Raw genomic sequence first — 57,671 nt, forward strand, 5'->3', positions numbered from 1 at the left:
TGCCGAACTTGCAGCGATCGTACTTGAACGTCGCCAAAATAAATTAGAGGAGCTTGATTTAGACTGATTTTATCGATGCAATAATTTGTCTTAAATAGAACAAACAAAAAACACCCTTTCAGGTGTTTTTTTGTTTTTAGCGCATTTTACAGATGAAATTAACGTTTTTTCTTTTTACGACCTGGCTGAACAAAACGCTTACGGGAGTTATTTTCCGTTTCTTTAGTTTTTGTTTGAGGAATATGAATACCCAATGCTTTTGCATTACTACTGATTTGTTTTTTCGGCTTATTTTGCTTTGGTTTTGGTGGCGCTTCAGAAGTCGATTTTTCAATCGCTTCAAATAAGGTAATTAGCTCATCATCGGTCAGATCACGCCATTCGCCAACAGGTAATCCCGACAAACTCACATTCATAATACGAATACGTTCAAGCTTAGTGACTTCATAACCAAAATATTCACACATACGGCGAATTTGGCGATTTAACCCTTGAACTAAGGTAATACGAAACACCATCGGCGCTTCTTTCTTGACCTTACATTTCTTGGTTTTTTGTCCCATGATAGGAACACCCGCACCCATTCCATGAATAAATTCATCAGTGATCGGCTTATTCACTGTTACAAGGTATTCTTTTTCGTGATCATTACCTGCACGTAGGATTTTATTGACTAAATCACCGTGGTTGGTCAGAAAAATCAATCCTTGGGAATCTTTATCTAAACGCCCAATTGGGAAAATACGGGTACTGTGGTTAACATAGTCAACAATATTATCTTTTTCACCATCATCTGTGGTACTCACAATACCCACAGGCTTATTCAGCGCAATTAAAACCAGCTCAGAGTTATCGTGCGCTTCAATCAATCGACCATTGACTTTGACTTCATCGCCAGCAAATACTTGATCGCCAATACCAGCGCGTTTGCCATTAATAAGGACAAGTCCTTGCTCAATATAACGGTCAGCCTCACGACGTGAGCAGATCCCGCTTTCACTGATATATTTATTAAGACGAGTAGATAAATTGGTGTCCATGCTTCCCTCCGTAAACTGCGAAATATACATCAATTGGATAGCGATAGAAACTCTATAACACCAGCATTCAAGAATAGATTTTTTAGACTCTGTTTTTTTAATAAAAAACGCAGAAAATAGAAAAAGCAACCCAAAAGAAAATAGTGATTTCCCTTTAAGTTACTCTAAAGATAGCTAGTTGAATTAACACTGCCTATTTTGTGAAGGTAAAACAATATAAGTACCACTAAAAACAGCACCGACACCTTCATCACCACAAATATCAACATCTAGCTTAATTCGAGCCTTGCTCCCCTTCGCTAATCGCCCTAAATCACCACTTAAATTTTCCATATCGGCAACGGCAGCAGGACGCCCAGATACAGGTTTGCGATAACGAATATGTGCATCCACCAGCACAATATCACCTTGTAACTTGTGCTCTTGCATTAATAACCAAATCAATCCCCAACCTGTTAATGTTGCGAGTGAAAATTGGCTGCCGGCAAAAATAGTATGGTGAGGGTTTTGGTTTCCCGCTTCTGGGATAGTGGTATAAAAACGGGTTCCGGTATATTGAGTAATACGTAACCCCATTTTTTCACTTAAAGGAATATGTTGATGCCATTGTTTTTGTAGTTCTGCACACCAATCAGGTCGATGAAGAATATCATCTAAAGACTCAATACTTTTTTTCATAAAAAAGTGCTTAATGGGTGTCGTTTGCGGACCTGTCACTAAACCACAATTTTCATAACCTAATTTTTCAAAGAAGCTTACAGACTCTTCTCGCGCACTACACACTATTCGTTTTATACTCTCTTGGCGAGCTAGCGACTCTAGCGCCATAGCCACTAATGTGCCTAAACCTTTACCTTGTGCATCTGTACGCACCGCCATAAAGCGAATAGCGCCTTCATTGTCGGCATTAATATAGAGTCGCCCAATCGCCACGGGTTGTCCTGTTTCATCAACAACCATTTGGTGATGTGCAAAGGTGTCATAACCGTCTTTTTCAGAGCCTTCAGGTTGATGTAGAGGTTTACGAAGCATTTTCCAGCGAAAAGCATAATAGGCATCAAATTCTGCCTCTGTTTTTGGGGTTCGTAAATGGTACATATCTAAGCTCCTTTTAACACGGCTGTACGTTCGACGTTATACCTGCAGCCAAAAGGTGACTGGGCCGTCATTAGTCAGTGTGATTTGCATATCCGCGGCAAATTGACCTGTTTGTGTTTCTAAACCTTGTTGCTGACACTGTTCAATAAAGTAGTGATAGAGATTTTTCGCTAATTCTGGAGGCGCACCATTCGAAAACCCTGGACGCATTCCTTTTTGTGTTTCCGCGGCAAGTGTGAATTGAGAGACAACTAATAGACTACCACCCGCTTGTTGCACATTTAGGTTCATTTTGTCATTTTCATCACTAAATATGCGATAACCACAGACTTTTTCACATAATCTTTTAGCTTTCTGTTCGTTGTCGTCTTTCTCTACACCTAATAAAACCAATAAACCTTGATTAATAGCGCCGACAGTTTCACCAGCAATATCGACTTTTGCCTGTGTCACTCGTTGAATTAACGCGATCATATTCTCTCCAAAATAAATCAATAAAAAAGGATAACAAATTCAATCTATTGTTATCCTTACAATAGCATTATTCTTCTACTGGGAGAGAAAAATCATAATCTTTGAAGTAGTCAATGACAGTCTGTTTATCAATGACATGTACACCCTTCATACCCACAGCAATAGCTGCATCAACATTGGCTTTTACATCATCAAAAAAAACAGCATCTTGTGCTTCAACATCTTCAGATTCTAAAACATACTTAAAGAGTTCAGGATCAGGTTTTCTCATGCCAAGATCTTGCGACAGGTAGAGAAAATCAGCAGAGGCTGCAATTTCAGGATAGTGTTCTGGCCAGTAATCTTGGTGTAAACGGTTAGTATTTGATAACACTACAACCCGATGTCCTTGTTCTCTTAGTTTATTCATTATATCAATGACTTCAGGTCGTACTGCGATAAAAATAGCCTGCCATCCTTCAGCGAATTGCTCAAAGCTTAAGCTCATGCCAAGTTCTGAGTTAATTTCTTCAGCAAATTCGATATCTGTAATATTACCGCGCTCATGTAATTTAAAAACTTCGCCTGCTGTGAAATCCTTTTTTAGGCTCGCTAATGGAACACCACTCAGCTTACTCCATACTGCAAATACTCGGTTAAAATCGATATCAATAATCACATTACCCATATCAAAGATATAAAGCATAAATCCTCTCCATAATAGAAAACTCATTTTACTTTAATCATAAATCGCTTTACTGAACAGGCTTAAACGTCAAAAAAGTACAATAATCACACTTAATTTTTTTGTAAAACAGAAAACCAGCAGAGAGGGAGAAGCAAAATGAGAAAAAAGGGGTTTAACTTTAAGATGTCGTTCACTGAAAGATAGGAAGGAAGCGAAAAACTTATGCGGTGGCAAATTTTCCACCGCATTCGTCTTATATAGTACTACTGTCTTATAGCATGACTAATTAGTAGTACCAGATACTCTAAATAATTTAAGTTACAGGTAGGCGACAATAAAGATAGACGGGAAACATAGATAAACTATGTGACTCGACTAATTGAACCTAGTCAACACCTCTGTCACTTGAAGTATGACGAGTATAAACTCAGGGCGCTAAACGCGCCCTAAGAATTATGTTATCAGAATAACGAATTAGTCTTTGCTACGGTAAGCACGACGACGATCGTTTTCTGACAGATAACGCTTACGCAGACGAATAGACTGCGGAGTAACTTCAACTAACTCATCGTCATCAATAAATTCTAATGCTTGTTCTAATGTTTGTTTCAGGTGTGGAGTCAGCGTTGTCGCCTCATCTGTACCAGAAGCACGCATGTTAGTCAGCTTTTTACCCGTTAAACAGTTTACTGTTAAGTCATTAGAGCGAGTATGAATACCAATCACTTGGCCTTCGTAAACTTCTGCACCATGAGTCACAAATAATTTACCGCGGTCTTGTAAGCTATACAGTGCGTAAGCAACGGCTTTACCTTGGCCATTAGAGATCATAACACCGTTATTACGGCGACCGATTTCACCTGGACGAACATCATCATAGTGACTGAATGTTGCATACAGTAAACCAGTACCTGATGTCATAGTCATAAATTCAGTACGGAAACCAATCAGACCACGGCTAGGAATAATGTAGTCTAAACGTACACGTCCTTTACCATCTGGTTGCATATCACGCATTTCACCTTTACGCTCACCCATCGCTTGCATCACATCACCTTGGTGCTGTTCTTCAATATCGATAGTGACTTGTTCGAAAGGCTCTTGTTTACGACCGTCAATGTCACGGAAGATAACTTTAGGACGAGATACACCTAATTCGTAACCTTCACGACGCATATTTTCAATCAGAACTGACAGGTGAAGCTCACCACGACCTGATACACGGAATGCATCTGGATCTTCAGTTTCTTCTACACGTAATGCTACGTTATGGACTAACTCTTTTTTCAGACGATCTAAAATCTGACGAGAAGTCACAAACTTACCTTCACGACCACAGAAAGGTGAAGTATTAACACAGAAATACATGCTAACAGTTGGTTCATCAACGGCTAATGCAGGTAATGCTTCAACAGCACCTGTTTCGCAGATCGTGTCAGAAATATTCAGTTCGCCTAAGCCTGTGATTGCGATGATATCGCCAGCTTCTGCAACTTCAACTTCGATACGTTCTAAGCCTAAGTGACCTAACACTTTACCGACTTTACCGTTACGAGTTTTACCTTCGCTATCGATGATAGTCACTTGCTGGTTAGGTTTAACCTTACCGCGCTTGATACGACCGATACCGATAACACCTAGGTAGTTGTTGTAGTCCAACTGAGAAATTTGCATCTGGAATGTGCCTTCCAGATCAACTTTTGGTGGCTCTACATATTTGACAATAGCTTCATATAACGGAGTCATATCTTCAGCCATGTCATTATAATCTGTTCCCGCAATACCGTTTAATGCAGATGCATAGATAATTGGGAAATCAAGTTGTTCGTCAGTTGCACCTAAGTTTACGAACAGGTCAAATACCTGATCAACAACCCAGTCTGGACGCGCACCAGGGCGGTCAACTTTATTGATAACAACAATTGGTTTTAAGTTGTTAGCAAACGCTTTTTGTGTCACAAAACGAGTTTGTGGCATTGGGCCATCCATCGCGTCAACCAGCAATAGAACGCTGTCTACCATAGACATAACGCGTTCTACCTCACCACCGAAGTCGGCGTGTCCTGGGGTATCTACGATATTGATACGATAGTCATTCCATTTAATCGCTGTATTTTTCGCAAGAATAGTAATTCCGCGCTCTCTTTCGAGATCATTTGAGTCCATCACGCGCTCAGCAACGGTTTCACGTTCGCCGAACGTACCAGATTGCTGTAGTAATTTATCGACGATAGTTGTTTTACCATGGTCAACGTGGGCGATGATGGCGATATTACGCAAGTTTTCGATCACAAAATTTGCCTCAGGCATTGTAGAAATAAGCGCAGTATTGTACACGCTTTAGACGAGAGACTAAACAAGATCACAATAATGATTGCTTAACAATATGCAATTAATTGAATTGTGATCCTTTTCACGCCTCAGAATTTAGTAGCATCCGTTCGATTGCACCAAAACAGTGCAACTAATTAGGCTTAATTTGCACCAACTTTGTGCAATAATTAAAAAATCACAGGAGATATTCTACACTAAACTTCATCAATACAGTATATATCCCTTTTTAGATAAGTTGGCATGCTTTTCGCAATAGAATTTAGGTGAGCAAAAAATTCACCGAAAAAATGTGTAAGGCCACTGCACTCAATAAAACCATTCGCCAGGAGAGTTCCTATGTCCCTTGAACATGTATTATCCATGATTGAAGAACATAAAGTTAGATATATTGACTTACGTTTCACTGATACCCGCGGTAAAGAACAACATCTTACTATTCCGGCTCATCAGGTTAACGATGATTTCTTTGAAGAAGGAAAAATGTTCGATGGTTCTTCTATTGGTGGCTGGAAAGGCATTAACGAATCAGACATGGTGCTGATGCCAGATGCAACAACGGCAATGCTTGACCCATTTTTCCAAGATCCAACCCTGATTATTCGTTGTGACGTTTTAGAACCAGGCACAATGCAAGGTTATGATCGCGACCCACGCTCTATCTCAAAACGTGCTGAAGACTATTTAAAATCAAGTGGTATCGCAGACACAGTATTGTTTGGGCCAGAGCCAGAGTTCTTCCTATTTGATGATATTCGTTTCAAAAACGATATTTCTGGCGCATCTTACGCTATCAACGATATTGAAGCGGCATGGAACACCAATACCAAATATGAAGACGGCAACAAAGGTCACCGTCCAATGGTTAAAGGTGGTTACTTCCCACTGCCACCCGTCGATTCATCACAAGATATTCGTTCTACCATGTGTAATATCATGGAAGAAATGGGCTTAGTTGTTGAAGCTCATCACCATGAAGTCGCAACTGCGGGTCAAAATGAAGTGGCTACTCGCTTTAATACCATGACCAAAAAAGCAGATGAAACCCAAATTTATAAATACGTGGTACAAAACGTGGCTCACGTATTTGGTAAAACAGCGACCTTTATGCCAAAACCATTAGTTGGTGATAACGGTTCAGGTATGCACTGCCATATGTCACTGTCTAAAAACGGCGTAAACCTATTTGCCGGTGATAAATACGGCGGATTATCTGAAATGGCGCTGTATTACATCGGCGGTATTATCAAACACGCTCGTGCATTAAATGCGTTTACTAACCCAACCACTAACTCTTACAAACGTTTAGTTCCGGGTTTTGAAGCCCCTGTTATGTTGGCTTACTCAGCACGTAACCGCTCTGCGTCAATTCGTATTCCTGTGGTTGCCAGCATGAAAGCACGTCGTATTGAAGTCCGTTTCCCAGATCCTTTAGCAAACCCTTATTTAGCGTTTGCGGCTCAGTTGATGGCGGGTCTTGATGGCATTATCAACAAAATTCACCCTGGTGATGCTATGGATAAAAACCTCTATGACTTGCCACCTGAAGAAGCGAAAGAGATCCCAACTGTCGCAGGTTCATTAGAAGAAGCATTAAATACATTAAATGCAGATCGTGAATTCTTAACCCGCGGTGGTGTATTTACTGATGATGCTATTGATGCTTATTTAGAATTATTACGTGCTGATGTTCAACGTGTACGTATGGCTCCGCATCCTCTTGAATTTGAAATGTATTACAGTGCTTAAGACTATTTTTACAGATAAATATTTAAGCCTTGATGTAAAACTGTTTTTTTTGCCGTGAAGCTATTTTGCCCATCTTCGGATGGGCACTTTTCTCCCATTTAAGGAGTCAGTCTTTTCACTTACGCATTGGTTCATTCATGTAATAAAGGTAAGATGCACTAAAATGGTGCAATGGGGTATTCAATATGGAAACGGCAGACTTACCTGACAACACATTAATTTTAGACTCATTGATACATTCAGTATTGGTTATCAACAAAGAGTTTATTATTTGCTACGCAAATCATTCTGCGTTACAGGTTTTAGCACAAAGCCGTCGAAAATTATTTGAAACGCCTTTCACTGCCCTTTTCAGCTATTACTCTTTTGATGCTGATTTAATGCGTGAAACATTAGCGAATGGACAAAGCTTTACCGACAATGAAGTGATATTGGTTGTAAATAACCAATCACACACAATGTCGCTCAGTGCCCAACCTATTTCCGAGCAACACATTTTGCTGGAGCTGGCGCCTATGGATAGTCAACGCCGGTTAAGCCAAGAGCAGATACAACAAGCACAGCAAATGGCAGCAAGGGAATTGGTTAGGGGGCTGGCACATGAAATTAAAAATCCGTTGGGGGGATTACGAGGCGCGGCTCAATTGCTAGCCAAATCCTTACCAGATCCAGCTTTAACGGAATATACGCAAGTTATTATTGAACAAGCTGATCGCCTACGTGTATTGGTGGACAGATTACTCGGCCCCCAACATCCAGGGACAAAAACCCACCAGAGTATTCACCATGTTGTTGAACGCGTTGCTCAGCTTATTTCCCTTGAATGCCCTGAAAATGTCACTTTACTAAAAGATTACGATCCCAGTTTACCTGAGTTATCACATTACCCAGATCAAATAGAACAAGTACTGCTAAATATTACACGCAATGCCTTACAAGCCGTTGAAAAAAACGGCGGAACCATTATTTTGCGTACCCGTACGGCTTTTCAGGTCACGCTTCATGGTGAGCGCCACAAACTTGTTGCCCGTATAGATGTGATTGATACCGGTGATGGTATTCCTCCTCATCTACAAGATACGCTTTTTTACCCCATGGTGAGTGGTAGAGAAGGCGGTAATGGATTGGGGCTTTCTATTGCGCGTAATTTAGTGGATCAACATGCAGGCAAAATTGAGTTTACCAGTTGGCCTGGAAATACTGAGTTTTCTATTTATTTACCAATTAAGTAGGAGATAACCAATGCAAAAAGGAAATGTATGGGTTGTTGATGATGACAGCTCTATTCGCTGGGTACTTGAACGTGCCATTTCTCGTGAAGGCATGTCTTGTAAAGCCTTTGAGCATGCGAATGATGTGCTTAATGCACTCAATACAGAAATACCTGATGTGTTGTTATCAGACATTCGTATGCCTGATATGGATGGTTTATCTCTTTTAAAAATAATTAAAGAACAATACCCAACTCTGCCCGTTATTATTATGACGGCACATTCTGATCTCGATGCTGCCGTTAATGCCTATCAACAAGGGGCATTTGATTACTTACCAAAGCCGTTCGATATCGACGAAACATTGGCATTAATTGATCGCGCCATTACGCATTATCGCGAACAAAAACAACCCAATACCGATGAAACCTTGCTGCAATCAGTGACAGATATGATTGGCGAAGCACCTGCAATGCAAGAGGTTTACCGTATTATTGGTCGGCTTTCTCGCTCCTCAATTAGTGTACTTATTAATGGGGAATCGGGTACAGGAAAAGAGTTAGTGGCACATGCATTACATCGCCATAGCCCAAGAGCGTCCTCTCCTTTTATCGCGCTAAATATGGCGGCAATTCCTAAAGACTTGATTGAATCAGAGCTTTTTGGTCATGAAAAGGGGGCATTTACAGGCGCCTCTCAAGTACGCCAAGGTCGATTTGAACAAGCGAATGGCGGTTCACTGTTTCTTGATGAAATTGGTGATATGCCTCTTGATATTCAAACACGTTTACTGCGAGTTCTGGCTGAAGGACAATTTTATCGTGTAGGCGGTTATGCCCCTGTAAAAGTCGATGTGCGTATTATCGCCGCAACTCATCAGGACTTAGAAAAGCGAGTTCAGGCCGGTGATTTTCGTGAAGATCTCTATCATCGTCTCAATGTCATACGCATTCAGTTGCCGCCATTACGCGATAGAACTGAAGATATTCCCAGTTTAGCGCGCTATTTTCTGCAAAAAACAGCAAAAGAATTGGGCGTCGAAGCCAAAGTTCTTCATCAGCAAAGTTTACAAATAATGATGGAATATAGCTGGTCAGGTAACGTCAGACAATTAGAGAATGTGTGTCGCTGGTTAACGGTAATGACGGCAAGCCAAGAGATTATGCCTCAAGATTTACCACAAGAAATTCGCCAGCCTGATGAGAAAGCCAAAAATATCAATCGAATTGCTTCTTCTCAACATTGGTCACAACATCTTTCATTATGGGCAGATGAAACATTAGGTGAAGGGAAAGAAAATATCTTAGCAGATGCGCTGCCTCAATTTGAACGCACACTATTACTCAGTGCCTTGGCATATACGCAAGGGCATAAACAAGATGCAGCAAGATTATTAGGTTGGGGAAGAAATACATTAACCCGCAAATTAAAAGAGTTAGGGATAGAGGAATATTGATCCCCTAACCCTTCATCAATTAAATAACACGCGAGAATTGACGTTGGCGCATTTGATTTCGTAAATAGGTATCGAAACACATACAAATATTACGAATAAGCAAACGTCCTCGTGGTGTAACTTGAATGCCGTCTACTGTTATTTCAACTAAACCGTCATCCTTCATTGGCATAAGTAATTCTAAATCTTCTTTAAAATGGTCATGGAAGACAATATTGTGCATTTTTTCAATATCAGAAAAACGCAGACTAAAATTACAAATTAAGGTTTTAATTACATCACGGCGAATACAATCATCATTAGTCAGAGATAAACCGCGCCATAGCGCATTTCCTTCACGATTAACTCGCGCATAATACTCTTTCAATACTTTTTCATTCTGCGCATAGTTATCACCTAACATACTTATTGCAGAAACTCCCATGCCTAATAAATCACACTCTTCATGAGTGGTATAGCCTTGGAAATTACGGTGCAAAATACCTTTACGTTGGGCAACCGCTAATTCATCATCCGGTTTAGCAAAGTGATCCATACCAATAAACTGATAGCCGTTTGTTGTCAGCGTAGAAATTGTCTCTTGTAATATTTCTAATTTTTCTTCTGCTAAAGGGAGATCTTCATCTTTAATTTTACGCTGAGCCGCGAATAAATTAGGTAAGTGCGCATAATTGAAAACACTCAATCTATCTGGTGATAGCTCAATAACACGTTTTAATGTAAAGGCAAAACTCTCTTTGGTCTGCTTAGGTAAGCCATAAATTAAGTCAATGCTGGTGGAGTGAAAACCCACTTCACGCGCACGCTCTACCAATGCAAAAATAAATGCTTCATCTTGCTCACGATTTACTTTTTGTTGCACTTCTTTATTGAAATCTTGCACCCCCATACTCAGGCGATTAAATCCTTCATGACGTAGATGGTCGATAACATCTAGCTCAATTTCACGAGGATCAATCTCAATAGAGAGTTCTGCATTATCAACAAAATGAAAATGGTGGCGTAATAGCGAAACCAATCGGCTAATTTGTTGTTTATCCAGAAAAGTCGGTGTCCCCCCGCCCCAATGCATTTGAGTCACTTTTCTGTCTTTAAAATAGCGCGCTCTGTTAATAATTTCTTTTTCTAAAACATCAAGATATTCATCTGCTTTATGTTTATGGCGAGTAATAATTTTATTACAGCCGCAGAAATAGCACAGCTTATGGCAGAAAGGAATATGAATATAAAGCGATAAAGGGCGCTCAAGATAGCGTTGAGTCGCTTTGATAAAATCATCATCGCCATATTGCTGATTAAATTCTAATGCTGTTGGGTATGATGTATAGCGAGGACCTGAATAGTTATACTTATGGATCAGGTCAAGATCCCAAATAATTGTTTGTTCTGACATGCCTCTACCTTCCAAAAGTGAACCGCTGATATCTCATACCAGCAAACAGACATTATGAATATCTGAAAGAATAGTGTAACCAATAAATCAGGAACTGAATATGATCGAAAGAGGTATCGTGTGGATCCCTCTCTTCTTATTGATAGGCGATAACACTCAAATATATGACGTGATGTAAATCACATTATGTAAAAATAGTCTTACCCATTAAAGATATTCATGAATAAATTAAGTTTATTCAATATGTTAGTAGTGTTAATTTATCGTGGAATATCAGAATAAAACTTTTACACCGAGTTTAAAACGATATATTACTCAAAATACGATTTAAATTAATTAAATATCTCGTTATATTAGTTTTATTATTCTTTTATTCCCTCTTAATTCGATGATTCTAATAATAGTAACAATTATATCTTTACCTAAATTATAATATTACATATCCTAGAGGCAAACATTGATTAATATCCAACTAGGTCGTGTTTTGATTTAAATTTGAGGGCTACTAAAGAATAAAGGTCGCTATATTACAAGGAAAGATAGCATCCCCCATACCTTATCTTATTTTCTTTGACGTTTCTCTTATTTAATCAGTCTCTTTTATATACCCGAATTATGGATTATTAACCACGGAAGGAAACGGACTAGCAACCAAGGATGGTTTATCTTTTCAATAACAACACCTCTTTTTATTTACTCTCTATTTCATACTTATTTTGTGGCAAATATAGGTAGTATTACCCATCATCAAATAAGAATAATTATTATCTGTAAATAAAATAAGGCTCTGCTTATTTTAAACTAATTAAACAGAGCCTTTTCATTATTATGCTTATTTTATTGCATTTGCTTATTCTGCATCTTTACCATAACTAGGAGAGCGTGGGCCATATAGAATACCGTTCGCCTTTCCTGCTGAAAGTAAACGTATACTGGTTATACCTGCAATTTGGTAGCTTTTGTCTGATACGGTATTCACAATTTGATTCACAACGGCTGAAACCAACATCCCTATTAAACTACCTGAAGAGCCGTCTGTTTCTGTACTTGATGCCGTTGCAGAACTACTCCACAACACGCCACCATTACGAAGATCAACAAGCTTGGCAGTAACAGTCACTCGCGTATCACTAGAAATAATTTGATATGACGTTCCAAACTCTGTGATATCTAAGTATAAAACAGCATCAGCACCAAAGATTTCACGAAGTTTATTAGGGCTTACTGCATGAATATCCCCTGCCATGGATAAACCATTTTGCTTAAATGTTTCTTCAACAACAGCAACAGGGAAAACATAATATCCCGCTTCTGCCAAAGGATATGTTACTTGAGATAAGAAGCTGTGCCCCGCGCTAACTTCCGTTGTGTGGTTTTGCGGCACTAAGACTAAAATACTTTTTGGTTTACTCTGTTTAAATGCAGTGTAATCTGTTTTAACAGGCTGGGCGCATCCCGTTAATACCAACGCAAAAGCCAAGCAAATTAAAGCGAATAAGCGACTCATTTTTGCATTCCTTTATTTTTCATCAGGCGATCCATAAATTCCGCTGATTCAGGGTAAAGTACTTTTTCTTCATTAAATTCTGCCATCGCTAAATCTAATGCACCCGTCGCACCATATAACATCCCTAAATGCGCATGTAATCCTGGTGGAATACCTAATGATTTAGCGCGAGAAAGCTCTATACTTTTCTTCAATGCATCAATTTGTGCTTGAGGATCACTTTCACTTTGTTGATAGTGCTGATATACCACTTGTTGATAACTGTCCCAGTTATAAAGTGGTTTCGGGCCACTTGCACAGCCTGTCAGTAATAATGCCCCAAAAACAAGGCTTATTAATGGTTTAGACATCGTTATATCCTTATAAAGGCGCATTATTTTGAAGGCTGCCAAGCATTGCTCTCAATACCTGCAACTAAATTGTTAACCGCTTCGCGGATCGCTAAATCAAGCACTTTACCGTTCAATGTTGAGTCATAGCTTGCTGTTCCACCAAACCCAATGATTTCACGGTTAGAAAGCTCATATTCACCCGCGCCTTGAGATGAGAACACCACTTCTGATGTATTCACATTCACAACGTTTAAATTCACTTTTGCATAAGCAACTTGTGTTTTACCGCGACCTAAAATACCGAATAATTGACGATCGCCCACTTCTTTACGGCCAAATTCTGTTACATCACCCGTTATCACATAATTAGCGCCTTTCAATTGTTGGCTTTGCCCTTTAATACCGGCTTCTTCTTTTAATTCAGATAAATTGGCTCTGTCTAATACATTAAAACGCCCTGTTTGTTGTAAGTGCGTCATTAAAATCGTTTTGGATTGGTTGCCTAATCTATCAACTCCATCAGAGAATATTCCATTCATATAACTAGAACGGTTATCAAACTTACCAATAGAAATAGCGCTCTTAGTGCCTGTATAAGTTGTGTTATAGGTTGCAACTTTAGCGACTTCTAAAGAGCGTGAAGATTCTGATGCACACCCTGCTAGGAATGAAGCAGAAATCATGATCAAACCAAACGATAATTTATTTAAATTCATATTAATAACCCAATAAAGGTGAAATAAACCCATAGATATTCATTCTATTAATTGAAGCAGGGTTGATATAAACAGAAATAATGCTTTCGATTTTAGCTCGTGAGAGCTACCCTTAAAAACCTTAATAATAATAAGGTTAAAAGACCATCAACTCTTATTTGATAATATAAAGGCAATCAGCGATGGGGAGAATAGAAGATAGGCGATAAAAATAACAACAAATAAATATAAAGATAAAATAGGTAATGCTTTATCTATTATTTTTTCAATATCCCTTAAGTCAGTTTAAAATTAAACCCATAAAAAAATAGAAGCAAATTTATATTATATGGCTATTTAATTCGTTCTTATAAATACCTTTATCTAAAGAAAAAATCTAAATAATGTGTAATAAAAAAACGCGATATAACCAATATTGATTATATCACGCCCATTATTTTCGTTCTTTTTACCGACAAATACGGTAATAATAAATACGCTATTAGCGTTTTTTTCCAAATGCAGCAGCTAAAGCATCACCCATTGCACTATTTCCTGCATTATTACCATTATTCATTGGCTGACGGCTACCACGGGCAGGTTTTTGCCCTTTGTTATTTCTAACGGAATTCGAGGTATTTGATGATGATGGTTTTTTATCACTATCACCTGCAACTTCATCTAAACGCATAGTCAATGCGATGCGCTTACGAGCTAAATCAACCTCAAGAACTTTAACTTTAACAATATCTCCAGTTTTCACCACAGTATGTGGATCTTCAATAAATCGATCAGCTAAAGAAGAAATATGCACCAAGCCATCTTGGTGTACACCGATATCAACGAATGCACCGAAATTAGTCACGTTAGTCACCGTTCCTTCAAGGATCATGCCACTAACTAAGTCATTCATCGTTTCAACACCTTCAGCAAAAGTCGCTGTTTTAAACTCTGGACGTGGGTCGCGCCCCGGTTTCGCTAACTCTTTTAAGATGTCATTAATCGTTGGCAGACCAAACTGCTCCGTAATAAATGCTCTTGCGTCTACTTGTGAAATTAAAGTGCTATTCCCCATTAAATCATCAATTTTTTGATGGGTAGATTGCAGGATATTTTCAACAACAGGATACGCTTCAGGGTGAACCGTTGAGGCATCAAGCGGATTTTTACCATCTCGAATACGTAAGAAACCAGCACATTGTTCAAAGGCTTTTGGCCCTAAACGCGCCACTTTGAGTAACTGTTTTCTATCAATAAAACGACCATTTTCATCGCGCCAGCTAATAATATTTTGAGCTATAGATTGGCTAAGCCCTGCAACACGCGTTAATAACGGTACTGATGCGGTATTTAAGTCAACACCGACGCCATTCACACAGTCTTCAACGACAGTATCAAGTTTTCTTGCTAATAATGTTTGGCTAACATCATGCTGATATTGACCCACACCAATTGATTTAGGATCAATTTTTACAAGTTCAGCCAGAGGGTCTTGTAAGCGACGCGCGATAGAAACCGCGCCACGGATAGAAACATCTAAATCAGGAAATTCATTAGCGGCAAGCTCTGACGCTGAATACACCGATGCGCCCGCTTCACTAACAATCACTTTTTGCGCTTTCACTTCTGGATAGCGTTTTACTGTTTCAGCAAAAAATCGCTCTGTTTCACGAGAAGCCGTACCATTACCAATCGCCACCAACTCCACATTATGCTTAATACATAACGCAGCTACACTTGCTGCGGCTTTATCCGCTTGTCCTGTATGTGGATAAATTGTATCTGTGGCAATTAATTTGCCCGTGCTATCAACAACCGCAACTTTAACACCCGTACGTAAACCAGGATCAAGCCCCATTGTGGCACGCATGCCGGCAGGCGCTGCCATCAATAAATCATTAAGGTTACGAGCAAAAACATTAATCGCTTCTTCTTCCGCTTTTTCTCGTAATTGGCTCATTAGTTCTGTTTCAATATGCATTAAAACTTTTATGCGCCAAGTCCAACTTACAACAGCTTTACGCCAGCTATCTGCCGGTTGATTATTTAAACGTAACCCTAAATGCTCTGTAACCAGTTGTTCACCGTAGCTCTCTTTGGGGGCTTCTTCAAATTGCGGATCAGGATTAAGTGATAATTGAAGAATACCTTCGTTACGACCACGAAACATGGCTAAAGCACGGTGAGAGGGAACATTAGCAATAGGCTCGTGATGATCAAAATAATCACTAAATTTAGCGCCTTCAGCTTCTTTGCCATCAATCACTTTGGCAACAAGATGCGCATTTTTCCATAAATATTGGCGAACTTTTGCTAATAATCCCGCATCTTCTGAAAAACGTTCCATTAAAATATAACGTGCGCCATCTAAAGCGGCTTTGGTGTCATCAACACCTTTTTCTGCATTGATATAAATAGCCGCGGCTTCTTCTGGGTTATTTTGTGGTTCATTCCACAATAAATCAGCTAATGGTTCTAATCCATTTTCAATCGCAATTTGCCCACGAGTACGGCGCTTAGGCTTATAAGGAAGATAGAGATCTTCAAGCTCTGTTTTACTTTGAGTTTCATTAATTGAAGAATGCAGTTCTGGTGTCAGTTTTCCTTGTTCTTCAATTGATTTTAAAATTGTTTGGCGACGATCGTTGAGTTCGCGTAAGTAACCAAGGCGAGTTTCTAGTTGACGTAATTGCGTATCATCTAATCCGCCGGTGACCTCTTTACGATAACGGGCAACAAATGGCACCGTATTCCCTTCATCCAGTAACGTTATAGCCGAAAGGACTTGCTGGGGCTTCACAGATAGCTCATCTGCAATAATTCGGCTTAATGATTCATTCATAAAATATTTACCTACCGAGAGGAATAGTTAAAAAAGATGGCTATTATACACGCAGAGCATTAAAAAAATTTGGCAAAATTCCTATCTAGCTCGACAATTATGAGGAAATTAACAGATTATTTTAACATTCACGCTATAGTACCTTTATGAAATTCAATGTTGATGATAGTTTTTATTCGTAATGGCAAAAAGTAACTATATTACTCGTGATGGCTGGTATGCCTTAGACAAAGAGCTAAAATATCTTTGGAAAGAAGAACGCCCGCGTGTCACACAATCGGTTTCAGAAGCAGCGGCACAAGGTGACCGTTCAGAAAATGCTGAATATATTTATGGAAAGAAGCGATTACGGGAAATTGACAGACGTGTTCGTTTTTTATCAAAACGTCTTGATGAACTAAAAATCGTTGACCCAGATCCGCGCCAAGAAGGAAAAGTCTATTTCGGTGCTTGGGTCACGCTTGAAGATGATGACGAAAATATCAAAACCTTTAGGCTTGTGGGTCCCGATGAATTTGATCCAGCAAAACAGTGGATTTCTATTGATTCCCCTGTTGCTAGAGCGCTTATTGGTAAGCAAGTTGATGATGAAATTAGTGTGCAAACACCAGGTGGTGAAGTTAATTACTGCGTATTATCTATCGAATATCATTCGAAATAAGATAAATAAATAGCTTTATATCCTTTATTAAGACCAATGAACAAGTTTTATCTATAAATTATTAACATTTATTCTTTGGTTTTGGTTTAATATTCTTATCGATGATAGAATTCGCTAATAAATGCATTTGCACTTCGGGAGCTTAAAAAATGCAAGAAAGTTATAAAGTGCTAATCGTGGACGATGATTTACGTCTGCGTTCACTCTTAGAGCGCTATTTGACAGAGCAAGGTTTTCAAATCCGTACTGCCGCAAACGCCGATCAAATGGATCGTCTGCTCACTCGCGAATCTATCCATCTTATTGTGCTCGATTTAATGCTTCCTGGTGAGGATGGCCTCTCTATTTGCCGCCGCTTAAGAAGCCAAAACAACCCTATCCCTATTATTATGGTTACTGCGAAAGGGGAAGAGGTTGATAGAATTGTGGGGCTTGAAATCGGTGCTGACGATTACATCTCAAAACCCTTTAATCCAAGAGAACTACTGGCACGTATTCGCGCAGTTCTTCGTCGCCAAGCGAATGAATTGCCGGGCGCACCTTCACAAGATAACGCCATTATCTCTTTTGGTAAGTTCAAGCTAAACCTTGGTACGCGTGAGATGTTCCACGAAGAAGAGCATATGCCTCTGACAAGTGGTGAATTCGCTGTATTAAAAGTACTGGTATCTCACCCTCGCGAGCCACTTTCTCGTGATAAGTTAATGAGCCTTGCTCGTGGTCGTGAATACAGTGCAATGGAGCGTTCAATCGATGTCCAAATTTCGCGTTTACGTCGCATGATTGAAGAAGATCCAACGCATCCTCGCTATATTCAAACAGTTTGGGGACTCGGCTACGTCTTCGTTCCTGATGGAACCAGCGTTCAATGAGAAGGCTGAGGCTTTCACCCCACAATAAACTGACACGTTCGCTATTTCTGGTTATCTCGCTACTTTTTTTTAGCTTGATAGCCAGTTATATCGTTGTGCAACACCTTATTGTGGGACCAAGCCTTCAGCAATTTAATAAAGTTTTAGCGTATGAAATACGTACGTTAATGCCTGAAGAACTGATCCTAGTAGACGGCACCCCGCTAAAAATCTCCCCTGCTTTACGTAATAAAATCTATAACGAACTCGGTGTTTCTTTCTTTGATAAAAATGCTGCACTTGAGGAAGGGCTATATTGGGCCAAAATAGATGATGAATTAAGTGAACAGATGTCTGAATATCTGGGAGGAAAAACCGAGCTATGGATTGAAAATACGCTAGAATACCCAGTCTTATGGGTTAATACGTATATGTCCCCCTCGCTTTGGATCCGCGTTCCACTCACTGAATTAGGGCAAAACTTCTTACTGCCTGTTTACCGACAAGCAATTATTTTTATTATTATCGTTGTTGCTTTTTTCTGGCTTTATAGCCGTTTTCAAAATCGCCCACTCAATGAAGTGGAGTATGCAGCACGTCGCATCGGGAAAGGGGTTATTCCACCGCCTATTCCTGAATCTGGCTCTTCTGAAATGCGCTCGATTATTCGTGCCTTTAACCAGATGTCATCAGGTATTCGCTCATTAGATAATGATAGAACGCTTGTTATGGCAGGTGTTAGCCATGATTTACGTACACCACTGACTCGAATTCGTTTGGCCACTGAAATGATGAGCCCCGAAGATAGTTACCTCGCAGACTCTATCAATAAAGATATCGAAGACTGTGATGCTATTATTGGGCAATTCTTAGACTATATGCGCACAGGTAAAGAGATGTCTTTAGAACTGTGTGATATGAATAATCTATTACGAGAAGTTATTTCAGCTGAATCTAATTCCGGAAAAATCAGCGAAGAGCATCTTCATCCTGAACCCATTAATATCACAGCTAACCCTATTGCTGTAAAACGCGCACTAACCAATATGGTGGTGAATGCTACTCGCTATGGTCATGGCTGGATAAGCGTTTCAAGTGGAAAAGATGAAGAGTATGCGTGGTTCCAAGTTGAAGATGATGGCCCGGGTATTCCACAAGAAGATAGACAACGCCTTTTCCAACCTTTTGTTCAAGGTGAACAAGCACGTAGCTCAACGGGTGCGGGGTTAGGATTATCCATTATTCGTCGTATTATGGATGCTCATGGTGGCTATGTAGAGCTTGATGATAGCGTTAAAGGTGGATTATTAATCCGTGCTAACTTCCCATTAAAAGAGCGCGAAGATGAGGATGATTAGCCCACTCTATTTCAAGTATTGAAGTACTTTTTATTACGCCATTTCTCTTCTCATTTCTCTCCTTCTATAAATATTTCATCATTTTTTCGCTTTGTCATAAAACTGTCACAATTAAGACATTTAATTGTCATCAAACTGACCTATTGTCTGTGCGTACCGTAACCGAAGTTGATAGATGTCGAAAATTATTCTACCTATCCCACAGGAGGGATTATGAAACTGATGCGTACCACCCTGACTAGTGTCATTGCCGCTGCGTTTTCAATGACCGCTCTTTCTGCACAGGCAACGACCTCGCTGACTGGTGCTGGCGCAACGTTCCCTGCCCCAGTTTATGCTAAATGGGCAGATTCCTATCAGAAAGAAACGGGTAACAAAATTAACTACCAAGGCATTGGTTCCTCTGGTGGTGTTAAACAAATCATTGCAAATACTGTTGATTTTGGTGCTTCTGATGCACCATTAGCAGACGACAAATTACAAGCTGACGGTTTATTCCAATTTCCTACCGTCATTGGTGGCGTTGTTATGGCAGTAAATATTCCTGGTATCAAATCAGGTGAACTGACCTTAGATGGCGACACTATCGGTAATATCTATCTAGGCAAGATCCAAAAATGGAACGATCCTGCCATCACTAAGCTCAATCCGGGCGTAAAATTACCAGACCAAAATATTGCGGTTATTCGCCGTGCTGACGGTTCAGGTACATCATTCGTTTTCACTAGCTACTTATCAAAAGTAAATAGTGCATGGAAAGATGAAGTAGGCGCAGGCTCTACCGTAAAATGGCCGACAGGCTTAGGTGGAAAAGGGAATGATGGCATCGCGGCATTCGTTCAACGTGTACCAGGTTCAATTGGTTATGTTGAATATGCTTACGCGAAACAAAACAACCTTGCTTATACTAAATTAGTCACCGCTGACGGCGAAGCAATCGCGCCAACCGCTGACAGCTTTAGTGCCGCAGCAAGAAAAATAGATTGGAGCAAAAGCTTTGCACAAGACCTGACTAACCAGAAAGGTGAAAATGCATGGCCGATTACTTCAACTACCTTCATCTTAGTGCATCAAACACAAAAAGATGCCGTAAAAGGTAAAGAAGTACTGAATTTCTTCAACTGGGCTTACGACAAAGGTAATCAGGAAGCGAAAAACCTAGATTACGCGGTATTACCTACCGAAGTTGTAGAACAAATTCGTGCTGCATGGAAAACAAGTATCAAAGACAGTAATGGTAAACCGATTTACTAATAAAACGGTAATCATTAAGAGATAAGTTAACGTTCACCCCCTGCTAAAACAGGGGGTAATAAATTAAAAGAGGCTTTATGGCCGAGCACACAACGGTAATAAAGGCCCCTAGTAAACGAGGGGACGTTATTTTCAGCGCACTGGTTCGTCTAGCTGCGTTGATTACGCTTTTGCTTTTAACAGGTATCATTGTTTCACTGATTTTCGCCTCATGGCCAAGTATTCAACAATTCGGCCTTTCATTCTTATGGTCGAAAGAGTGGGATCCTCCTGCTCAGGAATTTGGCGCACTAGTGCCTATTTACGGCACCATTGTGACCTCAGTCATCGCACTGATCATTGCTGTTCCTGTCAGTTTTGGTATCGCTCTGTTCTTAACTGAATTAGCCCCTAATTGGTTAAAACGCCCGTTAGGTATCGCTATTGAGTTACTCGCCGCGATTCCCAGCATTGTTTATGGTATGTGGGGGCTATTTGTCTTTGCACCACTCTTTGCAACCTATTTCCAAGAGCCTGTAGGTAATGTGATGTCTTCCATTCCTATCGTTGGCGAGCTTTTCTCTGGCCCTGCTTTTGGTATTGGTATTCTGGCGGCAGGGGTTATCCTCGCTATCATGATCATTCCTTATATCGCTTCTGTCATGCGTGATGTGTTTGAACAAACGCCTGTCATGATGAAAGAGTCTGCCTACGGCATTGGCTGTACAACATGGGAAGTGATTTGGAATATCGTTCTACCTTATACCCGTAATGGTGTTATCGGCGGTGTTATGCTGGGATTAGGTCGCGCCTTAGGTGAAACCATGGCGGTTACCTTTATCATCGGTAATACCTACCAATTAGATTCCGCATCACTGTTTATGCCAGGTAACAGTATTACCTCTGCATTAGCCAATGAATTTGCGGAAGCCGAAACGGGGTTACATACTGCGGCATTGATGGAATTAGGGCTTATCTTGTTTGTCATCACCTTTATCGTCCTTGCGATTTCTAAGTTTATGACATTACGTTTATCAAAAAATGAAGGAGCGCGCTGATATGTCAAAAACATCCTCTTCTTCATTACAAGTTCAAACAGAAAGCGAACTGCGTATACGCCATAAACGCCAGCTTTGGCGTCGCCAAAAAAACCGTATCGCACTGTTTTTATCTGTCTCGACTATGGCATTTGGTCTTTTCTGGTTAACGTGGATTTTATTCTCTACGTTCACCAAAGGCTTTGATGGCATGTCATTGGCACTGTTTACTGAAATGACACCGCCACCAAATACTGATGGTGGTGGATTAGCGAATGCCATTGTCGGTAGTGGATTACTGATTTTATGGGCGACAGTGATTGGAACACCGTTAGGTATTCTTGCTGGAATTTATCTTGCTGAATATGGTCGTCGTTCATGGCTTGCTGAAACTACACGTTTTATTAATGATATTTTGCTGTCAGCGCCATCAATCGTTGTCGGGCTGTTTGTCTACACCATTGTTGTTGCACAGATGCAGCACTTTTCAGGATGGGCGGGAATTATCGCATTAGCGTTACTGCAAATTCCTATCGTTATTCGTACCACTGAAAATATGTTGAAGTTAGTCCCTGATAGCTTACGCGAAGCTGCTTACGCATTAGGAACACCAAAGTGGAAGATGATCTCTAAAATCACCTTAAAAGCCTCGGTATCAGGCATTATCACGGGTGTCTTATTAGCGATTGCACGTATTGCAGGTGAAACTGCACCACTATTATTTACTTCACTATCAAATCAATTCTGGAGCACAGACTTAAACGAACCGATAGCTAACTTACCTGTGACTATCTTTAAGTTCGCCATGAGTCCTTTTGCACAATGGCAAGAGCTTGCTTGGGCTGGCGTATTACTTATCACCCTCTGTGTTCTATTTATCAATATTATCGCGCGCGTGCTGTTTGCTAAACGCAAGCACGGTTAACGCAGAAAGTTAAGCAAGAGAGACGTTGAATGATTATGGCTAATGATAACGCAGGAAATAAAATTCAAGTTCGCGATTTGAACTTCTACTACGGTAAATTTCATGCGCTGAAAAATATCTCTTTAGATATTGCCAAAAATAAGGTGACGGCATTTATCGGCCCTTCTGGCTGTGGTAAATCGACCTTACTACGTACTTTTAATAAAATGTATGAGCTTTATGGCGAACAACGCGCAGAAGGCGAAATTTTGCTAGATGGCAATAATATCCTGACAGATAAGCAAGATATCGCACTATTACGCGCCAAAGTCGGCATGGTATTCCAAAAGCCAACACCTTTCCCGATGTCAATTTATGACAACATTGCCTTTGGTGTCCGCTTATTTGAAAAGCTCTCTCGCGCTGATATGGATGAGCGCGTTCAGTGGGCGTTGACCAAAGCCGCATTATGGAACGAAACCAAAGATAAATTACACCAGAGTGGATATAGTCTCTCTGGTGGTCAGCAACAGCGTTTATGTATCGCTCGTGGTATCGCAATCCGTCCTGAAGTTTTATTACTGGATGAACCTTGTTCTGCTCTCGACCCTATCTCTACGGGTCGTATTGAGGAGCTGATTAGTGAACTCAAATCGGAATATACCGTGGTTATCGTGACACATAATATGCAACAAGCGGCTCGTTGTTCTGATTACACGGCATTTATGTATTTAGGTGAGTTAATTGAATTTAGCGATACGGATACGTTATTTACGCGTCCTGCGAAAAAACAAACTGAAGATTACATCACTGGGCGTTATGGCTGATAACGAGGCAATTAATGGATAATTTAAATCACAATAAGCATATTTCTGGTCAATTTAATGCTGAGTTAGAGCATATCCGTACTGAGCTGATGGTTATGGGGGGGCTTGTTGAAGAGCAACTGAAAAAAGCCATTACAGCAATGCATAATCAAGACCAAGCATTAGCAAATGACGTTATTCAAGGTGACCATAACGTCAACATGATGGAAGTCGCCATTGATGATGCGTGTATGCGAATTATTGCTAAACGTCAGCCAACAGCGAGTGACTTACGTTTAATTATGGCGATATCAAAAACGATCGCTGAACTAGAACGTATTGGCGATGTTGCTGAAAAAATCTGTAAAACGGCGCTTGAAAAGTTTTCACACCAGCATCAACCTCTGCTTGTGAGCTTAGAATCTTTAGGCCAACACGCCATACAAATGCTGCATGATGTTCTTGATGCCTTTGCACGTATGGACTTGGATGAAGCCGTACGTATTTACCGTGAAGACGCTAAAATTGATAATGAGTATGAAGGTATCGTCCGTCAATTAATGACTTATATGATGGAAGATCCTCGAACCATCCCAAGTGTACTAACCGCACTATTTTGTGCGCGCTCTATTGAACGTATTGGCGACCGTTGCCAGAACATTTGTGAGTTTATTTTCTATTACGTAAAAGGTCATGATTTCCGCCATTTAGGGGGCGACCAAGTAGAAAAAATGCTCACAAAAAGTGACGACAACACCGCTAAATAAATTTCTCTCTCTTTTTCTTCTCTTCAAAACAGCGACACTGATGTCGCTGTTTTTTTATTTGTTCATAGATAAACACCGTTCTAGCTCCACCTCTTTTATAGCTTTATTCCTTAAAAGCATATCGATATCAATTTTTATTATTTTATGAACTTAGATCAACTTGATAGCGTGATATGCAACATAACGATGATAATTCTTTTCTTTGGGGTGAATAATGAAACTACGTGTTTTGGCAACGGCATTAATTGCAGGCTCTGTACTTTTCTCTGGTATTGCAAAAGCAGATAAACTCGATGATATAAAAAAAGCAGGTGTCGTACGTATCGCTATCTTTGATAGCAATCCTCCTTTTGGCTTTATTGATCCTCAAACCAAAAAACTCGCAGGTTATGATGCGGATATCGCCAATGAGATCGCCAAAGATTTAGGCGTAAAACTGGAACTACGTCCAACAAACCCAGCAAACCGTATTCCACTGTTAAGTTCTAAGAAAGTCGATTTAATCGCCGCTAACTTCACCATTACCGATGAACGCGCTAAACAAGTTGACTTCTCTGTTCCTTACTTTGCAACCGGTCAAAAATTTATTGCACGTAAAGGCGTTTTAACTAACCCAGAACAAATTCATTCACTGCGTATTGGTGCCGATAAAGGTACTGTTCAAGAGATCACTTTACGTGAACGTTATCCTGACACCAAAGTTATCTCTTATGACGATACTCCTCTCGCTTTCGCTGCATTACGTAACGGTAACGTACAAGCCATCACACAAGATGATGCAAAATTAGTGGGTTTATTAGCAAACCTTCCTGATGCCATTAAAGCCGATTTTGAAGTGTCATCATTTAGCATTACGCGCGAATACCAAGCAGTCGCAGCAGCTAAAGGTGAAGATCGTTTAATTAATGAAATCAATAACACACTATTAAGATTGGAAAAAGAAGGCAAAGCAGACGAGATCTACAATCGTTGGTTTGGCCCTGAAACAAAATCAGCTCAGCCTCGTGGCGATTTCAAATTTGCCCCATTATCAGAGCAAACACCACAATCTTGATCCTTAAAGCGTAATAACTTTCTTCTTTCATTAAAAACAAAGTTATTCCTTTACTAAAACACCTACCCCGCTTCTGCGGGGTTTGGTGTCTACAATAGGTCTATTATATGTTTGAGCAATTTCTTTCACATTACCTTCTGGAGCCACACTATTTAAGCTGGCTCTGGAGCGGTTTTCTCATCACCTTGCTTATCTCTTTTTGGACTATTGTCATTGCAACATTAATGAGCTTCGCCCTTAGTGCTGCAAGAGATAGCACTTTTGTGCCATTACGCTGGTTAGCCACTGTTTATACTTCGCTGTTTCGTAATACGCCACTGTTAGTGCAGTTGTTCTTTTGGTATTTCGCATCAGGAGAGATCCTGCCACAAAGCGCCATGATGTGGTTAAACACACCTCATGAGATTGTATTCTTAGGTGTAACGCTTGCTTGGCCTTCTTTTGAGTTTTTAGCCGGCATTGTGGGTCTGACATTTTACTCAACCCCGTTTATTGCCGAAGAACTAAGAGCAGGTATTCAAGGTGTTAAACAAGGGCAAAAATATGCCTCTTTAGCTCTAGGGTTAACACAATGGCAATCGATGCGTTATGTGATTTTACCTCAAGCCTTTCGTATTGCTCTGCCTCCTTTGCTGGGTCAATACATGAATGTGATAAAAAACTCATCACTGACTATGGCTATTGGTGTTGCAGAGCTTTCTTACGCATCAAGACAAGTCGAAACAGAATCATTACGTACTTTCGAAGCCTTTGGTGTCGCAACCATTCTTTATATTGCGGCAATAGCCTTGATGGAAGCTTGGGGACAATGGCATCAGCAACGTAAATTAGCACAAGGGTATTAATATGGACTTTACTGTTATTGCTGATAACTGGCAGTACTTACTCTTTGGTGCTTATCCTGACGGACCTTTAGAAGGTGCAGCGCTAACCGTTTTTATCAGTATTATTGCGGGTATTGCATCTATTATTTTAGGTACATTAGGTGGCATTGCACTGGCAATGCTCAGAGGTGTATGGGTTAACCTTTTTGCGGCTTTTTTAGGCTTTTTCCGCGCTATTCCCGTCATTATGTTGATATTTTGGGTCTATTTTCTATTGCCTGTGGTATTGGGGATGGAAATACCTGAAATCACCACCGTCATTTGTGCGCTCGCTTTAATTACATCGTCTTATATTGCGCATGGTGTCAAAGCGGGTATTTTGGCAATAGGAAAAGGGCAATGGCAGGCGGGATTATCTTTAGGCTTTAATCGCTGGCAAGTGTTGTGGCATATCGTATTGCCACAAGCATTACGCATGATGGTGCCTTCATTTATTAATCAGTGGATAGCTTTAATTAAAGATACTTCATTAGCTTATGTGGTAGGTGTAGGCGAGCTTTCATTCTTAGCCACACAAGTCAATAACCGCAGTATGGTTTATCCAATGGAAGTCTTTTTATTTGTGGCTTTTATCTATTTTATTCTCTGTTTTTCATTGGAAATCATAGCTAATCGGATCAACCGATCATTTTCAATACAAAAAGAAAAACATCCTTTTTGGCAATCCTTATTTTCTTGCAAAAAAATACCATTGAGTGAAAAAGTCATTTAACTAAACGCCTCCCCTAATGGGATCTGTTAGGGGAGGTTAAATAATAAAGATAAAAATCGCCTAGCTCTTAAATTTTTTTAATGTATTTAATCGTAAGATCATATCAAATGCTAAAATAAATTCCTGATGGAGTTTATATTTTCTCTCAATAAAATAAAGATAAACCACTAAAGATAAACTAATAGAATAAATAAGAATAAAACTTTCTATTATATTAATAACATAAAATAACAAACAGATGAGTAACGTACCTACTGGGATCAGCGTCATAAACAATAATATACGAAGAAATAGGCTCCTCTTTTTTATCTCAGAAAAGTCTTCTTCAAAAGAATAGCAAATAATCAATCCCATTAAATAATTAATTTTGCTTGCTTTCGATAATAAAAGCATAATAAACAGAACACTATATAATAATATTATCAATGAAATAATAAATTCAATATTAAGATAACCTTGCTCTAACGAAAAGGCAGCACTTTTATAGAGAGGATGCACAATAGGAAAATTAACTAACAGACTTAAAATAACTTCATTAACAATGATATAAGATATTTTAAATTTTTTTCTGTTACTATTATTCAAAGAAAAGTTATTTAGATAATGAATTGATTTAGTAAAATAAAATTTTATTACAACACTCATAAATAGCCATATCATCATCGGCGATAATAAAAAACCAATAAAAATAATCACATATATTTGATTATCATAATTAACTTCTATTAAATAAGAGATACTAAGAAAACTTGTAATCACAACAATTATATAAAATAGTGAGAGAACAAAAAACCGATAAGGTGTTTTGTTACTATATTCATATTTTTTACTGTTATTTTTAAAATAAAACTTCTCAGAGAACGTACAATATAACCAATATATTCGTTCATTTATAATAGCACTCAAAAAGATCACTATAAAAATAGCAAAATTACCAATAAATAATTCCCAGTAACTTAGAACAGTATAATTATTAATAAAACATAAGCTTAATACGCTCGAGGCAACATAAATCGGAATTAACATAGAGTAATGATGCGATTGTGCATAATAATGATAATTAGGTAACATTATCGCTCCTATATATAAGATGATTAAATATAATCATTAAAATGCAGTATATTTTTATCTTTTAAAGAACATGAACTTTTAGCCAAATAATAGAGTGATCGTTTATCGCCAAGCTCTATAAAATTTTTATATCCTAAACTCCCCCACAACGCCATCGTTGCAGTCCATTTAACGGTTTCTGTCAGTTGATTGACTAAGTTCTGCTTTATCGTCTCAATATCTGTTGTTACATCAGCCGAAACATTCATCACCACGGGTTTATGGGGTATTGAAAATGGGATTTGTTGCAAAAAATGAGCGAGTAGTTTTTTACCCTCTCTCATTAATTCAGTATGCCAAGCGCCATTAACGGCTAATTTACTGGTTTCTATTTTCATTTTAACTAATTGATTAACGATCTTACGCACACTTTCATACTCTCCACCAATAACTTGGTAAAGCTCGCTATTATCACAACAAATATTTACCAATGTAGCCATATTTTGTTGTTCAATAAGGGCAGATAAAGTCTGATAAGAGCAGCCTTTAACCACATACATAGCCCCTTTTTTATTTGTAGCCAACTGTTGCATTATTGAAGCGCGGTAACTGATTAGCTTAAATACAGATTCAAGTCCAATCACATTCGCGGCGAATAGCGCTGAATATTCACCCGCACTATGACCTGCATATCCAGCCTCATTAACGCAACAACGTTCGCGCAATAAATAAAGAGTGGCGATATTGATCGTTGTTATCGCCACTTGTTGATAGTGAGTTTGTATCAACTTATTCATCGGCCCTTTTAAACAAATAGCCCTTACATCAAACCCAGCGATTTCACTCGCACAATTCCAAACCCATTTTATCGATGGAGAATCGCTATACGCTCTATTTCCCATGCCTAAATAAGGCATACCTTGGCCGGGGAAAAATAAAATCATTTCTTCTTTTTGATGATGTTCGCTGTCTGTTAACGGCATATAATACTCCTAAATATTAATATTATTTTTTAAATTTATTTAAATAGTGACTAATTTTAAAAGTAGAAACACAAGAGGCTGTTATCGCGGAGAAAAGCAGTAACAAAGGTATTTTTAACATAACATCATATTGCCATAACCAAGAAATCATTATTGGATAGCTGTTATCAGCTGATATTTTAATATTAATTTGTCTCATATTAATCAACCAAGATAATAAATTCCCAATTAATAACATTGATATTGAAATAGCTATTACTATAAAAATAGCCAACAAAATAAATAGACGAGAAAAACTGCCCTTCCAAATACCTATTTTATTAAATTCAATAATATCGCTTATAGATTTCTTGATGCTAATGACAACTATTTTCTTTATTATAAGATAAGAAAAAACAGTAATAACACCATATAGAAATATAATTGACCAATTAAAGAAGGTCATTATAGATACAATATAATCTTTCCTTTCCATAGCTGAAACAATCTTCAAATTTAAGGATTTTTCTTTATTTATTTTCTCTATTATTGATATAACATTATCAATATAATAACTATTTTTTAATAAAATATTTATTCGACTTACATTTTTATTCTTTTTTAAATCTTGGATAGTTTCCAATGGAATTTTAATAGTTGCATAAGGGTAAGCCTTTATTTGCGTTTTAAAAATACCACGAACATAAGTGGGTAGGACTATTTTTTCATTTTCATGATTAACAAATATAACATTAACCCAATCACCATAATTTATATTTATAGAACTAGCCATAGTTTTATCTACGGTGATCTCTGTTTTTTTGATATTAGATAACTCACTTCCTAAAGTAGTTAGATCGTATGCCCCTATGGATAATAATAACTGAGGTTCAATCGCTAGCCCCCAAAAAAACATAATTTTTTTATTAATTAAATTTTCCACCGCCCCTAAAAAAATAATTTGAGGTGAGATTGTCTGTATTTTTCCTGATAGTTCAACATTCTTTGTTAATAAATCGATAATCTCTTCAGAATTTGTTATTTCTAAATAACTATTTTTATCATCAATATTATTTTTATTCTCTTTCTTATATATTTCTATATGACCAAAATTAGAATATGCAACTTGTTCTTTTAATAAAAAATAGATGTGATTATAAAAGCCATGATAAAGAAATGTCACCACAGAAAGTAATGTAAGAAAACATAAACTTCGATAAAAATAACCAATTGAACGATAGAACAAGCCTAAAGTATACTTTATATAAAACCAAGATAATGAAATAGAAAGTAACATTATAAATATAATTACTGTGATAAATATAATAATATTTTCCATTAATTACTCTCTAATGTCAGAGGCTGAATAACCGCGGTTTTTTCAATAGGTAACCACGGAGGAACGCCTGTTAAACCATATTTAGTCATTATTTTATGTGCTTCACTTTCTTTAAGTAATTGGGCTATTGCACTCTCTGCTTGTGAAAACTGATGACAACCCCATAATGACCGTATATACATATATTTGATCATTGGAATAAGATCAGCACTTATATTGTTATTTTCAAATAATTGCTGACTATCCTTTTTAGCAATAACACAGCGTCCTAAATCATGAGGTGTAAAGGCATCCATTCTTAATCGTAAATAAGCTAATCGCCAATTATCTGGATTTTCTTCCACTGCTTCATCAAGATAAAAAAACGCCTGTTTTATTGCCCTTGCAGCCTGAGAATAATACTTACTATTATGATAAAATTCAGATAAAAAGACACTTGCATACCCATAAATTATTTTATCAAATTGATTATTATTTTTTTTAATATCATTATCTAAATATAAAATTAATTTTATTAATTTAGAACTTTCAGTAAAATTATTTAACGATATAAAGATAAAAAAATGATTATTAAGATTTCTATTATTTGTTTTACTCTCTACTTGAAGAAGAAATAGTAACATCAGAATCAAAACTACAGTAATATTGTTAACGCTTCTCCTCATCATATAATTCTCCATTTTTAAGTCTCATAATATTATTCACATCCGAAATGGAGCCATGACAACTCGTTGTTAATAATATTGGCATTGATAGCTCAGTGTGTATTTTTAATAATAATTGAATAAAATAATAAAAGTTATCTTGATTGAAATTACCATTATTATAATTAGCAATAATACACTTAGGTTTTTTCGCCAAAACTCTAGCGAAAGCCACTTTTAATAATTGTTCTGATGATAATGTTTTTAGTCTCTGATGATAAAGTTTTTCTATTCCCATAAATTTAAGTGAATTTATAATTTGACACTCTCTGTTTTTTTTATATTTATAGTTTAATATTGAATAATAAATATTATCAAACACGCTACAATCATTAAAAAAATAGTTATTTCTAGAGATAAAACCGATCATCTCATTTCTTAATAATGCACGCTGTTTTTCATTCAATGAATGTAAATAAAATCCTGATAAATAAGCATCGCCAGTATATTGAATATCGATACCTGAAATAATATTAATCAACGCATCTTCTTCATTATCATACTGATATCTAATTAATGTAAAATCATCATTATTTATATTAAACGTGATGTTTTTTAATATGCTTTTTTGATTACTCTTATCACCAACGCGCTTATTAATATTAGAGAGAGAAATCAATGCTATTTGAGACGCTTTTTTTATTACACTCATAAATTACCCTACTATTGCTTCCAACAATCAAGTAGCCAAGTGCCATTTTCTCCATCAAATGCACTCAAAATATGATGTGAGGAAGAGCCTCCTATTTTTTGTAAATGATCAAACATAAGAACCGGCGTAATAAATCCACTATCACCATAAAGGCGGTTTAAAAAATAACGATTAATATGAGAGGGTAGCATTGACAATGTTGCTTCTAGAATAGAAATATATCTATAAGTTAGTAAAGCAGCAGTATAAATTGACTTAGTATTTTCATTAATTAATTCATCCCACTCATTCCTTAGTTTTTTTATTGCCTTTCTTTTATTTTTATCAATAGAAAAATAGCGATTAATATAAATAGAAATATCTGATCGCACTTTTTTACTTACAATAATACAAGCCACTCTTTCAATACTGTTGATATGATTAAGTGTTTTGGGTTTAAAAAAAGAGGCTAATGGTTGTCTGTCTATTTCACTAAAAGATAAAATAGGTATGGCTCGAAAACCGCCACAAATAAAAATATTATCCAAAAGAGCACTATTAATTAATTTTTGTGCTAATAGTAATGCTGACATCATGCCATTACGTTCACCTCTTATCTTACAAGAGAAATTTTTGATGCTATATTTTTTTATGATATTTCTAGGAATAATATTAAGAGTAAAAGCATCTCTTAAGCTATCAATCTGCTCAAAAGCGGTTAATTCTCCCCATGCATCAATATAAATAATGCCATTTCTCTCTTTTTTTAATTGAAATTGTGACTGAGTATCTAAACAAGAAAATGCTTGATCAACCACGTTCTCTATCGCATATAAATAAGGGCGACAATTTGTTTTTCTTATTCCCTCACGTAAGTACATATCATAATTGACCCCATAGCGTTGAAAACTCCAACTCGTTTCTCCGCTCTTTTTAGCGACCAAACGTAACATATGTGATTCCCATACGTTGTACCATGAAGGAATAAAAGGCATAAGTGGCTCTTGTGGCTCGTAAAAAGCATAAGCCGCCACATTAATGGCTTCAGAGGATATTAATAGGCTCATCTTTGATCCTTATTTGCCATTAATATCATGGCAATAATAGAACCATCCATACCTAAACCTATTTTTAATACTGGTTTGGCATTATATTTCACACACCCTTGATTTACTAAAAAATGAAGCCCCATAGCATCATCTATTGGATAGTGTGTATTAGATGAGATCAGCCTATTATTTTTTAATGAATCAGCGATAATCATTAAATCAATAATACCAGAACAATTAGAAACATAGCCTATCTGCCCTTTATAACTAATAATGGGAATAGGCTGTTTAAAAATATTAGCAATCGCTATTGTTTCAGCTTTATCACTAATAATCGAACCATTGCCATGAATAAAAATGGCGCCTATATCACTCGGAAGATAATGGCTAATCTCAAGAAGCTGTGAAATAGCTTTTGATATTGTATAAAAATTAAATAATGTTCCTCCCATTGCGCGTTCAGCATTACTTTGCATAAAACGGGTATGGCTGATATAAGCAGGAGCTAGGTATTTTCTGGCGTGAGTATGTTGTTGATTTTCTAAAATTATGACTGCATAACCGTCTGATAAAGTGACTCCATCACTATATTTACTCAGTGGTTGAGCATATTCTTCGACCAACATACCTTGGCTATCCATAAAAGCAATATCTTGCAAAAGTAGGCTATTCCACGATAAAACAACCACAAAATCAGCCATATCTTGGCTTATTTCATTATGCCCTATGTGGACAGCCATTAATGCAGAGTTACTGGCACAATAAATAGGGATAGGTGGAAAATCTAACTGATATTCAGTAAACAATTTGTTTGCTAATTCATCCTGCGCATAAGATGTCGCATGTAGTGATTTTATTTGTGGAGAATATTGAACATCTTCCACATCATTTTTATCATAAAATCCTTGATAATCAATAAAATCTGCTCTTGGACCGTGCCCTGCAAGATACATTTTAACGCGTGAACAACGAAACTTTTCAAGAGTTATATTGGCGCGTCTAAGGCTGTTGTTAATTAATTGCGTTAGCTTTTCAAAAATATTATTTTCTTTATTCTTATATTGGATAACTGCAGGATTGTGATTAAGTTTAAAATATTCTGTAAAATAATCGTCGGTAAAATACTTTTCTGTTTTAATGGGTGATTTTGATAATAACTGTTCAGAAAGTAGATTAAAATTGGCCATTGAAGGTAAATCTATTTCCCATCCACTTATTGCAATATTTTTCATAAAAATTTCCTTATGATAATTGCATAGTGATTTCCCCCTTCTGATGAGCCAATAATTAAAGCATTTTTTATTCGCTTATTTATGGGTTGAGTAACAAAATTAATATCATCAGCAATAAAATTTTCTGTATAAGGAATAGGAATAATGTTGCTACTTTCCATCATATGAATAACTAAAGAGAGTGCTAATATTCCAGAGCACGATTCGACTAAGCCAAAAAAAGCATTATAATTCACCACAGGCACAACATTAGCCCCTTGATAGAATATTTGCCGAATCGCTTTTATTTCAACGCAATCATTCTCTTTATTTCCATCACTAGTACCACAGATAAGATCAATCTCTTCAAAACTAAGTTGCGCCTCGGATAATGCTTGTTTAATTGCTTTACATAGCGCTGCCACTCTATCGGGAATATTTTCATCTTCTAAAAAAGCATTATCATTTGCTTTACCATAGCCTATGATTTCAGCATAAATTTTAGCACCACGATTGCGGGCATATTCCTTATCTTCAAGAAATAACATACAAGCACCCTCACCGGGGATATAGCCTGTTTTCGTGTTTGAGTAAACCTGATAATCTGTTGCGTTCGTGGTCAGATTCACTTTCTTACTCATCGCTTGAAAATAGAGCGAAATTGAGCTGAAATGCTCATCAGCCCCACCAACAATCACTTGAGGCTGTAAATCTTGTCTAATAATTTCATAGCCATAGGTTAATGCACCTAATGCAGCATTAACTCCCGTTGCCAAGGTGGTTGTATACCCTTTGATCCCCTCAGTAATAGCACAAAATGTTGATACTGCACTCATTAACGTGCCTGGAAACTCTGAAGTTCTTACTTTTTTAGGATCTGGAATTAAACTTTGTAAATAGCGATTAACAGTACTTTGTGGCCCTTTTGACATACCTAAAATAAAGCCTAAATCATCACCATTACGTTTAATTTTTCGTCTAGCATCAGCCAGCGCTTCATTTAACGCTAATAGTGCATAAGTGCCACTAGGAATAGCTTTTCTAGGATCATAACAACGTAATAATTTTTTCGGATTAGCCCCAGTAATAGCATGATAAAAGGCGCTATTATTCAAACGATCATCGATATTAGGATCAAAATAAGGATGTCCTAATGATTGCTCAAAATCGTTATCTTTTATCACTACGGACATTAATTTATCGATATCTTTTTGCACATCATTATCAAATACAATTTTTTTTAATGTCCCTTGTTTTCCAGATAAAATAGCCGATATCATTTCCATTACATTATTTCCAATGGAAGTAATAGCCCCTATTCCGGTAATAACAACGTGTTTGGCTTTATATTCTTTCGTTTTTTTATCTGTAATATAAGGGCTAGCAATAATAGAGCAATTATTTCCTCCAAAGGCATAATTATTTTTCATAAATAATTTTACTTTTTTATCTTGAAATAAATTCGGCACATAATTTAAATCACAGGTATGTCTTGGCTGAGTGAAATTTAACGTTGGTGGGATTTTATCTTCGGCTAAACTAATAAAGCAGGCTATGATTTCAACGATACCTGCAGCACCAATATTATGCCCCACATAAGATTTTGTGGAGCTTAATGGAATACTATCAATATTAGGAAATACTTTTTTCATCGACATTGTTTCAATGCGATCATTTGCTTCTGTTCCTGTGCCATGCACATTAATATAATCGATATCATTAGGAGTAATACCCGCATTATCTAAAGCTTTGCGCATGACTTGCACGGCACCATTTCCTCGTGGTTCGGGGCCAGTTTCATGATAAGCATCACAAGAAGTAGCATAAGAAATAATTTCACCATACATTGTTGCTCCACGAGCGACTGCATGTTCATAATCTTCCAAAACTAATGCGCCAGCACCTTCGCCAATTGACATACCTGGCGTACCAGAAAAGGGAGAAGTTGGCGTAGTTTTCATCACGTTTAATGCATAAAAACCAGCAAAGGTAGGGAGATAAATAGGTTCTGTACCTACAGCTAAAACAACTGGATTTTTTCCATTTTGAATATAATCATAACCCATGCCAATTGCATTAGAGCTTGCTGTACATGCTGTCGCAACTAACTCAACGCCGCCTCGCAAGCCCAGTAAACTTGAGACACTGGAGCAACAAGATGAGAACCCTCCTGATAAAATGGCCTTTTTAATAGAAAAATCATCAATATGCTGTTCAAACAGAGGTAAAAAAGCTTCAGTACCCGCAGAAGAGACACCAACAATCATTGCCGTGTTATCTAATATCGTTTTATTTTCTGCTAAACCTGCTTGTAGTAGCGCTTCATAGCAGACTCGATATGCCCACAATGCCGCATTATCTAATGATCTAGCAATATGTTCAGGTATATTTGAATAATCTAGTGGCATCTCAATTTCAGATGCATTGGCATTTTCAAACCATTTTAAATAACGTTTACTTGGCTTAATATTACACTGCCTATTAAAAAGAACTTGTTTAAATTGAGGTACATCTTTAGCTAAAGATGATAAAATCCCCATTCCGGTTATTACAACCCGACGGCGTCTACTATTCATGGTAATTCCTATATAATATCTATTAGAATTAATAAATATCTTTTTAAAATTTTAAGATTTAATTATTAATATATTCTCTTTCAAGATAACTATTTTCAGTTGGATTAATAATTAAACTTAGATTATTAACAAAAGGAATACTTGTAGTAATAAAGTTAATATCACCATTAGCTGTTTTTATTTTATAATCATCAATATCAACGTAGGCAAAATCCCGCTTTAATAATATTCTTCCGACATAATTATTTAATATAAAAGAGTACCCTGCTTGGATCACGACACCTATCTTTTCATTTTTATAATAGACTTGATCGCCTTCTGAGATATGGGGGGCTTCATGCCCATTGAGTATTCTTGCTCCAACTATTTTTTGAGTAACACCACTCTCAGAGCGTTGCTTTATCGCCTCTAGCCCAATAAATTCATCCTTATCGTAACTAATTGCCCACTGCATTTGTAACTCAATGGGACATCGGCTAAATGGGTTAATCACTTGTGGCTCCCAGCAAGGATTTTCGAGTCGAATATTTTTTAAATCATCGATTCCCCCTATTTCTAAATCATATTTCTCAGCCAATGCACTCAAATTTTGCCAAAGTTGAATTAACTTATCTTCCTCGCCCATAATATGGTAACAATATTCACCGTGCTTACCTACACGCATAGCAATCACATCTTCGTTCACATACATAAACTCATGAAAGGGTAATCCGATAATATCCATACCAAATATTTCAGATAGAATTTCCCAAGCATAAGGTCCTTCTAGACAGATCATTCTCCAATTTGATGAGAGAGGCGTAATAGTATCAATCTGATAACTTTCTGACTGTTCTTCTTCATCAAATACTTTTTGTACATGCTGACATAATAATTCGCTATTCATCCACTCAGAAATTAAGAAATAATGTTCGTTATCGCATAACACATAAGCATCACTCATTATCTTTCCTTCTTTATCAAGAAGAAGTGTATAGAGTAATTGTTCATCACGAATAGATGAAATATCCGCAGAAATAAGATAATTTAATAATCGCCAAGCATCACTGCCAGAAATTTTCACCATGCCATAATGAGAAAAATCTGTCATTAATATACTATTTCTTACAGAAAAATACGCTTTATGTTCATTAGAATAACTTTTTGGAAGCATGACGCCATTATATTCCGCAAATAATATTTTATCTTTATTGTCCATTTCAAAATATTTCATAACATCTCCAATTAATAAAAAAGATATTTCTTAATTTCAATTATACATCTTCTTTTTCTTGTAACTTATTTAAAATAAATGTTGTTAAGCTATTTATCGTCCTCATATAATAGGGATCGTCTCCCTCTGTTACTTGAATATCAAACTCATCATTAAGAAAAACAATAATTTCTGTTGCATCAACGGAATCTAATTTTAACCCACTACCAAATAAGGGAGTATCATCATCAATTTGATTAATAGTTTTATGTAAATTAAGCCGTTCAATAAGCCCCTCTTTTACTCGCTTTAACATTTTTTTTCTTTGTTCAATTTTCTCATTTAAACTAGTATAATTTTCCATAATATTAATATCCTAAGTTTCATTTTTATCTGAATGGTAATATGCTCTAAAATTTACTATTGTGCCATTTGCAATTATTTTCTTTCCAACTCTAGCCTCAACTGAATAATGTTTAAAATTATTCTCATCAGAAAATAATAAAATACTTTTTATTTCTATTGTATCTCCGGGATATGCAGAATTTTTATATCTTAAGTTTTGTGAAGCCAGTACACCGGAAACTTTACTTCGATGCTGAGTTAAAATTATTTCAGATCCCGGTTCATTTATTGCTTTCGATATTTCTTTAAATGTTTTTAATTCAATATTTCGCTCTGCTTTATAAATCGAACAGAAATCATCGATAAAAGATAAATACTCGCTTGCTTGGCCAAAGATTTCAGCGACCACAATTCCTGGCACCACAGGATCGCCAGGGAAATGCCCTAATAAATACGGATCATTAAAAGTAACATGTTTGATAGCTCTAATTATGGATTTTTCACTTGGTACAAAATCGATTATTCTATCTACCATTATTGTTGGTTGTCGCCATGCCCCTATTTTTAAAAATAGAGCCGGTGGTAGTAACGATTGATTATAGAGGCTCATAACGTTTATCTCTCATCGCATCACCATGCCACCATCAACGATTAACGTTTGCCCAACGATATAGCTAGATGCCTCAGAGCTTAAAAATAAAATGGTATTGGCAACTTCAGAGCTTAATCCTAATCGCTGTAATGGAATAATAGATTTAATATGACGTACCACTTGTCGTGATACTTTTTTAACCATATCAGACTCAATCATGCCCGGAGCCACTGCATTAACTCGAATGCCTTTATTCGCTAACTCCGCAGCCAAGGTATGTGTGAAACCAATAATACCTGCCTTAGCTGCGCTATAGTTACTTTGGCCAATACTCGGTACAATTCCCGCAATGGAGGCAACATTAATAATGGTCGCCTTTTCTGCCGACCTTAAGAAAAGTAATAACTGTTTAGTAAATTGGCAAGTTCCTAATAAATTCGTTTTAATAACATATTCAAATTCATCCATATTTATAGTAGAAAATAATTCATCTTTAATAACACCTGCATTATTTACTAATACATGAATAGCGTGAACATTCGCTTTGAGTATTGCTAAAAAATCACCAATCGATTTATTATTATTGATATCACATTGTAATATATGCAAATAGTCACAATCTTTATTTTCTTTTTTTAATTTATCTAAGTTACTTCTATTTTTGTGATATATAGCATAAACATGACATTGTTGTTCAAGATATTTATGGCAAATTGCTATGCCTACATCGCCATTGGCTCCCGTAACAATAACATTCTTATTTTTTAAATCAGAATATATAAACATAATAGAACACCTATAAAATACATCAATTAAAAATAGCAATAGCTACTGCGTAATGTTCACAATGAGAAATACTTAATGATGATTTAATTAGTTTTCTTTTCTTAAATAAATTATAAAAATTTCCAGTGAAAAAATAAAAAGGCGCTCCATATTTATCATGCCTTATTTCAATGTCATGAAATAAGATACCCAATCTAAATCCTGTACCTATTGCTTTTACAGCAGCTTCCTTTGCCGCCCAAAAGCCTGCAATACGATGATAGTTTTCGTTAACTACACCAATACTTTTCCTTTCATAGTCTGTTAATAATAGTTGAATTAAATGTTCTTTATTTCTGGTAATTGCAATAGTAACTTTTTTTATTTCTATAATATCAGTTCCAATTCTCATATTTTCTAATACTCAAGATAATGTATCATTTAATATATGAGCGATAAAATATCGCTCATATACAGATTAGAAAATATTATTCATTTATAGGTCCAATAATTTTACCCTTGTTGATAAAAGCACCCCGATTATTAATGGTAATACTGTTTCTACCAACAATAGTGCCTGATTTCTCATTAGTAATGTTTTCGCCAGAAATAGTAGAATCTTTTATTGAATTGAGAATACCGTAGTTAATAATATTTCCTTTCACATTTAATTCGAAACTATTTTTACCAGACATAATACTATTAGCAGCGTTGGTATATTTGCCGTTAACCGTTACACGTAAATGTTCCACACCGGAAATTACACCATGATTTTCAAAATCTCGATTAACCGCCACCTCATTATCACCACTTGATGCAATAACACCTTTTAAATTATTACTTTCAACCGTACCGGTGTTATTGTTTTTCAATGTATCAGTTTGTAATTTTAATTTATCTCGGCCAAATAACGTTCCTTGTAAATTGGAAAAAGAGCTTGTCACTACAGAGGCATTTTTATATGATGCGATAATACCATTTTCATTATTAACAGAGGTAAATTCAATATCAATATCACCATTTTCTGTCACAATACGCCCTCCTTTATTTTCCAATAATTTATGACCTTGTAATTTCATTTCTCCTTTACTAATTAACCCCCCTTTCTGATTGGATTGACCCAAATAGAACCCCATTTCTGTTTTAAAATCCGAGCTATTATTATTGGTGAGTTCTGGTGTATCAATTTCTAATTTCTGCTGAGTAATCACAAACCCTGATATATTGTTAAATTTATCCGTTTTAAAATAAAGGGAATCACCTTTAATAACACCTTTATTATTATTTATATAAGGTGCGTTAATAGTAACCTTGTCGCCCTCTAAATAGAAAACGCCAAAGTTATTATCTAATGTTGTAGATAAAGTCACATTAGCCCCGTTTTTCGATGCTAAACCACCATAGAGGTTTTTGATCTTAGTGCTATAAAACGTTAAGAAACCACCGGATTTAATCTGTCCCCATTGATTAGTAATATCGCCTTTGTTAGTAAAACTCATATTACCATCTGTAGCAATAATGCCTTTATCATTGACTAGCCCAGCAATATTAACTGTCATACCATCTTTACCGCTAAGAATGCCTAATGAATCATCACTTGCAGTATCTGCGGTTATACCGGCATTTTTAAGTGCTTTACCATTAGTATCAATTTCAATATAGGTGACTGAACGTAGACGACTATTAGTATTATTCATTACACCACTATTAATTTTAATGCCACCGGATGCATCAATATAAGCATCAATATTATTGAAGTCTTTTAGGTTTGTATTAATATCAATCACATTCTGAGAATTAATTTCTCCATTTTTGTTATTAAATAAACCACTGTTAATTGCAATGCCATTTGTTGCTGCAAGACCAAGATTGCTACCCACCGTTGCTGTATTTGTTATTGTTTTTCCATTAGTTCGAATATCTAATTTATCTTTACTCGCAATATAGGACGCATTATTTTTTAATTCACCACTTTTGATTGTGACATTTCCAATAGCAGAAATATTACTACCAAGGATATTATCGAGTTTCTCCCCTTTAGTATCTATTACAATGGTTTTCAAACTTTCTATTTCACCTGTACTATTTTTAACGCCTTTATCGAAAACAATATTAATATCACCTTTTGATAAGAATTTACCTTTATTATTTTCAAGTAAACCATTATGAGTAAGATCAATTCCCCCCTCTGCAGTTTCAACGCTACCATTATTGATAAGTGGTGAATTGTTTTCTGTGCCAACAAATTTTAGTAACAAGCTTCTAACCCCAGCATTTTTGATCACTTGTAAGCTATATTTACTAATCGCCCCTGTTGGCTTTTGCGCAATAACTGTATTGTCTTGTGCTTTAACTTCATTAGTCCCAGTTATAACATTGACGTTAATACCTGATGCATTCACTGGCTCTTCAATAGAAACATTACGAGCAATGAAATCAACCTGTGTTGAAACTTTATCAAAGACAGTATTACCTTTAACGGTAATATTTCCTTTTTCAACTTTATAACTATCAACCATGTCATTTTGTACATTTACAGTACCTGTTGTCAGAACCACGCGATCGGTACTAAGGAAATTACAGCTACTACAAATAATTCCCGCAGGATTAGATAAAATCACGCGCGCATTCGTTCCTGCTACCTCAACAGGACCATTTAGCATAATGGCTTTTTTAGCGTTAACCTCAAGAATAATATCTTTTGCAGCACCGCTTGATAAATTACTATTACCTGCAATATGCCCAGATAATTGGGTCTCTGCACCGTCTGTACTATTATTTAATATTAATCCCACTTCAGGAACATCAAAACTGGTCAGTAAGTTACGCGAATAACCATTAACTACGGCTGCAATATTAAGAACATTAACATTACTATTTTCTTGCTCTTGTTGCGCCACGATATTAGCCATAGGATCAGCTTGTACCACAGTCGTCATATTTAACATTGATAACACAGAGAAAACTAATAAATTAATTTTAAAAGAAGCTTTTTTTTTCATATTCATTATAGTTACCTTATATTAAGAAGATTATTAATTGGATAATAAAATCTATTTTTATAAAAACAAAGATTTGTTAAATATCAATATATAAAAATCACATTTAGAGCAATAAAGCTAATTTAAAACTTACAGGTTGATTAACTTTAGCGAGATTTTTTTATTTGGCAAGAAGATGAAATATACATATTTAATTAAAACACAAACCAAATATAATTTATTTAATATAAGTTACAACTCTAATAAAAAATAAAAACAATAATAAATAAATTTTGTTTTAAATATAAATTTATTGCTTTTTCATATTGTTTCTTAATTAAAAAAATACTGATTTCCTCTTTGAACTGCTTTTTCATTATATACTCCGCTAAAAAAAGCAATCGATTACTTTTTAGGTGCAGTTCTGGTTTTATTTGTGTAGGATAAAGCGAAAAACATTTTTTTTGGGATCTTTTGTCTATGAGCATGTCATCACCAAATTCTGGATCACAGGGTTTGCTCCAACGTGTGTTTAAGCTACAAGAACACGGTACAAACGCTCGCACTGAACTGATTGCGGGTGTCACGACTTTCTTAACGATGGTTTACATTATCTTCGTTAACCCTCAAATTCTTGCCGCTGCCAATATGGATATCAAAGCCGTCTTCGTGACAACCTGCTTAATTGCGGCTTTTGGCAGTATTTTAATGGGACTCGTGGCAAATCTACCTATTGCGGTTGCCCCTGCAATGGGCCTAAACGCCTTCTTTGCCTTTGTGGTAGTTGGTGCAATGGGCTATTCGTGGGAAGTCGCGATGGGTGCGATTTTCTGGGGTGCTGTGGGATTATTTTTACTGACTCTTTTTCGTATTCGTTATTGGATAATTGCCCACATTCCACTGAGTCTACGTGTCGGTATAACAAGCGGTATCGGGTTGTTTATCGCCATGATGGGGCTAAAAAACTCGGGTATTATTATTCCTAATAATGACACGATCGTCACTATTGGTAATTTTGCCTCTCATAACGTGTTATTGGGTGCATTAGGCTTTTTTATTATCGCCATTCTTGCCGCACGTAATATTCACGCAGCTATTCTTATTTCTATCGTTATCACTACTGTGATTGGTCTGTTATTAGGCGATGTCACCTACCAAGGCGTTTTCTCTCTACCTCCATCTATCACCACTGTTGTTGGTAAAGTGGATATTATGGGTGCCTTAGATATCGGTCTTTCTGGTGTGATTTTTGCCTTTATGTTGGTTAACTTATTTGACTCATCCGGCACTTTAATTGGTGTGACTGATAAAGCGGGTTTAACCGATGAGAAAGGTAAATTTCCACGCATGAAACAAGCGTTATACGTCGATAGCTTAAGCTCTGTTGCAGGCTCTGCAATGGGAACATCGTCCGTTACTGCTTTTATCGAAAGTACTTCAGGTGTTTCTGTCGGTGGTCGTACAGGCTTAACGGCGGTTGTTGTTGGTATCCTGTTCCTACTCGCGATTTTCTTATCACCGCTAGCAGGTATGGTACCAAGCTACGCAACGGCTGGCGCATTGATTTATGTGGGTGTATTAATGACATCCAGTTTAACGCGCGTGAAATGGGATGATTTAACAGAATCCGTTCCTGCCTTTATCACCGCAGTAATGATGCCGTTTAGCTTCTCAATCACCGAAGGTATCGCACTTGGTTTTATTGCTTATTGTGTAATGAAAGTGGGTACATTCCGCTGGAAAGAAATTAATCTGTGTGTTGTGATTGTTTCACTGCTGTTTATTTTGAAAATATTACTGATTGATACTCATGTTATTGATTTGAATAATCTTTTCTAAACGACATTCTAAAGCAATAGTTCTCGGACTATTGCTTTTCCTATTTTTTATCAGGTGATAATTTTTGCTTTATTTTTAAACATATCTAAAATACTATAAAGAGAACGTTATGGTTGTTTATAATGGTATGTAATAAATAATTTTATTAATAATTATATTATTTACCAACATTGTATTCATCATGATCACTTTAAGTTTACTAACTATCAGGAGGAGAAATGAATAAACGTTCACCTCATACAATAGCAAGTAGAACTATTCTAATTGGTGAAATTAAAGATAGTGAAGGTATTAATTTCGAAGTTAGAATAATGAAAGAACGCGAAACAAGACCTAGGGTCTTAATTCTTAATGATGGTTGGGAAGAAACCGCTATTTGGGATAATGTTTATCCTATTCTTGAACTTCAATTAGAACCCTCTAAAAATAAAAAAGGATTTAGTGTTGTATCTGAGTCTTTTTCAAATAAAATAAATAATAAATATAAAGTACAATATGAAAAACTTTTTAATCATAGAAAACTTAAAAGAATGATTAAAACTTTTAACTTACAGCATAAAAAGGCTCAAATGAATGCCTCCCATTTTAATTGATCGCCATAATAAACGACTTATTTATCCAGATAATAGCGGGAATTTTGGCGAAATAGATGAATTAGGTGTAATTTTAGATAATGACCAAAAAGAATACATATTATTAAGAGAAAAAGTTAGTATTGAATTAAGTCGGTTATATGTTAAAGATATAAAAAATAATATTGTTGTTGCTAATTATGTAATGACTTTTAATTTATCTGCGCCCATATTATTTTCACCTAATTTACCCCAAATAGAATCTGCCTATGTAGATAATGAATATCGTTCATTAGGTATTTCAGTTACAATCTATTTAAAAATAATTGAAATTTATGGTGGCGTAATTAGTGATACTCAGCAAACTCTGGGTGGAATGAGCTTATGGGCAATTGGTTTATCAAATTCAGAAAATATTATGCTTTACGTTATGCATTGTCATAATAATACGTTATCACATAAATACTTTTCTAATGGTGAATTGATGCTTTATGAATGCGATAGAAAATCGCTCATAATAAACAGCGCTCATATTTGGAGCAGACCTTCTTCAATAGATTTCAATGTTGATCTCGCCTTCTTAGAAAATCTAAATATCCCAGAAGGCGATTTTGGCGAAAGAGTCGTTTTACTTGCAATATCAAAACTAATAGAAAGCACCTAATTAGGCTTTATCTATAGCAGGCAATAACAAACCAAAAATAGCAGAGTCAGAAACTTCATCACCCACAATCCAACGCTGTTTAAGATACCCTTCTTGTTCAAAGCCTAATTTCGCTAACAATGCCGCTGATGCTTTATTATCTGGGTGGATATCTGCCTCTAAACGGCGAACAGATAGATGTGTTTGAAGATACTCAATAAACGCGACCATAGCTTCTTTCATAATACCTTTGCCTTGATAAGCCATATCAAGGCAATACCCTATTTCTCCACGTCCTGAATTAGGGTAATGATTAAAGAAAACACACATGCCCATAAGTGCATGTGTTGTTTTATCGATCACCGCTAAGCGCAGATACTCTTTTCTTTCCATATGCGTGATATCTTGAATGATATCTTCCTGCGCTTCTTGCAGTGATTGCCAAGGGAGATGGCTCCAGTAGCGCGTCACTTCAGGTGAACTCATGATCTTAAACCAATCTTCAGCATCCCTCATTTCAAAAGGGCGTAATATCAATCTTTCTGTTTCAACCTGAATATCAGCGTAACGCATCTCTACTTTTCCTTATGTGTTTTTGGTGCCACAAAAGCAATACAAACAGGCTCGGTAATGGCATCTGGTTCAGCACGAAACATTATCTCTTGAGTACCAGCGATTTTTAAACTCGGCCAGTGCTTTAATCCTTCATCAAAATGTGCTTTTTCACAGTAATAGCCCACTTCACTTACCAATACGACACCTTTTTCTTCTAATTGTTGAAGTGTAATATGTCGATTATAAATATTAGGTGGTTGCACATTCTCTGCTAACACCCAAGGCTGTGAAGATAATGGTCTATCTTTGCCATAAAAAGTCACCCACTCATGCATATATTCACCGCCCACATACGCAAGTGGCGTGTGATAATGTTGATGCCAAGCTTGTTCAACATCTTGCACAAAGGTTTTTACGCCAATAAATTTTTGCCCTGCATTACGCACATTAGCGGCTTGAACGACCGTATAACCAGAAACGACCAACATACCGAAAACACCTAAACCATACAGTGCTCCACGTAATGAACGTTTAGGCATTACACTAATTGAACCCACAAAAAGCGCAGTCGCAATCGACATAAAGGGTTGTAACCACTCGCTGATACGCCCCCCTTCATGAAAACTAAACCAAATAAAAATAATCGTTAATGGAAACAAAAAAATAAAATTGAGTAATTGGCTATCTTTAGAAGCAGACCAACTAACACGCCCACCATAAAAACGTAAAATTCCCCACATTAAAATCACTGGGTAAAAAACAGTCAGTGCAGCGCGAGTTGTACGTAAATTAAAACGGTTTTCAATTTGTGAATCGACCCATTTAAACGCCGCAAAATCGGTTTGCCATAACCAAATAAAATTGGGAATAACAAAAGCAAACCAAATAGCCAATGCTAAATAGAAATAAGGAGAGCGATAACTTGCTCGAACTTTAGGAACAAAAAGGCTTGATACAAACACAGAACCAATAAAAGCTAATGATGAATATTTCCCCATTGTGGCAATACCCATCGTGATCGCGAAGGCAATCCAATATTTTTGATTGTCATTAATGGCACAAAGGAAAAAATAGAACGCCCATGCCCAACAACCCACTAGAATATAGTTATCGTTATAAGGGATAATATCAAAGTTGATCACGCCAGATAAATTAAGCCCCAACATAGCAAACCAAGCTAAGTGAGTATTTTGTGTCAACTTGTAGGCTAAGTTCCAAACACCTAATAGCCCAATAGCAATGACAATAAAGTGGATAAAATACCAATAAAAGCTAAAATCGATACCGCCATAAATAGCGGGTGTCATTATAAAACCCACAAACCAAGGATTTTTTGGGGAACCCCACCCTCCGTTAATGCCCCAATTGACAGCCTCAACGGCATCATAAGGCACTGTAGGGTCAAAAAAATAACTCACTAAGATCCAAAGAGTCGCATAACCAATAACCCACCAATATACTGGTTTACGTAATTGTGCAGATGCTAATGTCATAATAAATAGAAATTTAAGTTAATTAATTTAATTTAGTCGTTAATTGACGTCACAACACAGTAAAGTATAGTGAAATGAACCGCACATTGTACGTGAGCAAAAATTAAATTGTCTTAAATTTGCGCTTTTATTGAAAATTTGTTTCTGATAGATTGCGCAACCAAGAAGATCACTATCGAGTTACCATTATGAATATGATTAAAAGAAAGCCCGCAGCTAAAGCACGTAAGAAATCGCGTGAAGAGCTGAACGCGGAAGGACGTGAACGTAAACGTCAAAAGAAACACCGTGGCAATCCTGCTGGTAACCGTCAGCAGGAAGCGGAAAATAAACAGCAAGCGAACAATACAGCGCCGAAAGATCCACGTATTGGTAGCAAAAAACCGATCCCTCTGATTGTGGGCGATGCACCAAAAGTTGTGAAGAAAAAACCTGCGCCAGTTAAAGCAGAGCCTGTTCGTTTAACGCCTGAGCAAGAGTTAGACCTATTAGAAAACGATGCACGTCTAGATGAATTACTGTCTCGTCTTGAAAACGGTGAAAAACTCAATGCAGAAGAACAAGCTTATACTGAGAAAACCCTTGATCGCATTGACGAATTAATGGTTGAGTTAGGTATTGAGTTTGAAGATGATGACGATGAAGAAAAAACTGAAGACATCATGCAATTACTAAAAGGTAAATAATCAAAAGGCTAATCATTTGCCTTGATTACCTTGCACTAAAGGATATCAATAATTTATTGATATCCTTTAGTTTTTATGGATTATTCTCTGTTTTACTTTTTATTAATACTGATTATTAACAATAGATCAAATAACCCTCTCAAGCTCAGATAACTCCATCTATTCCTCTCTTGTTATCCCTGATATCCTATTTTTCTATCTTTAATATACGAGTGATAAAAAATATGGATAACAAACAGCAGTACTTAGATATCGCAGCCGGGCAAGGAGAAAAAGTGCCCTCTCGTATAGTGGCCTTCCCTGCACAGCCACTAAACTATGCGCTTATTGAACAACGCCTAGAAGAACAGACCGATTACACTGATGGTGAAATCAATTATCTAAGTGAAAATATTGACGACGGTTTTTTCTATCGTTGCCAGCATGGTGATGACGAGTTACATTTTTTTGTCTGCCTTTATCCTCGTGATGAAGATTACGAAATACGTCCAATGTATTCGACTGATGAACTCACACCACAACAACTCGCACATGCGAATGCGACAACGCAAGATTTATTATTAGAAACACTTTTTACTGAAACCTTACATCCTTTAGCAAGCTATCGCCATCAACTGAATTTTCTTAATATCATCGCACCTGAAATGGTCTTAGCATTAGATGAATCAGCGGCAGGTAAAGCATTAACACCTGAGTGGATACGCTTTCAATTAGAAACGCCCGATCTCTATCCTGAAGTAGAAAGCTTATATGTTATTCATGCTGTCTATGACACAGAAAATGATCCACCCACGATGTTTTGGTTCCATACACATGGATTAGCGCGTTGCAGCTTAACAGAAGTCGATTTAGTTATTCCAAGTATGCTTGAATCTTACTATGGCATTCCTGATCTCTTCCGCTGCTTTGTTAACAACAGTATTAATCATCGCCAAATTGAATTTGGTGAACCGATGCTGTGTGGTCAAACATCATCAGGTTTGGAGTATCTTGTCGCATTACCTTTTGAAGAAGGTATTCGTCATATTAATCAATCAACCCCTCTTGATAGCCTTAGACCTTTAGAAGAGATGCGTTATGACACAGAAGGCGCACCAAATGGCGGTTTCTTGGGTGATTTAGCTGATCGTGATGAATATCATCAACACCCTTCTTCTATGCTATTTAGAACCAATGAAGAAAACCCTGTTTTAGAAACCTTCTTTAAAGGTTATGAAGAGCAACAAGCGATGATGCTACTGCGTAGCAATGAAGAAACCTATGAAATGTCTGAAAAAGCCAAGCGACGCTGGGAATACTTCGTTTCTATGTTTGATAACTATAATCAACCGCCTGTTGAGAAAAAAAGTGGTTTTCTATCCAAATTATTAGGAAAAGACAAACCCGAAGAGACTGAAAACCCGTGGCAATTTATGATCAAGTTCGGCATTCCTTATGGTGAAGAGGAAGAAAAAGAGCTAGAGCATATGTGGTTTGTGCCGCAGTCTCGTGATGGAGACACCATTTATGCAAAATTACTCAACGTGCCATTTTATGTTGAGGATATGCAAGAAGGTGAAATCTATCCTATCAACACCGCATTAATAACTGATTGGGTCGTTTCATACGAAGATAATAGTTATACCCCTAACAATATTTACCAACTTTTTAGCCACCAGCAAACCCACTAATTAGCGGATATTCACCATAACAACGCGAGCTTTTCACTTAAGCTCGCGCTCTTTATATTCTTGAAATCTGTTTTATATTGTGATCCGTTAATATCATTAATTAATTGTTATTTTGTTGCTACATTGGCATTTCAACTCTTCACATTCTGTTTTTGTCTAGTAACAGATAAGATAAACAGTCTATTTTCATCTCAATATCTTTTCTCTGGTTGATTTAAATCAAGTGTAGACATGCATAGACTAGGCTAAATTATACCCAATAAGGATAATTATAATTCTCATTAGCATTAAAAATATTTATTATAATTAACCTTAATATTATTATGTGAATTCTCATATCCGTTAATAATTATCAGTATCATTATTTTTTGTATCAATATTCGTGGAAGGACGATTATGTCTCTGATCCCAAATCACAGTTATAAAATCTTGAGCTACTCACCTCAGATTAGCCCTGCATACAGACAGAAATTATTATCTTTAGGTATGTTACCTGGCGCTGTGTTTAACGTTATTCGTATCGCACCACTGGGTGATCCTATTCAAATAGAAACGCACCGAGTATCCCTAATTTTGAGAAAAAAAGATCTCGCACTCATTAATCTTAGCGAAGTGGTTCATAACGAAAAATAATCGTTATTTCTCATTCAACCAGGCAAGACAACTATTGGCATCACTATTATGACTCCTCTCACTATAGGCCTTATCGGCAATCCCAATGCTGGTAAAACAACACTCTTTAATCAGTTAACAGGCTCTCGCCAACGTGTGGGTAACTGGGCGGGTGTAACGGTCGAACGCAAAGTTGGTCGTTTCACAACTGCAAATCATAAAATTGAACTTGTCGATTTACCCGGCACTTACTCTTTAACGACAATCTCAGAACAGACATCGCTTGATGAACAAATTGCCTGCCATTTTATTTTAAGTAATGAAGCAGACATGCTGATTAACGTGGTTGATGCATCAAATCTTGAGCGTAACCTCTATTTGACATTGCAACTACTAGAGCTTGGTATTCCGTGTATCGTGGCATTAAACATGCTCGATATTGCAGAACACCAAGATATGCAAATTGATATCAAGGCACTTTCAAAGCAACTGGGTTGCCCTGTTATTCCAATGGTTTCAACCAAAGCATCGGGAATTGATAAGCTCAAAGAAGCCATTGATACCTTCCCTGCTGAAAAGAAAAAACCACAAGAATTACTGACGTCTTATCCGATATGGTTACTTAATGAAGTCGAGGCACTTGCTGAAAAAATTAATCACGATGAGTTTAATTTACAGCAACGTCGTTGGATGGCATTACAGTGCTTAGAGGGTGATATCTATACTCACCAACGTGCTCAAATCACTAGTGACGATATCAAAACCATTCGCCAACGAATTCAAGACGAACATAACAATGAACCCGAATTAGTCATTGCTGATGCCCGTTATCAAAATATTGAGCGCATCTGCCATGCCGTGATTAATATGGAAGCCATTAAGCCTAATATCCTGACGCAAAATATCGATAAAGTGATATTAAACCGTTGGTTAGGTGTTCCTATCTTCCTGTTTGTTATGTACTTAATGTTTGTGCTCGCAATTAACATTGGTGGTGCTTTACAGCCTGCTTTTGAAGGTGGCTCTGAAGCTATCTTTATCCATGGTATTCAATGGATTGGTGCAACCTTTAACTTCCCTGAGTGGCTGACCATTTTCCTTGCTCAAGGTATCGGTGGCGGTATTAATACGGTACTTCCATTAGTGCCACAAATCGGAATGATGTACCTGTTCTTATCTATTCTTGAAGACTCAGGTTATATGGCACGAGCTGCATTTGTAATGGATAGATTGATGCAGGCTCTGGGTTTACCGGGTAAATCATTCGTACCACTGATTGTCGGTTTTGGTTGTAACGTACCTTCCATTATGGGTGCGCGTACACTGGATGCACCAAGAGAACGCCTGATCACCGTATTGATGGCACCGTTTATGTCTTGTGGTGCACGTTTAGCTATCTTTGCTGTATTTGCTGCTGCTTTCTTTGGTAAAAATGGCGCAAGCGTTGTTTTCTCACTTTATCTTCTGGGTATTGTGGTTGCTATCCTCACAGGCTTACTGCTAAAACACACCATTATGCGTGGTGAAGCCTCACCTTTCGTGATGGAGCTGCCGGTTTATCACGTTCCTCACCTAAAAACGTTACTCATGCAAACATGGCAACGCCTAAAAGGCTTCGTGGTACGTGCAGGTAAAGTCATTATTATTGCCAGTATGTTTATTGGTGCACTAAACAGCTTTACCTTCTCAGGTAAACCTGCGGATAACATCAATGATTCTGCATTAGCGTCTGTCAGTAAAGTGATCACACCATTACTGCAACCTATTGGTGTTCATAGTGATAACTGGCAAGCAACAGTTGGTTTAGTCACTGGTGCAATGGCGAAAGAAGTGGTAGTGGGAACATTAAATACCCTCTATACCGCAGAAAGCATTGTTAATGAGCCATTTGATCCTGAAGAATTCGACCTATGGGGCGAAATTGGTGATGCCTTTGGTGAAACATGGGATAGCTTAAAAGAAACCTTCACTCTCGCTGCGCTTTCTAATCCAATTGAAGCAAGCAAAGGTGATGGTGAAATGGATACCGGCACCATGGGCACCATGGGCGCTAAATTTGGTTCAGGCGTTGCGGCATACAGCTACTTAATCTTTGTTTTACTGTATGTACCTTGCGTTTCAGTAATGGGTGCTATCGCCCGTGAAACAAGCCGTGGTTGGATGACTTTCTCTATCCTTTGGGGATTAAATATTGCTTACTCATTGGCAGCCCTGTTCTATCAAGTGGCAACCTTTAGTGAACATCCACAAAGCAGCGGTATAACGATTGCAGCGGTGGTTATCTTCAACTTAATTTTATTTATCTTGTTGCGTAATGCGCGTAGTCGCCTAACAATTAACTTAAGCAATAAACCTTCATTATCTAAACAATGTTGTTCAAAAGGTAGTTGTCACTAAGTGACAAAGGAAAAGTAAGATGGCAAGTCTGATAGAAGTACGTGATTGTATCGCCCTTAATGGTCGAGCCGATGCCCGTCTTATCAGCCATCAACTCAATATGCCTGAACCTTTGGTGCAAGCAATGTTAGAGCGGCTCACATTGATGGGTAAGCTTGAAGAGGTGGATGTAGAAGATTGTCTCACAGGCAGTTGTAAAAGTTGCCCTGAAGCCACCGCATGCCAAACAAAGCTTTATCAATTACGCTAACTATTTGTTAAATATCGCTTAAACACAAAATCCCTTACCTTGGTAAGGGATTTTTTTGTCTTATCGTTAATGATGCCATTTTTTATCTTCTTATTTATTGGTTTACTTTTCTGATTATCCCATCATAATTCGATACTTAAATAAGACGTCGAGACGTCTTTACGTCCAAAATGAAATTATACACATCGATCATTCTTATAAGGATAATAGATTATGCCGATAACTGAATTTTCATCGATTGTTACCAGTGGTGATCAAGGTGGGTTACAGATGCAATGTGCCTCACGTCAATTTCAATTTCTCCTTGATGAACCTCCATCATTAGGTGGACAAGACAGTGCAATGAATCCCGTTGAAGCACTATTAGGTACACTAGGGGCGTGTAAGGGCATTGTTGCAAAAAGCTTTTCGCGTATGCACGATATCAAGCTTGAAAATATTCGTATTGAAGTCAGAGGAGAATTAGATACCGATGGTTTTATGGGGAAAAATAAACAAGCCAAAATAGGTTTTAGTAAAATTACCACTCATTTCTTTATTCAGGCAGACAATAGCGAAGAAGAAATTGCTGAATTTATCGCCTTTATTGAGCGAACTTGTCCTGTCTTTGACACAATCAAAAATCCACCGATTTGTGAAACTTCATACAGTATTGAAAATGTAATGGCGTAAGAAAAATACGACTGCCCCCTATTTGGGGCAGTTATTGATAAATGGATTACTTAAGAGAACAAGCATTAATTAACGCTTGCGTAAATTCATCGGGATGCGAAATAAACGGAGCATGCGCGGCATTACGGAAAATAACAGAAGGTGATTGTGGATAAATAGCATCTAATAATCCAGCGACTTTTCGTGGCACTACGCCATCTAAATAACCATAAAAACGAATAAAAGGACAACGCAACGCTTTCAATTCTTCTCGTAAATCTTCCGTTCTCAAAATTTCTAATCCGCCATTAAGCACTTCAACAGTAGGTAGTGGTTGTTCTAATACCATTGATTTTAATGCTTTCATATCTTCACGGGCGCTTTTTGTACCTAATGTTTGTAGCGCTAAAAAGCGTTCAACGGTGCGATGAAAATTCTCATTTAATTGCTGCTCAAAGCCTTTTAAAACCTCAGGTTTGATACCCGGCCAATCATTATGAGCGCCAAAGCAAGGCGAAGATGCCACCGAAACCAAGGCTTGTACATGATTGGGATTATCTAACACCACACGGCTCGCCACTAATCCACCTAAAGACCAGCCTAACCAAATTGCATTTTCAGGGGCGTTGGCAAAAACAATTTCTGCCATCTCTTTTAATGTAAGAGCAGGAAAACCTTGGCTACGACCATAGCCCGGTAAATCAACAAGATGCAATGTAAAATGCGAGCTTAATCGAGGTATTAATGATTGCCAAACCTGTGCATTCAACCCCCACCCATGTAATAGCACAAGATCTGTTTTTCCTTCACCGATTGTCTGCCAATACAATTTATTCATTGTTATGCTCTCTTTTCTTTTACAAGGATGTTCATTATGTGGATAACAATAGCAGGATATTGTTGGTTATGTCGTCAACCCTTACATTATGATACTAAAGGTATTTGCTCGAGTTGTATTCGCTATTTACCTAAACAGCATCATCGTTGCCCATGCTGTTTATATCCCTCATCCCACTCTATGATGCTATGTGGACGCTGCTTACAATCGCCTCCACCATGGAAACAGATGTTGACAGTCACTGACTATCAACCACCATTAAATAAATTATTACACCTTTATAAATACCAACCTCGCCCTCAAATAGCGTTATGTCTTGCACGACTTTTTCTCTTGCGATGGCTTGCACATCGGCGAGAAAATTTGGTGCAGAAACCCGACAGAATTATTAGCGTTCCTTCACATCGTCATCGCCGTTGGTCTAGAGGCTTTGAGCAAGTAGAAGCTATCGCTAAGCCTTTGGCAAGGTGGCTAAATTGTGCTTATCAACCTGATACCCTGATAAGAACTCGTGCTACACTGGTGCAAACGCATCTTAATGCCAAGCAAAGGCAACAAAATTTAAAGAATGCATTTGTATTAAATAACACAGTGTCGGTATCAGGGAAAAATCTGGCACTAATTGATGATGTTATCACTACAGGTGCGACATTAAAGAGCATTATACCCTTGTTATTTCGTGCGGGAGCACGCTCTGTTGAGGTATGGGCGATTTGTCGAACCTTGTAGTTAACCGCCAATTGGGCGTATGATAACCAACCAGAACAGTCAACTATTGAGCAAGACGATATGATTATTATTACTGATGCCGCACAGGCGCATTTTGCCAAACTACTGGCTAACCAAGAACCCAACACCCAAATCCGTGTATTCGTTATCAATCCGGGCACACCTAATGCTGAATGTGGCGTTTCGTATTGCCCACCTGATGCCGTAGAGCCAAACGATACTGAAATTAAGTTCGAAAAACTTTCTGCGTATGTTGATGACATCAGCGCGCCTTTCTTAGAAGATGCGGAAATTGACTTTGTCACTGACCAACTTGGCTCACAATTAACCCTGAAAGCACCTAACGCAAAAATGCGTAAAGTCGATGCTGATGCACCGTTAATTGAACGCGTAGAATACGTACTACAATCACAAATTAACCCACAATTAGCGGGCCATGGTGGTCGCGTTAGCCTCATGGAAATCACTGAAGATGGTTATGCTATCTTACAATTCGGTGGTGGTTGTAACGGTTGTTCAATGATTGATGTCACATTAAAAGATGGTATCGAAAAAGAACTGTTAAACCTGTTCCCAGAAGAGTTAAAAGGTGTGAAAGATTTAACTGAACACCAACGCGGTGAACACTCCTACTACTGATATCTCTCAGTATCACATCCCCTATGGTACTCACCTGCACTGATATCATGGGGGATTTGTTTATTAAAATAATCATTTACAAAGTGTAACGTCATCTTTACCGATTTGACGTTATGATAAATGTATCGTTCTCTCGCTCAGAACAAATAAACCAATTAACAATATAATAAATAAGACAATTATGGATAAGTTTCAATTTCTCAGCATTGAACAAGCCTATCAATTCTGGACATCTCAATCGGCGATATTAGTTGATGTTAGAGATCCTCAGAGTTATCGCATGGGTCATGCTACCGGCGCATTTCATCTCACCAATGATACGCTAAACACATTTTTACAAGATGCTGATTTTGATGTGCCAGTTATGGTGATGTGTTATCACGGCCATAGCAGCCAAGGCGCAGCTCAATATCTGGTCAATATGGGCTTTGAAACCGTTTATAGTGTTAACGGTGGTTTTGAAGCATGGCTAAGAGAGTTTCCACAAGCGACAACTTCTCTGCAATAACTACAGATGAGTTTTATTAATGATCCACATTATTACGCTTTCTAACCCTCAAGCAGCTGATTTGTTTGTCAATTACATGGCAACAAAAGGCGTGAGAATTCACGCAAAAAATGAAAATCAGCAGATCTCACTTTGGTTAGAAGACCAACATCAGTTGGATGTGGTTGAAAAAGAACTAAATACTTTTTTACGTGAGCCTTTTCACCCACGTTACCAAGCCGCAAGTTGGCAAACTGGTGATCCGAAAAATACTGGTATCAAATATCGCCCCGCTTTTTCAATAAAAAATATGGTGCAACGATCAGGACCATTAACGGTACTGGTAGTCATTTTATGTGTCCTAATTTTTATTTGGCAACAAGCGGTCGGCGATTATGACGTTATGCTCCATCTAGCATGGCCTTATAACGAGAGCCTGAACTTTGAAGTTTGGCGCTATATCACCCCTGCGTTTGTTCACTTCTCACTAATGCATATCGCCTTTAACCTTGCCATGTGGTGGTATCTCGCAAGTCAAACAGAGCAGCGATTAGGCACGGGTAAGTTATTTGTCATTATGCTCGTTTCTGCACTCTTTAGTAATTGGGCGCAATCACTGTTTACAAACTCCAACTTTGGGGGGCTTTCTGGTGTTGTTTACGCATTAATTGGCTATGTAGGCTTAACCGGAATATATAACCCCAAAAAGGGAATAGGCGCTCCAACAGGCTTACTCGTCTTTTCGATTTTGTGGATTGTTGCGGGTTATATGGGCGTTTTAGGTGACTCTATCGGAAATACTGCACATTTTGCAGGCTTGCTTATCGGCTTATTGATGGCTTTGTGGGATAATCGACATCAATTATCTCGTAGATCATAATAAAATTAACATGATATTTTTAACATTAGGGGATACCTGTGAAGCAAACGCAACGACATGATGCCATCATTGAACTGGTACGCCTACAAGGCTATGTCAGCACTGAAGAATTGGTGGAGCATTTTGAAGTCAGCCCACAGACAATCCGACGTGATTTAAATGAATTAGCGGAAAAGAACAAAATCCAACGTCACCACGGTGGCGCGGCATTACCTTCAAGCTCCGTGAATACCGCTTACCATGATCGTAAAATTATGTGGTCTGATGAAAA

56 protein-coding genes (2 of these 56 cut by a window edge) are annotated in these 57,671 nt (G+C 37.3%); 29 read left to right on the forward strand and 27 right to left on the reverse strand.

What is annotated here, in order from left to right; genetic code table 11:
* Nucleotides 1-67 carry the final stretch of a hypothetical protein gene (locus tag BTA34_RS15650; RefSeq protein ID WP_151436342.1) on the forward strand. It extends 173 nt beyond the left edge of the window, so only the last 67 of its 240 coding nucleotides appear in the window; its start codon lies beyond the left edge, outside the window; the stop codon is at nt 65-67.
* A gap of 91 nt (nt 68-158) precedes the next feature.
* Here BTA34_RS15650 and rluF read toward each other — a convergent pair whose 3' ends face one another.
* The 5 genes from rluF to typA form a co-directional block, all read right to left on the reverse strand.
* A complete protein-coding gene (gene rluF / locus BTA34_RS15655) occupies nt 159-1,040 on the reverse strand; it encodes a 23S rRNA pseudouridine(2604) synthase RluF (RefSeq protein WP_151436343.1) in 882 nt (293 codons plus the stop codon).
* Nucleotides 1,041-1,223: 183 nt separating this feature from the next.
* Nucleotides 1,224-2,138, reverse strand: a complete 915-nt coding sequence (gene fabY / locus BTA34_RS15660; RefSeq protein ID WP_151436344.1) for a fatty acid biosynthesis protein FabY — start codon at nt 2,136-2,138, stop codon at nt 1,224-1,226.
* A 36-nt stretch (nt 2,139-2,174) separates the two neighbouring features.
* Nucleotides 2,175-2,612, reverse strand: coding sequence for a D-aminoacyl-tRNA deacylase (gene dtd / locus BTA34_RS15665; protein WP_072064855.1), 438 nt, complete (start codon nt 2,610-2,612; stop codon nt 2,175-2,177).
* Between the two features lie 67 nt (nt 2,613-2,679).
* Nucleotides 2,680-3,297: a glucose-1-phosphatase gene (gene yihX, locus BTA34_RS15670; protein ID WP_151436345.1), complete on the reverse strand. Its 618-nt coding sequence runs from the start codon at nt 3,295-3,297 to the stop codon at nt 2,680-2,682.
* A gap of 456 nt (nt 3,298-3,753) precedes the next feature.
* Nucleotides 3,754-5,589, reverse strand: a complete 1,836-nt coding sequence (gene typA, locus BTA34_RS15675; RefSeq protein ID WP_099076001.1) for a ribosome-dependent GTPase TypA — start codon at nt 5,587-5,589, stop codon at nt 3,754-3,756.
* A 360-nt stretch (nt 5,590-5,949) separates the two neighbouring features.
* Here typA and glnA point away from each other — a divergent pair, with 360 nt between their 5' ends.
* The 3 genes from glnA (at nt 5,950) to glnG (ending at nt 10,026) form a co-directional block, all read left to right on the forward strand.
* On the forward strand, nt 5,950-7,359 hold the full coding sequence (gene glnA, locus BTA34_RS15680) for a glutamate--ammonia ligase (protein ID WP_088494326.1): 1,410 nt from the start codon (nt 5,950-5,952) through the stop codon (nt 7,357-7,359).
* A 185-nt stretch (nt 7,360-7,544) separates the two neighbouring features.
* Nucleotides 7,545-8,591 carry a nitrogen regulation protein NR(II) gene (gene glnL / locus BTA34_RS15685; protein ID WP_151436346.1) on the forward strand — a complete coding sequence of 349 codons (1,047 nt, stop codon included), beginning with the start codon at nt 7,545-7,547 and terminating at the stop codon, nt 8,589-8,591.
* Nucleotides 8,592-8,601: 10 nt separating this feature from the next.
* The gene (gene glnG, locus BTA34_RS15690) at nt 8,602-10,026 is read left to right on the forward strand and encodes a nitrogen regulation protein NR(I) (RefSeq protein ID WP_151436347.1); all 1,425 of its coding nucleotides are present in this window, start codon (nt 8,602-8,604) and stop codon (nt 10,024-10,026) included.
* A gap of 19 nt (nt 10,027-10,045) precedes the next feature.
* Here glnG and hemN read toward each other — a convergent pair whose 3' ends face one another.
* The 5 genes from hemN to BTA34_RS15715 all read right to left on the reverse strand — a co-directional run bounded on the left by hemN (nt 10,046) and on the right by BTA34_RS15715 (nt 16,795).
* Nucleotides 10,046-11,419 (reverse strand): oxygen-independent coproporphyrinogen III oxidase, encoded by a 1,374-nt coding sequence (gene hemN / locus BTA34_RS15695; protein WP_151436348.1) that lies wholly within the window; start codon nt 11,417-11,419, stop codon nt 10,046-10,048.
* An 850-nt stretch (nt 11,420-12,269) separates the two neighbouring features.
* A complete protein-coding gene (locus BTA34_RS15700) occupies nt 12,270-12,926 on the reverse strand; it encodes a DUF799 domain-containing protein (RefSeq protein ID WP_151436349.1) in 657 nt (218 codons plus the stop codon).
* Entirely contained in the window at nt 12,923-13,276 is a 354-nt protein-coding gene (locus BTA34_RS15705) for a DUF4810 domain-containing protein (RefSeq protein WP_151436350.1), read from the reverse strand. Before BTA34_RS15705 ends, BTA34_RS15700 begins: the two co-directional genes overlap by 4 nt.
* 23 nt (nt 13,277-13,299) lie before the next feature.
* On the reverse strand, nt 13,300-13,974 hold the full coding sequence (locus BTA34_RS15710; RefSeq protein ID WP_151436351.1) for a CsgG/HfaB family protein: 675 nt from the start codon (nt 13,972-13,974) through the stop codon (nt 13,300-13,302).
* Nucleotides 13,975-14,455: 481 nt separating this feature from the next.
* On the reverse strand, nt 14,456-16,795 hold the full coding sequence (locus tag BTA34_RS15715) for a Tex family protein (protein ID WP_151436352.1): 2,340 nt from the start codon (nt 16,793-16,795) through the stop codon (nt 14,456-14,458).
* A 181-nt stretch (nt 16,796-16,976) separates the two neighbouring features.
* Between BTA34_RS15715 and greB the strand changes: the two genes are divergently transcribed.
* The 11 genes from greB to BTA34_RS15770 all read left to right on the forward strand — a co-directional run bounded on the left by greB (nt 16,977) and on the right by BTA34_RS15770 (nt 27,062).
* The gene (gene greB / locus BTA34_RS15720) at nt 16,977-17,456 is read left to right on the forward strand and encodes a transcription elongation factor GreB (RefSeq protein WP_151436353.1); all 480 of its coding nucleotides are present in this window, start codon (nt 16,977-16,979) and stop codon (nt 17,454-17,456) included.
* A gap of 149 nt (nt 17,457-17,605) precedes the next feature.
* Entirely contained in the window at nt 17,606-18,328 is a 723-nt protein-coding gene (gene ompR / locus BTA34_RS15725; protein WP_023583230.1) for a two-component system response regulator OmpR, read from the forward strand.
* Nucleotides 18,325-19,665 (forward strand): two-component system sensor histidine kinase EnvZ, encoded by a 1,341-nt coding sequence (gene envZ, locus BTA34_RS15730; RefSeq protein WP_151436354.1) that lies wholly within the window; start codon nt 18,325-18,327, stop codon nt 19,663-19,665. Before ompR ends, envZ begins: the two co-directional genes overlap by 4 nt.
* A 213-nt stretch (nt 19,666-19,878) precedes the next feature.
* Nucleotides 19,879-20,919, forward strand: a complete 1,041-nt coding sequence (gene pstS, locus BTA34_RS15735) for a phosphate ABC transporter substrate-binding protein PstS (RefSeq protein WP_109373686.1) — start codon at nt 19,879-19,881, stop codon at nt 20,917-20,919.
* Nucleotides 20,920-20,996: 77 nt separating this feature from the next.
* The gene (pstC, locus tag BTA34_RS15740; RefSeq protein ID WP_151436355.1) at nt 20,997-21,956 is read left to right on the forward strand and encodes a phosphate ABC transporter permease PstC; all 960 of its coding nucleotides are present in this window, start codon (nt 20,997-20,999) and stop codon (nt 21,954-21,956) included.
* 1 nt (nt 21,957) lies between these two features.
* Nucleotides 21,958-22,860 carry a phosphate ABC transporter permease PstA gene (gene pstA, locus BTA34_RS15745; protein ID WP_151436356.1) on the forward strand — a complete coding sequence of 301 codons (903 nt, stop codon included), beginning with the start codon at nt 21,958-21,960 and terminating at the stop codon, nt 22,858-22,860.
* Nucleotides 22,861-22,889: 29 nt separating this feature from the next.
* Nucleotides 22,890-23,666, forward strand: coding sequence for a phosphate ABC transporter ATP-binding protein PstB (gene pstB, locus BTA34_RS15750; RefSeq protein WP_006534565.1), 777 nt, complete (start codon nt 22,890-22,892; stop codon nt 23,664-23,666).
* Nucleotides 23,667-23,680: 14 nt separating this feature from the next.
* Nucleotides 23,681-24,412 carry a phosphate signaling complex protein PhoU gene (gene phoU / locus BTA34_RS15755; protein ID WP_151436357.1) on the forward strand — a complete coding sequence of 244 codons (732 nt, stop codon included), beginning with the start codon at nt 23,681-23,683 and terminating at the stop codon, nt 24,410-24,412.
* 214 nt (nt 24,413-24,626) lie between these two features.
* The gene (locus BTA34_RS15760) at nt 24,627-25,466 is read left to right on the forward strand and encodes an ABC transporter substrate-binding protein (protein WP_151436358.1); all 840 of its coding nucleotides are present in this window, start codon (nt 24,627-24,629) and stop codon (nt 25,464-25,466) included.
* A gap of 107 nt (nt 25,467-25,573) precedes the next feature.
* Nucleotides 25,574-26,311 (forward strand): amino acid ABC transporter permease, encoded by a 738-nt coding sequence (locus BTA34_RS15765; RefSeq protein ID WP_151436359.1) that lies wholly within the window; start codon nt 25,574-25,576, stop codon nt 26,309-26,311.
* 1 nt (nt 26,312) lies between these two features.
* Nucleotides 26,313-27,062, forward strand: coding sequence for an amino acid ABC transporter permease (locus tag BTA34_RS15770; RefSeq protein ID WP_151436360.1), 750 nt, complete (start codon nt 26,313-26,315; stop codon nt 27,060-27,062).
* 60 nt (nt 27,063-27,122) lie between these two features.
* On the opposite strand, the gene BTA34_RS15775 is transcribed toward BTA34_RS15770, so the two are convergent.
* The 14 genes from BTA34_RS15775 to BTA34_RS15840 form a co-directional block, all read right to left on the reverse strand.
* Entirely contained in the window at nt 27,123-28,133 is a 1,011-nt protein-coding gene (locus BTA34_RS15775) for a hypothetical protein (protein WP_151436361.1), read from the reverse strand.
* Between the two features lie 23 nt (nt 28,134-28,156).
* On the reverse strand, nt 28,157-29,095 hold the full coding sequence (locus BTA34_RS15780) for an ACP S-malonyltransferase (RefSeq protein WP_151436362.1): 939 nt from the start codon (nt 29,093-29,095) through the stop codon (nt 28,157-28,159).
* A 22-nt stretch (nt 29,096-29,117) separates the two neighbouring features.
* Nucleotides 29,118-30,413, reverse strand: a complete 1,296-nt coding sequence (locus tag BTA34_RS15785) for a hypothetical protein (protein WP_151436363.1) — start codon at nt 30,411-30,413, stop codon at nt 29,118-29,120.
* On the reverse strand, nt 30,413-31,081 hold the full coding sequence (locus BTA34_RS15790; protein WP_151436364.1) for a hypothetical protein: 669 nt from the start codon (nt 31,079-31,081) through the stop codon (nt 30,413-30,415). The genes BTA34_RS15785 and BTA34_RS15790 overlap by 1 nt, the downstream gene beginning before the upstream one ends.
* Nucleotides 31,062-31,769, reverse strand: a complete 708-nt coding sequence (locus BTA34_RS15795) for an ATP-binding cassette domain-containing protein (RefSeq protein WP_151436365.1) — start codon at nt 31,767-31,769, stop codon at nt 31,062-31,064. The genes BTA34_RS15790 and BTA34_RS15795 overlap by 20 nt, the downstream gene beginning before the upstream one ends.
* Nucleotides 31,770-31,780: 11 nt before the next feature.
* Nucleotides 31,781-32,782, reverse strand: coding sequence for an ATP-binding protein (locus tag BTA34_RS15800; protein WP_265576114.1), 1,002 nt, complete (start codon nt 32,780-32,782; stop codon nt 31,781-31,783).
* 29 nt (nt 32,783-32,811) lie between these two features.
* On the reverse strand, nt 32,812-34,029 hold the full coding sequence (locus BTA34_RS15805) for a beta-ketoacyl synthase N-terminal-like domain-containing protein (RefSeq protein WP_151436367.1): 1,218 nt from the start codon (nt 34,027-34,029) through the stop codon (nt 32,812-32,814).
* Nucleotides 34,026-36,584 (reverse strand): beta-ketoacyl-[acyl-carrier-protein] synthase family protein, encoded by a 2,559-nt coding sequence (locus BTA34_RS15810; protein WP_151436368.1) that lies wholly within the window; start codon nt 36,582-36,584, stop codon nt 34,026-34,028. Before BTA34_RS15810 ends, BTA34_RS15805 begins: the two co-directional genes overlap by 4 nt.
* Nucleotides 36,585-36,642: 58 nt before the next feature.
* Nucleotides 36,643-37,797: an aminomethyltransferase family protein gene (locus BTA34_RS15815; protein ID WP_151436369.1), complete on the reverse strand. Its 1,155-nt coding sequence runs from the start codon at nt 37,795-37,797 to the stop codon at nt 36,643-36,645.
* A 40-nt stretch (nt 37,798-37,837) separates the two neighbouring features.
* The gene (locus BTA34_RS15820; protein WP_151436370.1) at nt 37,838-38,140 is read right to left on the reverse strand and encodes an acyl carrier protein; all 303 of its coding nucleotides are present in this window, start codon (nt 38,138-38,140) and stop codon (nt 37,838-37,840) included.
* A 12-nt stretch (nt 38,141-38,152) separates the two neighbouring features.
* Nucleotides 38,153-38,731, reverse strand: coding sequence for a 3-hydroxyacyl-ACP dehydratase FabZ family protein (locus BTA34_RS15825; protein ID WP_151436371.1), 579 nt, complete (start codon nt 38,729-38,731; stop codon nt 38,153-38,155).
* A gap of 12 nt (nt 38,732-38,743) precedes the next feature.
* Nucleotides 38,744-39,499 carry an SDR family oxidoreductase gene (locus tag BTA34_RS15830; protein WP_151436372.1) on the reverse strand — a complete coding sequence of 252 codons (756 nt, stop codon included), beginning with the start codon at nt 39,497-39,499 and terminating at the stop codon, nt 38,744-38,746.
* A gap of 22 nt (nt 39,500-39,521) precedes the next feature.
* Entirely contained in the window at nt 39,522-39,890 is a 369-nt protein-coding gene (acpS, locus tag BTA34_RS15835; protein ID WP_151436373.1) for a holo-ACP synthase, read from the reverse strand.
* A gap of 76 nt (nt 39,891-39,966) precedes the next feature.
* Nucleotides 39,967-42,486, reverse strand: coding sequence for a filamentous hemagglutinin N-terminal domain-containing protein (locus BTA34_RS15840; protein ID WP_151436374.1), 2,520 nt, complete (start codon nt 42,484-42,486; stop codon nt 39,967-39,969).
* Nucleotides 42,487-42,939: 453 nt separating this feature from the next.
* On the opposite strand from BTA34_RS15840, the gene BTA34_RS15845 reads away from it, so the two are divergent.
* From BTA34_RS15845 to BTA34_RS15855, 3 genes are all read left to right on the forward strand, one after another.
* Nucleotides 42,940-44,298: an NCS2 family permease gene (locus tag BTA34_RS15845; protein WP_151436375.1), complete on the forward strand. Its 1,359-nt coding sequence runs from the start codon at nt 42,940-42,942 to the stop codon at nt 44,296-44,298.
* Between the two features lie 218 nt (nt 44,299-44,516).
* Nucleotides 44,517-44,891 (forward strand): hypothetical protein, encoded by a 375-nt coding sequence (locus BTA34_RS15850; protein WP_151436376.1) that lies wholly within the window; start codon nt 44,517-44,519, stop codon nt 44,889-44,891.
* Nucleotides 44,872-45,534 carry a hypothetical protein gene (locus BTA34_RS15855; RefSeq protein WP_151436377.1) on the forward strand — a complete coding sequence of 221 codons (663 nt, stop codon included), beginning with the start codon at nt 44,872-44,874 and terminating at the stop codon, nt 45,532-45,534. The genes BTA34_RS15850 and BTA34_RS15855 overlap by 20 nt, the downstream gene beginning before the upstream one ends.
* On the opposite strand, the gene BTA34_RS15860 is transcribed toward BTA34_RS15855, so the two are convergent.
* Nucleotides 45,535-46,086 carry a GNAT family N-acetyltransferase gene (locus BTA34_RS15860; RefSeq protein WP_151436378.1) on the reverse strand — a complete coding sequence of 184 codons (552 nt, stop codon included), beginning with the start codon at nt 46,084-46,086 and terminating at the stop codon, nt 45,535-45,537.
* 2 nt (nt 46,087-46,088) lie between these two features.
* Entirely contained in the window at nt 46,089-47,561 is a 1,473-nt protein-coding gene (locus BTA34_RS15865; protein ID WP_151436379.1) for a glycosyltransferase family 39 protein, read from the reverse strand.
* A 188-nt stretch (nt 47,562-47,749) separates the two neighbouring features.
* Between BTA34_RS15865 and yihI the strand changes: the two genes are divergently transcribed.
* From yihI to BTA34_RS15895, 6 genes are all read left to right on the forward strand, one after another.
* Entirely contained in the window at nt 47,750-48,247 is a 498-nt protein-coding gene (gene yihI, locus BTA34_RS15870; RefSeq protein ID WP_151436380.1) for a Der GTPase-activating protein YihI, read from the forward strand.
* A 224-nt stretch (nt 48,248-48,471) separates the two neighbouring features.
* Nucleotides 48,472-49,917, forward strand: a complete 1,446-nt coding sequence (locus BTA34_RS15875; RefSeq protein WP_151436381.1) for a DUF4026 domain-containing protein — start codon at nt 48,472-48,474, stop codon at nt 49,915-49,917.
* Between the two features lie 396 nt (nt 49,918-50,313).
* Complete coding sequence (gene feoA, locus BTA34_RS15880; RefSeq protein ID WP_036914344.1) at nt 50,314-50,550, forward strand: ferrous iron transporter A; 237 nt, start codon at nt 50,314-50,316, stop codon at nt 50,548-50,550.
* Nucleotides 50,551-50,598: 48 nt separating this feature from the next.
* Nucleotides 50,599-52,926, forward strand: coding sequence for a Fe(2+) transporter permease subunit FeoB (gene feoB / locus BTA34_RS15885; RefSeq protein ID WP_151436382.1), 2,328 nt, complete (start codon nt 50,599-50,601; stop codon nt 52,924-52,926).
* Between the two features lie 19 nt (nt 52,927-52,945).
* Nucleotides 52,946-53,176, forward strand: coding sequence for a FeoC-like transcriptional regulator (locus tag BTA34_RS15890; protein ID WP_100159654.1), 231 nt, complete (start codon nt 52,946-52,948; stop codon nt 53,174-53,176).
* A 213-nt stretch (nt 53,177-53,389) separates the two neighbouring features.
* Nucleotides 53,390-53,848 (forward strand): OsmC family protein, encoded by a 459-nt coding sequence (locus BTA34_RS15895; RefSeq protein ID WP_151436383.1) that lies wholly within the window; start codon nt 53,390-53,392, stop codon nt 53,846-53,848.
* 46 nt (nt 53,849-53,894) lie between these two features.
* On the opposite strand, the gene bioH is transcribed toward BTA34_RS15895, so the two are convergent.
* The gene (bioH, locus tag BTA34_RS15900) at nt 53,895-54,665 is read right to left on the reverse strand and encodes a pimeloyl-ACP methyl ester esterase BioH (RefSeq protein ID WP_151436384.1); all 771 of its coding nucleotides are present in this window, start codon (nt 54,663-54,665) and stop codon (nt 53,895-53,897) included.
* A 36-nt stretch (nt 54,666-54,701) separates the two neighbouring features.
* Between bioH and gntX the strand changes: the two genes are divergently transcribed.
* From gntX to BTA34_RS15925, 5 genes are all read left to right on the forward strand, one after another.
* Complete coding sequence (gntX, locus tag BTA34_RS15905; RefSeq protein ID WP_151436385.1) at nt 54,702-55,394, forward strand: DNA utilization protein GntX; 693 nt, start codon at nt 54,702-54,704, stop codon at nt 55,392-55,394.
* Nucleotides 55,395-55,454: 60 nt separating this feature from the next.
* Nucleotides 55,455-56,033, forward strand: a complete 579-nt coding sequence (gene nfuA, locus BTA34_RS15910) for a Fe-S biogenesis protein NfuA (RefSeq protein ID WP_151436386.1) — start codon at nt 55,455-55,457, stop codon at nt 56,031-56,033.
* Between the two features lie 181 nt (nt 56,034-56,214).
* Nucleotides 56,215-56,541 carry a thiosulfate sulfurtransferase GlpE gene (gene glpE / locus BTA34_RS15915; RefSeq protein ID WP_151436387.1) on the forward strand — a complete coding sequence of 109 codons (327 nt, stop codon included), beginning with the start codon at nt 56,215-56,217 and terminating at the stop codon, nt 56,539-56,541.
* Between the two features lie 19 nt (nt 56,542-56,560).
* On the forward strand, nt 56,561-57,400 hold the full coding sequence (glpG, locus tag BTA34_RS15920; protein ID WP_151436388.1) for a rhomboid family intramembrane serine protease GlpG: 840 nt from the start codon (nt 56,561-56,563) through the stop codon (nt 57,398-57,400).
* Nucleotides 57,401-57,438: 38 nt separating this feature from the next.
* A protein-coding gene (locus BTA34_RS15925; RefSeq protein ID WP_006534541.1) for a DeoR/GlpR family transcriptional regulator crosses the window boundary here: on the forward strand, nt 57,439-57,671 show its beginning. 526 nt of this gene lie beyond the right edge of the window; only the first 233 of its 759 coding nucleotides appear in the window; it begins with the start codon at nt 57,439-57,441; the stop codon falls past the right edge of the window.

Origin of the sequence: Proteus sp. CD3, assembly GCF_008808075.1 — a bacterium.
GTDB lineage: Bacteria > Pseudomonadota > Gammaproteobacteria > Enterobacterales > Enterobacteriaceae > Proteus > Proteus appendicitidis.

What these genes read in the sequence shown, in the direction of transcription:
- BTA34_RS15805 (WP_151436367.1), bottom strand. Translation starts at nt 34,029, where the DNA reads ATGAAAAATATTGCAATAAGTGGATGGGAAATAGATTTACCTTCAATG.
- BTA34_RS15865 (WP_151436379.1), bottom strand. Translation starts at nt 47,561, where the DNA reads ATGACATTAGCATCTGCACAATTACGTAAACCAGTATATTGGTGGGTT.
- glpG (WP_151436388.1), top strand. Translation starts at nt 56,561, where the DNA reads ATGATCCACATTATTACGCTTTCTAACCCTCAAGCAGCTGATTTGTTT.
- yihI (WP_151436380.1), top strand. Translation starts at nt 47,750, where the DNA reads ATGAATATGATTAAAAGAAAGCCCGCAGCTAAAGCACGTAAGAAATCG.
- BTA34_RS15810 (WP_151436368.1), bottom strand. Translation starts at nt 36,584, where the DNA reads ATGAATAGTAGACGCCGTCGGGTTGTAATAACCGGAATGGGGATTTTA.
- BTA34_RS15705 (WP_151436350.1), bottom strand. Translation starts at nt 13,276, where the DNA reads ATGTCTAAACCATTAATAAGCCTTGTTTTTGGGGCATTATTACTGACA.
- BTA34_RS15775 (WP_151436361.1), bottom strand. Translation starts at nt 28,133, where the DNA reads ATGTTACCTAATTATCATTATTATGCACAATCGCATCATTACTCTATG.
- glnG (WP_151436347.1), top strand. Translation starts at nt 8,602, where the DNA reads ATGCAAAAAGGAAATGTATGGGTTGTTGATGATGACAGCTCTATTCGC.
- BTA34_RS15765 (WP_151436359.1), top strand. Translation starts at nt 25,574, where the DNA reads ATGTTTGAGCAATTTCTTTCACATTACCTTCTGGAGCCACACTATTTA.
- BTA34_RS15820 (WP_151436370.1), bottom strand. Translation starts at nt 38,140, where the DNA reads ATGGAAAATTATACTAGTTTAAATGAGAAAATTGAACAAAGAAAAAAA.
- BTA34_RS15710 (WP_151436351.1), bottom strand. Translation starts at nt 13,974, where the DNA reads ATGAATTTAAATAAATTATCGTTTGGTTTGATCATGATTTCTGCTTCA.
- pstA (WP_151436356.1), top strand. Translation starts at nt 21,958, where the DNA reads ATGTCAAAAACATCCTCTTCTTCATTACAAGTTCAAACAGAAAGCGAA.
- gntX (WP_151436385.1), top strand. Translation starts at nt 54,702, where the DNA reads ATGTGGATAACAATAGCAGGATATTGTTGGTTATGTCGTCAACCCTTA.
- rluF (WP_151436343.1), bottom strand. Translation starts at nt 1,040, where the DNA reads ATGGACACCAATTTATCTACTCGTCTTAATAAATATATCAGTGAAAGC.
- glnL (WP_151436346.1), top strand. Translation starts at nt 7,545, where the DNA reads ATGGAAACGGCAGACTTACCTGACAACACATTAATTTTAGACTCATTG.
- feoB (WP_151436382.1), top strand. Translation starts at nt 50,599, where the DNA reads ATGACTCCTCTCACTATAGGCCTTATCGGCAATCCCAATGCTGGTAAA.
- greB (WP_151436353.1), top strand. Translation starts at nt 16,977, where the DNA reads ATGGCAAAAAGTAACTATATTACTCGTGATGGCTGGTATGCCTTAGAC.
- pstC (WP_151436355.1), top strand. Translation starts at nt 20,997, where the DNA reads ATGGCCGAGCACACAACGGTAATAAAGGCCCCTAGTAAACGAGGGGAC.
- BTA34_RS15760 (WP_151436358.1), top strand. Translation starts at nt 24,627, where the DNA reads ATGAAACTACGTGTTTTGGCAACGGCATTAATTGCAGGCTCTGTACTT.
- fabY (WP_151436344.1), bottom strand. Translation starts at nt 2,138, where the DNA reads ATGTACCATTTACGAACCCCAAAAACAGAGGCAGAATTTGATGCCTAT.
- BTA34_RS15700 (WP_151436349.1), bottom strand. Translation starts at nt 12,926, where the DNA reads ATGAGTCGCTTATTCGCTTTAATTTGCTTGGCTTTTGCGTTGGTATTA.
- BTA34_RS15715 (WP_151436352.1), bottom strand. Translation starts at nt 16,795, where the DNA reads ATGAATGAATCATTAAGCCGAATTATTGCAGATGAGCTATCTGTGAAG.
- typA (WP_099076001.1), bottom strand. Translation starts at nt 5,589, where the DNA reads ATGCCTGAGGCAAATTTTGTGATCGAAAACTTGCGTAATATCGCCATC.
- BTA34_RS15850 (WP_151436376.1), top strand. Translation starts at nt 44,517, where the DNA reads ATGAATAAACGTTCACCTCATACAATAGCAAGTAGAACTATTCTAATT.
- glpE (WP_151436387.1), top strand. Translation starts at nt 56,215, where the DNA reads ATGGATAAGTTTCAATTTCTCAGCATTGAACAAGCCTATCAATTCTGG.
- BTA34_RS15770 (WP_151436360.1), top strand. Translation starts at nt 26,313, where the DNA reads ATGGACTTTACTGTTATTGCTGATAACTGGCAGTACTTACTCTTTGGT.
- pstB (WP_006534565.1), top strand. Translation starts at nt 22,890, where the DNA reads ATGATTATGGCTAATGATAACGCAGGAAATAAAATTCAAGTTCGCGAT.
- yihX (WP_151436345.1), bottom strand. Translation starts at nt 3,297, where the DNA reads ATGCTTTATATCTTTGATATGGGTAATGTGATTATTGATATCGATTTT.
- BTA34_RS15895 (WP_151436383.1), top strand. Translation starts at nt 53,390, where the DNA reads ATGCCGATAACTGAATTTTCATCGATTGTTACCAGTGGTGATCAAGGT.
- BTA34_RS15780 (WP_151436362.1), bottom strand. Translation starts at nt 29,095, where the DNA reads ATGCCGTTAACAGACAGCGAACATCATCAAAAAGAAGAAATGATTTTA.
- envZ (WP_151436354.1), top strand. Translation starts at nt 18,325, where the DNA reads ATGAGAAGGCTGAGGCTTTCACCCCACAATAAACTGACACGTTCGCTA.
- hemN (WP_151436348.1), bottom strand. Translation starts at nt 11,419, where the DNA reads ATGTCAGAACAAACAATTATTTGGGATCTTGACCTGATCCATAAGTAT.
- BTA34_RS15815 (WP_151436369.1), bottom strand. Translation starts at nt 37,797, where the DNA reads ATGAAATATTTTGAAATGGACAATAAAGATAAAATATTATTTGCGGAA.
- phoU (WP_151436357.1), top strand. Translation starts at nt 23,681, where the DNA reads ATGGATAATTTAAATCACAATAAGCATATTTCTGGTCAATTTAATGCT.
- BTA34_RS15825 (WP_151436371.1), bottom strand. Translation starts at nt 38,731, where the DNA reads ATGAGCCTCTATAATCAATCGTTACTACCACCGGCTCTATTTTTAAAA.
- glnA (WP_088494326.1), top strand. Translation starts at nt 5,950, where the DNA reads ATGTCCCTTGAACATGTATTATCCATGATTGAAGAACATAAAGTTAGA.
- nfuA (WP_151436386.1), top strand. Translation starts at nt 55,455, where the DNA reads ATGATTATTATTACTGATGCCGCACAGGCGCATTTTGCCAAACTACTG.
- BTA34_RS15790 (WP_151436364.1), bottom strand. Translation starts at nt 31,081, where the DNA reads ATGATGAGGAGAAGCGTTAACAATATTACTGTAGTTTTGATTCTGATG.
- BTA34_RS15845 (WP_151436375.1), top strand. Translation starts at nt 42,940, where the DNA reads ATGAGCATGTCATCACCAAATTCTGGATCACAGGGTTTGCTCCAACGT.
- BTA34_RS15785 (WP_151436363.1), bottom strand. Translation starts at nt 30,413, where the DNA reads ATGGAAAATATTATTATATTTATCACAGTAATTATATTTATAATGTTA.
- BTA34_RS15875 (WP_151436381.1), top strand. Translation starts at nt 48,472, where the DNA reads ATGGATAACAAACAGCAGTACTTAGATATCGCAGCCGGGCAAGGAGAA.
- ompR (WP_023583230.1), top strand. Translation starts at nt 17,606, where the DNA reads ATGCAAGAAAGTTATAAAGTGCTAATCGTGGACGATGATTTACGTCTG.
- pstS (WP_109373686.1), top strand. Translation starts at nt 19,879, where the DNA reads ATGAAACTGATGCGTACCACCCTGACTAGTGTCATTGCCGCTGCGTTT.
- BTA34_RS15795 (WP_151436365.1), bottom strand. Translation starts at nt 31,769, where the DNA reads ATGAGTGTAATAAAAAAAGCGTCTCAAATAGCATTGATTTCTCTCTCT.
- dtd (WP_072064855.1), bottom strand. Translation starts at nt 2,612, where the DNA reads ATGATCGCGTTAATTCAACGAGTGACACAGGCAAAAGTCGATATTGCT.
- feoA (WP_036914344.1), top strand. Translation starts at nt 50,314, where the DNA reads ATGTCTCTGATCCCAAATCACAGTTATAAAATCTTGAGCTACTCACCT.
- BTA34_RS15860 (WP_151436378.1), bottom strand. Translation starts at nt 46,086, where the DNA reads ATGCGTTACGCTGATATTCAGGTTGAAACAGAAAGATTGATATTACGC.
- bioH (WP_151436384.1), bottom strand. Translation starts at nt 54,665, where the DNA reads ATGAATAAATTGTATTGGCAGACAATCGGTGAAGGAAAAACAGATCTT.
- BTA34_RS15890 (WP_100159654.1), top strand. Translation starts at nt 52,946, where the DNA reads ATGGCAAGTCTGATAGAAGTACGTGATTGTATCGCCCTTAATGGTCGA.
- BTA34_RS15855 (WP_151436377.1), top strand. Translation starts at nt 44,872, where the DNA reads ATGCCTCCCATTTTAATTGATCGCCATAATAAACGACTTATTTATCCA.
- BTA34_RS15830 (WP_151436372.1), bottom strand. Translation starts at nt 39,499, where the DNA reads ATGTTTATATATTCTGATTTAAAAAATAAGAATGTTATTGTTACGGGA.
- acpS (WP_151436373.1), bottom strand. Translation starts at nt 39,890, where the DNA reads ATGAGAATTGGAACTGATATTATAGAAATAAAAAAAGTTACTATTGCA.
- BTA34_RS15840 (WP_151436374.1), bottom strand. Translation starts at nt 42,486, where the DNA reads ATGAATATGAAAAAAAAAGCTTCTTTTAAAATTAATTTATTAGTTTTC.